Source organism: Pseudomonas sp. PAGU 2196 (assembly GCF_022179005.1).
In the GTDB taxonomy this organism is placed as follows: Bacteria; Pseudomonadota; Gammaproteobacteria; order Pseudomonadales; family Pseudomonadaceae; genus Aquipseudomonas; species Aquipseudomonas kermanshahensis.
In genome coordinates this window covers 57,672-115,342 of the sequence record NZ_BNTL01000020.1, presented here as the reverse complement: position 1 = coordinate 115,342, position 57,671 = coordinate 57,672, and the positions used below count along the sequence as shown (strand labels likewise).

The 57,671-nt window shown below is 62.4% G+C and carries 39 protein-coding genes (2 of these 39 cut by a window edge); 15 read left to right on the top strand and 24 right to left on the bottom strand.

Translation table 11 applies throughout. From position 1 onward, the window contains the following. From MFF34_RS18035 to pip, 3 genes are all read right to left on the bottom strand, one after another. Positions 1-1,499: the 5' portion of a glucan biosynthesis protein G gene (locus MFF34_RS18035; protein WP_216642083.1), read on the bottom strand. Its footprint begins 226 nt before the window's first position; only the first 1,499 of its 1,725 coding nucleotides appear in the window; it begins with the start codon at positions 1,497-1,499; the stop codon falls past the left edge of the window. Between the two features lie 262 nt (positions 1,500-1,761). Beyond that, positions 1,762-2,199, bottom strand: coding sequence for a D-aminoacyl-tRNA deacylase (gene dtd, locus MFF34_RS18030; protein ID WP_186677192.1), 438 nt, complete (start codon positions 2,197-2,199; stop codon positions 1,762-1,764). Next, positions 2,196-3,167 carry a prolyl aminopeptidase gene (gene pip, locus MFF34_RS18025; RefSeq protein WP_027592401.1) on the bottom strand — a complete coding sequence of 324 codons (972 nt, stop codon included), beginning with the start codon at positions 3,165-3,167 and terminating at the stop codon, positions 2,196-2,198. The genes dtd and pip overlap by 4 nt, the downstream gene beginning before the upstream one ends. A gap of 206 nt (positions 3,168-3,373) precedes the next feature. Between pip and MFF34_RS18020 the strand changes: the two genes are divergently transcribed. Together MFF34_RS18020 and MFF34_RS18015 are read left to right on the top strand one after the other, a co-directional pair. Next, positions 3,374-8,938: a dermonecrotic toxin domain-containing protein gene (locus MFF34_RS18020; protein ID WP_238215641.1), complete on the top strand. Its 5,565-nt coding sequence runs from the start codon at positions 3,374-3,376 to the stop codon at positions 8,936-8,938. 94 nt (positions 8,939-9,032) lie between these two features. After that, positions 9,033-14,690 (top strand): NEL domain-containing protein, encoded by a 5,658-nt coding sequence (locus MFF34_RS18015; protein WP_238215639.1) that lies wholly within the window; start codon positions 9,033-9,035, stop codon positions 14,688-14,690. Between the two features lie 38 nt (positions 14,691-14,728). Here the strand turns inward: MFF34_RS18015 and hutG are convergent, their stop codons facing one another. The 7 genes from hutG to hutC form a co-directional block, all read right to left on the bottom strand. Further along, positions 14,729-15,532 (bottom strand): N-formylglutamate deformylase, encoded by an 804-nt coding sequence (gene hutG / locus MFF34_RS18010; RefSeq protein ID WP_238215637.1) that lies wholly within the window; start codon positions 15,530-15,532, stop codon positions 14,729-14,731. A gap of 10 nt (positions 15,533-15,542) precedes the next feature. After that, positions 15,543-16,748 (bottom strand): imidazolonepropionase, encoded by a 1,206-nt coding sequence (hutI, locus tag MFF34_RS18005; protein ID WP_238215636.1) that lies wholly within the window; start codon positions 16,746-16,748, stop codon positions 15,543-15,545. Between the two features lie 16 nt (positions 16,749-16,764). Continuing rightward, positions 16,765-18,168 (bottom strand): amino acid permease, encoded by a 1,404-nt coding sequence (locus MFF34_RS18000; RefSeq protein ID WP_027592397.1) that lies wholly within the window; start codon positions 18,166-18,168, stop codon positions 16,765-16,767. Positions 18,169-18,335: 167 nt separating this feature from the next. Further along, positions 18,336-19,868 (bottom strand): histidine ammonia-lyase, encoded by a 1,533-nt coding sequence (gene hutH, locus MFF34_RS17995; RefSeq protein ID WP_027592396.1) that lies wholly within the window; start codon positions 19,866-19,868, stop codon positions 18,336-18,338. Positions 19,869-19,937: 69 nt separating this feature from the next. Further along, positions 19,938-21,611 (bottom strand): urocanate hydratase, encoded by a 1,674-nt coding sequence (hutU, locus tag MFF34_RS17990; RefSeq protein WP_027592395.1) that lies wholly within the window; start codon positions 21,609-21,611, stop codon positions 19,938-19,940. A 225-nt stretch (positions 21,612-21,836) separates the two neighbouring features. Further along, entirely contained in the window at positions 21,837-22,409 is a 573-nt protein-coding gene (locus MFF34_RS17985) for a HutD family protein (protein WP_238215633.1), read from the bottom strand. Then, positions 22,406-23,116, bottom strand: coding sequence for a histidine utilization repressor (gene hutC / locus MFF34_RS17980; protein WP_172960436.1), 711 nt, complete (start codon positions 23,114-23,116; stop codon positions 22,406-22,408). Before hutC ends, MFF34_RS17985 begins: the two co-directional genes overlap by 4 nt. 143 nt (positions 23,117-23,259) lie before the next feature. On the opposite strand from hutC, the gene MFF34_RS17975 reads away from it, so the two are divergent. Continuing rightward, on the top strand, positions 23,260-24,624 hold the full coding sequence (locus MFF34_RS17975; RefSeq protein WP_238215632.1) for a formimidoylglutamate deiminase: 1,365 nt from the start codon (positions 23,260-23,262) through the stop codon (positions 24,622-24,624). A 113-nt stretch (positions 24,625-24,737) separates the two neighbouring features. Here MFF34_RS17975 and MFF34_RS17970 read toward each other — a convergent pair whose 3' ends face one another. The 5 genes from MFF34_RS17970 to MFF34_RS17950 form a co-directional block, all read right to left on the bottom strand. Continuing rightward, positions 24,738-25,310, bottom strand: a complete 573-nt coding sequence (locus MFF34_RS17970) for a lipocalin family protein (RefSeq protein ID WP_186677171.1) — start codon at positions 25,308-25,310, stop codon at positions 24,738-24,740. Continuing rightward, positions 25,307-25,561: an outer membrane protein assembly factor BamE gene (bamE, locus tag MFF34_RS17965; protein WP_079230016.1), complete on the bottom strand. Its 255-nt coding sequence runs from the start codon at positions 25,559-25,561 to the stop codon at positions 25,307-25,309. Before bamE ends, MFF34_RS17970 begins: the two co-directional genes overlap by 4 nt. Positions 25,562-25,764: 203 nt before the next feature. Beyond that, the gene (locus MFF34_RS17960) at positions 25,765-26,361 is read right to left on the bottom strand and encodes a DUF924 family protein (protein ID WP_238215630.1); all 597 of its coding nucleotides are present in this window, start codon (positions 26,359-26,361) and stop codon (positions 25,765-25,767) included. Positions 26,362-26,364: 3 nt separating this feature from the next. Further along, the gene (locus MFF34_RS17955) at positions 26,365-27,375 is read right to left on the bottom strand and encodes a class 1 fructose-bisphosphatase (RefSeq protein ID WP_027592388.1); all 1,011 of its coding nucleotides are present in this window, start codon (positions 27,373-27,375) and stop codon (positions 26,365-26,367) included. Positions 27,376-27,643: 268 nt separating this feature from the next. Further along, positions 27,644-30,094 (bottom strand): glycogen/starch/alpha-glucan phosphorylase, encoded by a 2,451-nt coding sequence (locus MFF34_RS17950; protein WP_238215627.1) that lies wholly within the window; start codon positions 30,092-30,094, stop codon positions 27,644-27,646. 198 nt (positions 30,095-30,292) lie between these two features. Between MFF34_RS17950 and MFF34_RS17945 the strand changes: the two genes are divergently transcribed. Further along, a complete protein-coding gene (locus tag MFF34_RS17945; protein ID WP_016712459.1) occupies positions 30,293-30,697 on the top strand; it encodes a YkgJ family cysteine cluster protein in 405 nt (134 codons plus the stop codon). Positions 30,698-30,870: 173 nt separating this feature from the next. Here the strand turns inward: MFF34_RS17945 and MFF34_RS17940 are convergent, their stop codons facing one another. The 3 genes from MFF34_RS17940 to thiI all read right to left on the bottom strand — a co-directional run bounded on the left by MFF34_RS17940 (position 30,871) and on the right by thiI (position 35,045). Then, positions 30,871-31,179, bottom strand: a complete 309-nt coding sequence (locus MFF34_RS17940; protein ID WP_238215625.1) for a hypothetical protein — start codon at positions 31,177-31,179, stop codon at positions 30,871-30,873. A gap of 459 nt (positions 31,180-31,638) precedes the next feature. After that, positions 31,639-33,462 carry a translational GTPase TypA gene (gene typA, locus MFF34_RS17935; protein ID WP_027592386.1) on the bottom strand — a complete coding sequence of 608 codons (1,824 nt, stop codon included), beginning with the start codon at positions 33,460-33,462 and terminating at the stop codon, positions 31,639-31,641. A gap of 128 nt (positions 33,463-33,590) precedes the next feature. Then, positions 33,591-35,045 (bottom strand): tRNA uracil 4-sulfurtransferase ThiI, encoded by a 1,455-nt coding sequence (gene thiI / locus MFF34_RS17930; RefSeq protein WP_238215623.1) that lies wholly within the window; start codon positions 35,043-35,045, stop codon positions 33,591-33,593. A 491-nt stretch (positions 35,046-35,536) separates the two neighbouring features. Between thiI and glnA the strand changes: the two genes are divergently transcribed. The 3 genes from glnA to ntrC all read left to right on the top strand — a co-directional run bounded on the left by glnA (position 35,537) and on the right by ntrC (position 39,804). Next, entirely contained in the window at positions 35,537-36,943 is a 1,407-nt protein-coding gene (glnA, locus tag MFF34_RS17925) for a type I glutamate--ammonia ligase (protein WP_008095432.1), read from the top strand. Positions 36,944-37,285: 342 nt separating this feature from the next. Beyond that, positions 37,286-38,371 (top strand): nitrogen regulation protein NR(II), encoded by a 1,086-nt coding sequence (gene glnL, locus MFF34_RS17920; RefSeq protein WP_027592384.1) that lies wholly within the window; start codon positions 37,286-37,288, stop codon positions 38,369-38,371. Then, complete coding sequence (gene ntrC / locus MFF34_RS17915; RefSeq protein WP_027592383.1) at positions 38,368-39,804, top strand: nitrogen regulation protein NR(I); 1,437 nt, start codon at positions 38,368-38,370, stop codon at positions 39,802-39,804. Before glnL ends, ntrC begins: the two co-directional genes overlap by 4 nt. Positions 39,805-40,263: 459 nt before the next feature. On the opposite strand, the gene MFF34_RS17910 is transcribed toward ntrC, so the two are convergent. Next, a complete protein-coding gene (locus MFF34_RS17910) occupies positions 40,264-40,701 on the bottom strand; it encodes a hypothetical protein (RefSeq protein ID WP_027592382.1) in 438 nt (145 codons plus the stop codon). Here MFF34_RS17910 and trmL point away from each other — a divergent pair. Next, positions 40,700-41,161 (top strand): tRNA (uridine(34)/cytosine(34)/5-carboxymethylaminomethyluridine(34)-2'-O)-methyltransferase TrmL, encoded by a 462-nt coding sequence (trmL, locus tag MFF34_RS17905; RefSeq protein WP_027592381.1) that lies wholly within the window; start codon positions 40,700-40,702, stop codon positions 41,159-41,161. The genes MFF34_RS17910 and trmL overlap by 2 nt on opposite strands. Positions 41,162-41,315: 154 nt before the next feature. On the opposite strand, the gene secB is transcribed toward trmL, so the two are convergent. The 3 genes from secB to MFF34_RS17890 are packed head-to-tail and all read right to left on the bottom strand — an operon-like array spanning position 41,316 to position 42,510. Next, complete coding sequence (gene secB / locus MFF34_RS17900) at positions 41,316-41,801, bottom strand: protein-export chaperone SecB (RefSeq protein WP_027592380.1); 486 nt, start codon at positions 41,799-41,801, stop codon at positions 41,316-41,318. A 39-nt stretch (positions 41,802-41,840) separates the two neighbouring features. After that, positions 41,841-42,095 carry a glutaredoxin 3 gene (gene grxC / locus MFF34_RS17895; RefSeq protein ID WP_003249204.1) on the bottom strand — a complete coding sequence of 85 codons (255 nt, stop codon included), beginning with the start codon at positions 42,093-42,095 and terminating at the stop codon, positions 41,841-41,843. A 1-nt stretch (position 42,096) separates the two neighbouring features. Next, positions 42,097-42,510: a rhodanese-like domain-containing protein gene (locus MFF34_RS17890; protein ID WP_027592379.1), complete on the bottom strand. Its 414-nt coding sequence runs from the start codon at positions 42,508-42,510 to the stop codon at positions 42,097-42,099. Between the two features lie 206 nt (positions 42,511-42,716). On the opposite strand from MFF34_RS17890, the gene gpmI reads away from it, so the two are divergent. The 4 genes from gpmI to MFF34_RS17870 all read left to right on the top strand — a co-directional run bounded on the left by gpmI (position 42,717) and on the right by MFF34_RS17870 (position 47,959). Continuing rightward, the gene (gene gpmI / locus MFF34_RS17885; RefSeq protein WP_238215621.1) at positions 42,717-44,252 is read left to right on the top strand and encodes a 2,3-bisphosphoglycerate-independent phosphoglycerate mutase; all 1,536 of its coding nucleotides are present in this window, start codon (positions 42,717-42,719) and stop codon (positions 44,250-44,252) included. 207 nt (positions 44,253-44,459) lie between these two features. Further along, positions 44,460-45,764 carry a murein hydrolase activator EnvC gene (locus MFF34_RS17880; RefSeq protein ID WP_238215620.1) on the top strand — a complete coding sequence of 435 codons (1,305 nt, stop codon included), beginning with the start codon at positions 44,460-44,462 and terminating at the stop codon, positions 45,762-45,764. Positions 45,765-45,866: 102 nt separating this feature from the next. Next, a complete protein-coding gene (locus MFF34_RS17875) occupies positions 45,867-47,183 on the top strand; it encodes a S41 family peptidase (protein WP_027592376.1) in 1,317 nt (438 codons plus the stop codon). 8 nt (positions 47,184-47,191) lie between these two features. Next, positions 47,192-47,959 (top strand): divergent polysaccharide deacetylase family protein, encoded by a 768-nt coding sequence (locus tag MFF34_RS17870; RefSeq protein ID WP_238215618.1) that lies wholly within the window; start codon positions 47,192-47,194, stop codon positions 47,957-47,959. 5 nt (positions 47,960-47,964) lie between these two features. Here MFF34_RS17870 and MFF34_RS17865 read toward each other — a convergent pair whose 3' ends face one another. Then, entirely contained in the window at positions 47,965-52,632 is a 4,668-nt protein-coding gene (locus MFF34_RS17865) for a dermonecrotic toxin domain-containing protein (protein WP_238215615.1), read from the bottom strand. 117 nt (positions 52,633-52,749) lie between these two features. Next, entirely contained in the window at positions 52,750-54,753 is a 2,004-nt protein-coding gene (locus MFF34_RS17860; RefSeq protein ID WP_374707412.1) for a BCCT family transporter, read from the bottom strand. 478 nt (positions 54,754-55,231) lie between these two features. On the opposite strand from MFF34_RS17860, the gene betI reads away from it, so the two are divergent. From betI to betA, 3 genes are all read left to right on the top strand, one after another. Then, on the top strand, positions 55,232-55,888 hold the full coding sequence (betI, locus tag MFF34_RS17855; RefSeq protein WP_027592372.1) for a transcriptional regulator BetI: 657 nt from the start codon (positions 55,232-55,234) through the stop codon (positions 55,886-55,888). 38 nt (positions 55,889-55,926) lie between these two features. After that, on the top strand, positions 55,927-57,399 hold the full coding sequence (gene betB / locus MFF34_RS17850; RefSeq protein WP_238215613.1) for a betaine-aldehyde dehydrogenase: 1,473 nt from the start codon (positions 55,927-55,929) through the stop codon (positions 57,397-57,399). Between the two features lie 76 nt (positions 57,400-57,475). Next, positions 57,476-57,671: the start of a choline dehydrogenase gene (gene betA / locus MFF34_RS17845; RefSeq protein WP_099430670.1), read on the top strand. It continues 1,502 nt past the right edge of the window; 196 of the gene's 1,698 nt are visible here — the first part of the coding sequence; the start codon lies at positions 57,476-57,478; its stop codon lies off the right edge, out of view.

Below are 57,671 nucleotides of genomic sequence, written 5' to 3'. Positions count from 1 at the left end.
GATTTGTTGGCTTCCTTGACCTTCAACCGCAGGGTCAGGCGCCAGCCTTTGCTCTCTGGGTTATAGCGCAGGTTGTTCTCGACCACCTCGGCGTTGTCGCCGACGCTGACCTGGCTACGTACCGCGGCGTCTTCCGGCAGGGCTGCCAGGTTGGCACCGGCGAAGTCGACGATGAACGCCACGCTGCCGTCAGGCTGACGGATCAGGTTGGACTGTTTGACGTCGCCCGTGGAACGCAGGGTCTGGGTAACCGAGGCCAGGTCCTGGGCCTGGAACTGGGCTTCCTGGATGGTCCAATGCAGGCGGTAGTCGTACTCGAATGGCTTGCCTGGCTCCGGCAGGGTCTCTGGGCTCCAGAAGGCCACGATGTTGTCGTTGGTCTCGTCGGCAGTCGGGATTTCGACCAGGTCGACGGTGCCCTTGCCCCAGTCACCTTTTGGCTCGATCCAGGCGCTTGGGCGCTTCTGGTAGTTGTCATCGAGGTCTTCATAGTCCTTGAAGTCGCGATGACGCTGCATCAGGCCGAAACCACGCGGGTTCTCGACGCTGAAGTTGCTCACGGCCAGGTGTTTCGGGTTGTTCAGCGGGCGCCACAGCCACTCGCCGTTGCCGGCATGGATGGACAGGCCTTCGGAGTCGTGCAGCGCCGGGCGGTAGTTCATGACCCGGGAAGGCTGGTTAGGGCCGAACAGGTACATGCTGGTGAGCGGCGCGATGCCCAGGCGGCTGACGTGGTCACGCAGGTAGACCCGCGACTTGACGTCGACCACGGTGTCGCTGCCCGGACGCAGGGTCAGCTTGTAGGCACCGGTGGAGCGCGGCGAGTCCAGTAGGGCGTAGATCACCAGGTGCTTGTCGGTAGCCTTCGGCTTCTCGACCCAGAACTCGGTGAACCGCGGGAACTCCTCGCCCGACGGCAGCGCGGTGTCGATGGCCAGGCCACGGGCCGACAGGCCGTACACATGGCCCTTGCCGACCACGCGGAAATAGCTGGCGCCAAGCAGGGTCATGATCTCGTCCTGCTTGTCGGCCTTGTTGATCGGGTAAAGCACGCGGAAACCGGCATAGCCCAGGTTCTTGGTGGTTTCCGGGTCGTGCGGCACGTCACCGAACTCGAAGCGGCTCGGGTCGTACTTGATTTCTTCGACCTTGGTGGCGGTGACTTCGTTGATTTTCACCGGGGTGTCGAAGTGCATGCCCTGGTGGTAGAACGACAGCTTGAAGGGGGTCTTGTCCTTGGCCCACTCGGCCTTTTCCTGCAGGAAGTGAATCTTCTGGTAGTCGGCGAACTTCATGTCGCGGAACACCGCAGGCAGATTGCTCTTCGGTGCTTCGTACTTCTGGCCGGCCAGATCCTTTGCCTTGGCTGCAACATCGTCAAGATTGAATGCCCACAGCTGGCCCGCGTTCATCAGGCCGACCAGTGCCACACTGGCCATCAGGGCCTTACGTAGCCGAATGCCGGGGATTCTTGATGCTTTATGGGGACTAACAATCACGAGCAACCCTCGCCGAAAACAGATCATGAAACCAACGGCCAGCGACTAATGCCGGGTTGGCGAGCACTGTTCGGACCCCGTGAGGGCGTAATGATTCCCCAAACGGATCCAGACAATGCTCGAGTCAGAGTGAAACGAACCTGCGAACGCAGGTCCATGCAGCGCGCGATTATCCAGCAGGTCGCGTGACAACGCATCAGGCTGGACTAACTATTTATCGTACAAAACCCCTTGTTCTCCTACAAACAAGGGGTTTTTGACCTCATATTTGTAACATAAATGTTACGGGGCCATCATTGACCAGGTGCACCTGCATGTCCGCACCGAAGCGCCCACTCGCCACCTCGGCGTGCTGGCCCTTCGCTTGCGCTAAAAGATAGTCGAACAACTCGGCACCCAGGGCAGGCGGTGCTGCCGTCGAGAAGCCCGGCCGCATGCCGCTGCGCGTGTCCGCCGCCAAGGTGAACTGCGACACCAGCAGCAAACCGCCCCCGACATCCTTGAGCGACAGGTTCATCTTGCCCTGCTCGTCGCTGAATACGCGATAGTTAAGCAGCTTGTGCAACAGCTTATCGGCATGTTCCCGGGTATCTTCAGGTTCGACGGCCACCAGCACCAGCAGGCCCTGATCGACGGCGCCGACGATCTCGCCGGCCACCTCTACCCGCGCGCCACGCACGCGTTGCAACAGCCCCTTCATGCTTCTTCCAAGGGCAGGTCGAGCAAACGCCGGGCCATCTGGTCGGCGGCGCGCACCAGGGCATCGGTGATGCCGGGTTCGGAGGCCGCATGGCCGGCATCGCGAATGACTTTCAGCTCACTGTTGGGCCAGGCCTGGTGCAGGGCCCAAGCGTTGTCCAGCGGGCAGATCACGTCGTAGCGGCCGTGCACGATCACCGCCGGCAGGTGGGCGATCTTGGGCATGTCGCGGATCAGCTGGTCCGGCTTGAGGAACGCATTGTTCATGAAATAGTGGCATTCGATGCGGGCAATCGACAGCGCCCGCTGCGGCTCGGAGAAGCGGTCGACCACCAACGGGTTGGGGCGCAGCGTAGCCGTACGGCCTTCCCAGGTGGACCAGGCCTTGGCGGCGTGCATCTGGGCGATCTGGTCGTTGCCGGTCAGGCGCTTGTGGAAGGCCTTGACCAGGTCGCCGCGCTCTTCTGGCGGGATCGGCGCAATGTAGTCCTGCCAGTAGTCGGGGAACAGGCGGCTGGCGCCTTCCTGGTAGAACCATTGGATTTCCTGCGGGCGGCACAGGAAGATGCCGCGCAGGATCAGGCCGTGCACCCGCTCGGGGTGGGTCTGGGCGTAGGCCAGCGCCAGGGTCGAGCCCCACGAGCCGCCAAACAAGACCCACTTGTCGATGCCCAGGTGCTTGCGAATGCGTTCCAGGTCTTCGACCAGGTGCCAGGTGGTGTTGTTCTCCAGGCTCGCGTGGGGCGTGGAGCGGCCACAGCCGCGCTGGTCGAAGGTGATGATGCGGTACAGGTTGGGGTCGAAGTAGCAACGGCTCTGCGCGTCGCAACCGGCGCCCGGGCCACCGTGGATGAATACCACGGGCAAACCTTCCGGCGAGCCACTTTCGTCGACATACAGCACATGCGGCGCTTCCACGGCCAGATCGTGCCGGGCGTAGGGTTTGATCTGCGGGTAGAGGGTCTGCATTGCGCACTCCGTGTGAGGATTAAGTCTGCCGTTGGGCATCATAAACCTGAATTGCGCTTTGAGCATGTCCTGTTGCCATCCTTGGCCCTATCACACCCGCGGGGCGGATGGCGGCGCCCGTCAGCCCGGTAAAAACACATAACTACCTCAGTGGCCCCGGCCTGCTGAACATACTTGCGAGCCCACCCAAGCTTGGAGGCTCTTGCATGAACCCGTCTTCCCCTACCCCCTCGCGCAACACGCCTTTGCACGCCGCACGGATAGGCCAAGCCACCCCGCCATGGCTGAAGGCTGCCTCCAGCGAGGTGTACCAGTCGCTACGCGACGCGCAGGGCAAGGTACCGCCGTGGTTTGCAGCAGCGCTGCAGGATCAACCAGACATCGCACGCGCGCTGGCTCAGGAACATGCCCAACACCGCAGCCACGCAGCGCAGGTCCAGGCGCTGTTCGCCTCGCTGCCAGACCTGCACACCTTCGCCAGCGAGCAACTCACACAAGCCATCAAGGCACGCTTCGACCTGGATGTTGAGGTGTCCAGCACCTACCTGGTCGATGCCAGGCTGATCCAGACCGAACACGCAATCGATGCCCGACACGCCGTCGACCGGGCAACCCGGTCGCTCCTGCAATGGGCATTGCACAATTTTGATGCTGACGCGTGCGCAGTGGACGGCATGGATGCGCCGCAGGCCTTGCTGAAAAAGTCGGTGGTGCTGGACCACCTGCGCTTCATGGGCACCGTGCCGTTGACCAATACCGTGGCGATTCCCGCCCACGCGTTCGCCGAGCTGTGCCGTACCTTGGATATCGGCGGGCGCTATCACAAGCAGGTCTATGACATTTACTACCCGGCCCCGACCGGCGACCAAGGGCCCTATGATGCGGCCCTGCACGTGTACGAAACACTCGCCCGTGCCGAGCAATCCGCGTTCAGGCAAAGCCTGCACAGTGCCTGGTTGCACGGGCATATCAGCCAGGCCCTTTATGACGCGGCGCTGGCCGCCCCGCTGGACGCGCCTCTGCCGCACACGGGTAGCTCAATCACGTTCAGCCTGCTGACATTGTGGGAGGTCGAAATTGTCGGCATGGCAGTGCTGCAGTTGCAGCCCGACAGTGGCTCGCAAAACGCCAGGGTCGCACTGTACAACCCCGACGACCCACACACCCCGCTGAAGGAATACGCCTCTTTCGACGCACTGGAAGCCGCGCTGCGCGACGCGCTGCGACTGGACATCCATTACCTGGACAACTGCCTGGCGGACCGGGACAAACCGTCGATCCTGCAAAAGCTTCAGGACCGGTTGACCCCCATGGGCTGGAGCACCCGCGGCCTGCATGAACGGGTCACAGACCCGCAGGCAACGCTCGAACCAATACCGCACAAGGCCAGGTACTCGTTTCTAGGCACCTTGGTGACACAAAAGGTGGCCCGTCATGAAAAGGACGCCCTCTTCCGGGCCGTCCCCACCTGGGCTGTCGACCTACTGTCTGCCAAGCGTCACCGAGAGGCCATCGCCGGGAAAGTACTGACCACGCTGAACATCGCGGGCTTTTTCGTCCCCGGCCTTGGCGAAGCGATGCTCGCGGTGTGCATCGCGCAGCTGGGTTACGAAGTCTATGAGGGCATCGAAAGCTGGAGCAACGACGACAGAGCGCAAGCCCACCGCTACCTGATCGATGTGATGGAAAACACCGCTACCCTGGCTGCCTGGGCGGCGGCGGGCTATGTCGTGAAGGAAGGGATCGGTGCTGTGCTGGCAGGTAATCCAGAGGCCCCCGTGCTTGAAATCCCCGAAGTGGATACCCCTTCTTACATCGAGGAACTCGAAGAAGTCGATTTGCCGGATGGCGACACCCGGTTGTGGAAGCCCGACCTTGCCCCCTTCACCCACGATACGCCCTTGCCCGCGGGCCTTGAGCCGGATGAAACCGGGCTGTACAGCCATGCCGGAAAGCGTTGGTTGATGCTGGAAGGCAAGCTCTATGCCGTGAAGCAAACCCAGCCGGGCAATGCCTACCGGATCGAACACCCGCGCAGGCCCCAGGCCTACACACCGGCCTTGCAGCATAACGGCGCCGGCGCCTGGCTGCATGAGCTGGACAGGCCCCTGGCGTGGGAAGGCTTGACGCTGTTCCGGCGGGCCGGGCACCTTTCTGCGGCGTTCGATGAAGCAACAGCGACACGAATCCTGCAGGCCTGCGGCATTGACGAAGCGGTGTTGCGCCGGTCGGTCGCTGACAGCCAGCGCCTGCCCGCGCTGCTGGAAGATACCTTGACCCGCTTCAACCTGGACCAGCAGATCGGGCAATTACCTGCAGACGCTGCACCAGGCCTGCCAGGTGCCGAGTTCGAAAGCCGCTATCGCCAGCTACCTGCCACCCAGGCCCCTGGCGCCAGTGTGATCCAGCACATTTATCCACAGCTTCCCGACACTATCACCCAAGAGTTGTTGCGCAACGCCAACCCGCTTGAGCTGCAACAGTTAGTAGCTGGGCGAGTGCCCCTGCGCATTGGACAAGAGATCCACCTTTATCAGGCGAACGTCCGGCTAACGCGTGCGTATGAAGGGGTGTATCTGCAGAGCCTGCGCAACTGGGACACCGATCAACTGGTCGTGCAGACGCTCGGGCAACTGCCCGGCTGGCCAGCCGATATCACCCTCGTGCTTGAACAGCGCCAGCACTCGCCCAGCCAGCTCACGCGTATCGGGCCGCCGGACGGGCCAGGCAGCACCACGATCGTCAGCGCCAGAGCAGGCTATATCGTGCTGGGCAATGACCACCAGGATGCAGTGGTGGTCGCGCACAACGCCCTGTACGGCGCGCTGTTCGAGGTTCTGACTGCCGCTCAACGCGAAGCGCTGGGTATCGTCGACGAGCAAGGCCTCAGGCAGTTGGTTCAACAGGCGCCGCCGATGTCACGTTCAGCCCTGCGCAAGCTGCTCGGCATGCAAGCCGTGCGCCCAGGCTTCCGCTCGCCACTGCGCCTGGCCGATGGTCGGCTGGGCTACCCCCTAGGCGGCATGCGCCCCCGCGCCGCGAGCATTTCACGGCACACCTTGCTTAGCTCGATTCGGCAGATAGGCCAACACGCCCCCAACCCCCGGCCTGCCGAGCAGATTCTCACCGCGCTGGAGCACAGGGCCCTCACCCGCGCCGAGATCGAAGACAGGCTCAACACCTTGCTGGAACAACGCGATGAGCTGCACAGCCGGCTGGACGACTGGCGACAAATAGCGGCGCTGGCGCCTCGTCAGGCCCCGGATGACTTAGAGCGGGTGTTGAATGCAATCGCTCAGCATTGGTACGAGCGCGCCTTCCTCACGCCCACCGACATGGCGCCGCCCCTTCGCCTGGAACGCCTGTCGCTGGATGATTTCCCGCTCAACCTGCCGGAATTCTTCACGGCCAACGTCACTGACCTACAACTGATCGAAACAGCCCCCGAACACTTTGCTGGCTGGAGCCATCACGCCCCCCACCTCAATGGCCTGCTGCGGCAGTTCGCAAACCTGCGGTCGCTGGAGATCAGCCGCGCCTACCGGCCTGATGCCTTGCCTTCGCCGTTTCAGTTCAGCCTGCCAGTGATTGCCCAGCACCTGCCCGCGCTCGAATCGCTGAGCCTGACCCATCAGAACCTCTCGCTGTCCTCGACCGACATCGACAGCCTAGCCGGGCTCACTCAGCTGCGTCGGCTGGACCTGAGCGGCAACCGCTTGTCCGAGCAGTATCCGCCGCGTTTCAACGAACTGTCATTGGACTACTTGGGCCTGGATAACCTGGCGCTGGACCACTGGCCAGAGGGGGTAGGGTTCAACGCCGTGACCCAAATACGTCACATTGGGCTGCGCAATAATCAGATCACGATGCTGCCACGCTTCCTGCTGGACAACCGAATCAACCTTACTGATCACGCCGTGCTCTCACTGCAGGGCAATAACCTGTTCGAGGACGACCTGCTGCGCGTGATGATGAGCGAAGATGGCCGCGCCTCCCGCTTCGAGGTGGACCGCAGCGAAGCCTTCAGCGCCCGCCTGACCCTGCAACTGCAACGTCGCCAGCAGTTACGCAATGTCATCGACGACTACGTGAACGCCTCCAGCTCAAGCGCGCCGGTCAGCCAGGCCGTGATGGCCACCAGGACCCGTGTGGCAACGGCGTTGAACGAGTTCTGGCATTACCAGGAGATCGGGCTGACGCGGGCAGCCCTGCGCCTGAACGACATTGCGCTCGAGCATTTCCCCAGGCTGTTGCCGGCATTTTTCACCGAACAGGTGCATAACCTTGCGCTTGAGCGGGTAAGCGGCTCTACCGCTCAGCTTGATGGGCTGTTCCGCCAGTTCCCGCAGGTGACGCGCCTGTCTGTCGATGCCTACCAGCAGGCAGAGCAGACACTGCCTTCGGCCCTGCTGCGCCTGCCCGGGCTGACTGACATTGCCTTGCGCAACGCTGGCCTGGTGATCGACCAGCAGGTGATCAATGCGCTGGGGCGGCTGACCACGCTCAATTCGCTGGACCTCACAGGCAACCGCATGGGGCTGATCACAGAGGCGCCGGCAGCGCTGCAAACACTGCGCCGCCTTGACCTGAACGCCATGGCCCTGGAACAGTGGCCGAGCTGGGTAGACAGCCTGCTGCCGCTGGAGCTGTTGGACCTCAGTGAAAACCGCCTCACCGAATTGCCTGCGCACATCCTGGCCAACCTCGACAACAACTTCCCCATCAGCTCGATCTTGCTGTTCAGCAACCCGCTCAGCGACGAAGCCGTCATGCGCGCTCGCGCGTCCTCGGATAGCCAGCACAGCTTTACCTTTGGCATCGACCTTTCAGACAGCATGAGTGAGTCCTCGACAGAAGGTGCGATGGCCGGCCACTTCCACTTACCCTTCCTGGACCCGGCTGCCGATGCGCCCAACCTGCAAGACTGGCTACTCGCCTCGGACGTCGAAAACGAAGCCCTGAAGGATTGCTGGGACGCCCTCCAGGCATCGGGCAATGCCGGGAACCTTCTGGCGCTGGTAGGCCGCCTGCGCAATGCCGCCCCTTACCAGAATGGCAAAAGCCGTGTGGCGTTCTGCGCGCGGGTGCGCAAGGTGCTGGTGAGTGCGGTGGTCAACCCGGACGACCTTGCGCTGTTCAACCATCAGGCCAGTGAGGCATTGCTGCAGGAAAACGGCGACCAGACCTGCCACGACGGCGCCTTGCTGGTGTTCCAGAATATCGAGCTGTATATCGCCAACCAGCGTCTGCAGTTCGATGCGGCAGATACCGAAGGCAACCTCTATCGGGAACTGCGCCGTCTGTATCGCCTGCAGGCGCTGGATGAAATCGCCAAAAGCGAGACTGCCCGCCGGGATGAAGCAGAGGTGCGCCTCACCTACCGACGCGAGCTGAACACCCCGCTTGACCTGCGCCAACCCGAAGACACCCTGCGTTACGCGATCAGTGCCAGCATCGATGAGTTGGCGCATGCCGAGCTGCAGGTCCAACGCGGCGAGCTTGGCGAGGATTTCCTGAATTTTGCGGCCGCCAACGCTCGGTGGATCCAACATTTGCGCCAGGCCTACGCCAGTCGTTTTGCTGAAATCGAGCAAAGCTACCAGGCTCAGGTAGCGGACCTGCCGGATCAGTTTCCGGACAGGCCCCTCGATACCCTTACCGAGGCGTTCACGGCCCTGGAGCGAAGCAAGCAAGCGCGCGAGGCACGCCTGATTCGCGAACTCACCTCGTTCGCCAACCCAGACCGCAGGCCACGTTCCTCGACTGAGTAGCCCCACCCGGCAACCGCCGCAGGTAACTAACTACCACTTGGCGATAAGCCCCCGAAGACAGACTCCGACACTGACCAATCAATCGGAGTCTCTCATGCCTGCCATCACTGCCCCTGCCGGAATCGTCGGCGACGACGCCATCAACCCCGCCTACTCACTGATCACAGGGCTCGTCCCCGATTGGTTCAAGGCACTGCCGGCGCACCAGTACGCGGCCTTGCGCAGTGCTACCCAGCAGCCGTTGGACTGGTATGAACAGGCATGTCTGCAGATGCCGGAGACCGTCGCGACCTTTCACGCCGAGCATGCCCATTTCCGCTGGCTCGAATCCCAGAAGCAACACGCCTTGGGGCAACTGACCACACTCGAAGCCTTCGCCGAACCCCTGCTCAAAGCAGCCATCACACAGCGTTTTGGGCTGGAGGTGGACGTTCGCCGGGCCGTCCTGTTCCACCCCAAGCTTGCGGACGCCCCCTGGTCTTTCGCGAACTTGTCGAAGGACCCAGCAGTGGAGGCCGCCGCCGCCGTGCGCCGAGCCACCCAGCCCTTGCTGACCGCCGCGCTGCAAAACTTCGTGGCTGGTGACACTCAGGCTGGGGGAATGGACCTGAGACGTATGAAAGCAGTCATCTACGACCCCGCCAATGAGGACCACACGCTGGCGATCGCCCCCCATGAGTTCGCCGCACTGTGCCGGGAACTGGACCTGGGCGGGCAGTACCAGAAAACCCTCGAAGCCGTTTTCAACCCCGCCTCTTCGACCGACCAGGCACCGGGTGCAGCAGCCTTCAATCAGCTCGGCCTGCTCAAACGGTGCGAAAGCTCGACGCTGAAGCTGCATGCCTGCGTGGCGTACATGAAAAAGCACATCAGTGAACGCACGTATGGTTTGCTGCTGGACGTTGCGGATAACAAGCGCGTTGTGCAAGACGCCAGCCCACTGCTGAGCCGTAACCTGCAACTGCGGGATGTCGACCTGACCGGCGTGGTGGCCATCGGCCCGTCGGACGACCAGGGCGGCCTGCACGGCCCCTTCACGGTCTACATTCCCGAAGACCCGGTGTGCCCTCTCAAGGAATACGCCTCCACGCTCGACTTCGTCAGCGACTTGCGCGACCGAATGTTCAGCCCAGGCTACCTGGACTTCTTCCGTGGCCTGGTGGCCGATGAGCAAGCCGACGCCCTGTTCGCCACCCTTACCGATCGCCTCTATCCGCTGGTGTGGGCCGAGGGCGGACAACTGAAGGTTCGCCGCCCGGATCGGCAGGCCAAGCTGCACGTGCGTATGCACGACTACAGCCAGTCATTCCTGACCGAGTTCACCCTGCGCAAGGTTCAAAAACTGCGAACGGATGCGCTATACCATGGCGTGCCCACCGCCGTGATGGACGAAAAGGCACTGGAAGCGCGCCTCGCGTATTTCGCTGGCGGGGTGCTGCAGGCACTGAACATCGGCGCCTTCTTCGTGCCCGTGCTGGGCCAGGTGATGATGGTTGTCACCACCTTTCAGCTGGCCTATGGAAGTTACGAGGGTATCGAAAGCTGGAGCCGTGGCGAGCGTGAACAGGCCTTTGGTTACCTCATGGACGTGGTCGAGAACGTCGCCTTGTTCGCCGCACTCGGCGCCGCTGGTGCCGGGGCTGGCACCACGCCCGCCATCGAGCGAATACCGGTCGAAACTCCATCGTTCATCGAAGAGCTACAAAGCGTCACCTTGGCCAATGGCAAGACACGCCTGATCAAACCCGATATCACGCCCTTTGCCCATGACATCCTGTTGCCCGCTGGGCTAAAGCCTGACGCGTTCGGCCTCTATCACTACCAGGGCAAGACTTGGCTGGCGCTGGAAGACCGCGTCTATTCAGTCAAGACCTCGCTAGGCAACCCACCCCAACAGCGCATCGAGCACCCGACCAAAGCCATCAGCTACGAGCCCCTGTTGCGCCACAACGAAGCCGGTGCCTGGCAGCATGAGTTCGAGCGCCCGCGCCAATGGCAGGGTCACACGCTGTTCCGACGCTTGGGGCCTTCGGCCAGCGGGTTCTCTGAAGAAACCACCCGACGCATCCTTGCCGTCAGCGATACCCATGAATCCGTCCTGCGCCAGGTCCTGACCGAAAACCAGCGCCCGCCAGCATTGCTGGAAGACACCCTGCGCCGCTTCAGGCTGGACCATGAGGTGTCACAGGACTTGGCCGGCACAGACGCGCACACACGCATCACTGCCTTTCAAGCGCGCTACCAGACACCGCCCGTCGATCAGGCCCCCAGCACCCAGACCATTACCCGCCGCTACCCCGCGCTGCCCATTGGTATCGCGGACGAGTTGGCGCGCCATGCCAGCCCAGCGGAGCTGGAGCAGTTGCTGGCGGGCAAGGTCCCGTTGCGTCTGGCTCAGGAAATCCATACCTACCAACAGCAGGTACGCCTGGCGCGCGCCTACGAGGGGCTCTACCTCGACAATGTGAACAACCCGGACACCGACAGGCTTGTTTTGCACAGTGTGGCGCGCTTGCCTGGCTGGGCTGACGAAATACGCATCGAGTTACGCCAAGGCAGGTTCACTGGCCCCTTGATCGACCAGGTAGGCGCGCCAGACGGGCCTGTTCGCAAAGTGCTGACTCAACACGCCGATGGCTACCACACCTACGATGGCGAAGGACACGAACTGCATGGGCGCGACACGATCTACTCGGCCATCTTGCATGCATTGCCTGACGCGAACCGGGCAGCGCTGGGCTTTCCCAATACCTGGGAAGGCCCCGCGCTCAAGCAGCGCGTGCAGCAATTACCGTTACTGCCACGGCCCGAGTTGCGCAAGGTGCTCCACATGCAACCGGCCAAACCAGGCGCAAACTCGCCCATGCGCCTTGCCGATGGACGAGTGGGCTACCCATTGAGCGGCCGCGGCGCGCTCGCCAGCACGGTCTTGAGGGAAGACCTGCTGTATTTGATTCGGCTGCTGGCGCTTGAGCAAGACACGCAGAGCGCCGAAGCGGTACTGGCCGCCCTGGAAGGCGCAGGGCTGTCACGCGTGCAGATCAGCGAGCGCTTGAGTGAGCTGATGGCCGAACGTGATGCCCTGGACCAGAGCTTGACAGCCTGGAGCGACGCGGCCCTTGATCTGCCCGACCTGCACAGGCGTCTGGACAGCCGAACCCGCATTCAGGACGCGCTATGGCAGCATTGGCAGGCCACCCACCTACCGGAAATTGGGCGGGGCGCTGCCACGCTGCGCCTGGATCGCATCCTGCTGATCGACTATCCCGCACAGCTGCCCGCCTTTCTCGAGCAACGCATCGTGCGTTTGCACTTGGTTGACTACCAAGGCACGGGCCTTCTGAACTCACACACCCTGGGCGCAAACATCGGCCCTGAACTGCAGGCGGTAGACAACTTCCTGCAACGCTTGCGGCACCTCACATCCCTGGAAGTCAGCAGCCCTCAAGGGCTCACCTACAGCACCTTGAACCTGCAACCCCGGCAAGCATTTGCGACACTGCGCGAATTGCGGCTGCACGACCTGCAACTGGGCCTGAGTGGCGGTTACATGGCAGGGTTGAGTGACCGCTTCCCGAACCTGGAGGTGCTTGACCTGAGTGGCAGCCCGATCAACTACTTCGAGGACACGCCGGACATCGGCAATGTCCGTTTAGGTTATCTCGGGCTCGACCGCACGGGGCTGGAGGGTTGGCCTGCCTGGCTCAACAGCCAGTCGCTCACCACGATCGATCATCTCTCCCTGCGTGACAACGCGCTGACCAGCGTGCCCGACGAACTCGCCCTTGCACCACGAACTGCGCAGCCACGTGGGCGCATATCCTTGCAAGGCAACCTGCTGTCGCGTCGAGCTATCCTGACGCTGTTGGCAGATCAGGCCCCCGAGGCCAGGCAGTTCGAACTGGCATTCGACACCCCTCCCAGCATTCAGCAAAGTGCCCAGGCCTACCGGCGAGATCAACAGCAGGTGCGGGCCATCTTCGACAACTGGGCCAATGCCTCAAGCTCGTCCAACCCCTTGAGCGAACAGGCAACCGCAGCCAGAAGGCAAATCGGCGAGGCATGGCTTGCGTTCATGCGCACTGACTTCCTTGGGACCACGGGCCCATTGCAATTAACCGACATTTCGCTGGATAACTTCCCACCGCAATTGCCGCCGCACCTGTACGCCCGCGTGCGCGAACTACAGCTGCTGCGCATGACCGCCACCCGCGAGCAGCTCGATAGGCTCCTGGGGCACTTCACACAGCTGGAGGCACTCACCCTCGATGGCCACGTTGAACCGACTGGCGCGCTTCCCAACTTGCTAGCGTCCTTACCGAATCTACACCACCTGACAATACGTGTAGAGGGCGGTCAGATCGATGACGACGCCATGGCAATGTTCGCGCGCATGCCCCAGTTGCAATCGCTCAATCTGGAAGGCAACCGCCTGGCCGCTTCTTTCGACAATGAGAATCTGCGCACGCTGGGCAATCACCTGACCCGGCTCACCTTGGCAAACACCGGCCTGCAAACGTGGCCAGAGTGGGTAGAAACCCTTCTGCCCTTGGACATTCTGGACCTCGACGACAACCAGATCGTCAACCTGCCGGACAACATCCTGTACAACCCGCGCAATGACCATGCGCACACGGAAATATCCCTGCGTGGCAACCCGCTAAGCGATTTCACGATGTCCCGCGCCCATGGCTCTGAAGCGCGCAACAGGTCGTACAGTTTTCTGATGGACCTGCCCGACGAAATTCTTCAGGAGCATTGGCGCGAACGTCACGACTCGGACAGCGAGTCCGATGACAGCGACGATGATGACAGCGTCGGTTCCGGCGACCATGGCCATGCCCACAGCCCCGCCCTGGAACCTGAAATGGATGCCCCCGACGTCGATGACTGGCTCATGGCAAGAGTGGAGGAAAACGAAGCGCACCGCACGGTGTGGGAGACGCTGCAGCAGGGCGGCGAAGCGCCGGCATTGCTCGAGCTAGTAGGCCGCCTGGCGCACACGGCCTCATACCGCACGCTAGGCACCCGTGCCGATTTCGTCGCGCGCGTCTGGCGCATTCTGGAGGTCGCCGGCAACAGCGCCGAGGAACGTGCACTGTTCAACGGCATGGCCCACGCGGGCGTCGAGCGCAATGGTCAAGGGCTATACCAGACCTGCCACGACGGCGCCTGGCTGGTGTTCAACCAAATGGAGATCAAGGTCTTCACCGAACAGGCACTCAAGGCGCTGCCCGAGCAGTCTCGCGGCCAGGCGCTGTATCGGCTGGTATTGCGCCTCTATCGGCTGGAGGCCGTCGAAACCATCGCCCGCGAACGGGCCGGTACCAGGGACGAGGCCGAAGTGCGCATGGCCTACAAGCTGAACCTGGCAGAGGCTTTGGAACTGCCGCTGGCACCCAAGAAAATGCTCTATCAGGCCTGCGCCAACGTCAGTCCCGCAGAGCTGGATGCTGCTCGCACGCAGGTACTTGCAGATGAAAGTGGCGACCCGTTCCTGACATTTGCCGCCCGGCAGGATGCCTGGGTCGACTACCTGCGGGAAACCTATGCGGAGCGTTTCGCCGTATTGGCGCAAGCCTACCAACAGCGCGTGCTGGATGCGCCAGATGAAACACGGGAGCCCGGCGGTGCCAGCCCGACCCTGGAAGCACTGGCGCCGCTGTTCGAACGCCTGAAGCTCGAATACGAACAGAAGGTCGCCAACCTGATACGCGAACTGACCATCACCGAAAGCAACAGGTACGCTTGACGACTGTTGAGCGGCGCGCCGCGCCGCTCAACATCCGCTTACCTTCCGTAGCGCTCCTGGCCCCAGGCCAGCAGTGTCTCAAGCAGCGCGCGCAGCACTGCTTGGGTCGGCTGCGCCAGCTCTTCGCGGTACGCGAAGGGTTTCACTTCTTCCATGTAGGTGCTCTGCGCCAGTTCCAGCTGCACAGCATGAATGTGCTCGGCCGGGTTACCGTAATGCCGGGTGATATGCCCGCCTTTGAAGCGCCCGTTCAGCACATGGCTGTAACCCTGTGCCTCAGCGCACGTCCCCTGCAGCCGCTCGGCCAGCTCGGCATCGCAACTGGCGCCGTTGAAGGTGCCCAGGTTGAAGTCCGGCAGCTTGCCGTCGAACAGGTGCGGGATCAGCGAGCGGATCGAGTGGGCATCCCACAGCAAGGCGTAGCCGAACGCCTCGCGCAGGCGCGCCAGCTCGCGCTGGATCGTCTCGTGATAAGGCCGCCAGATCTGTTCCAGGTAGACCTTGCGCTCGTCCGCGGAGGGTTCCTTGCCGTTTTGGAAAAGTGGCTCACCCTCGAACAACGTGGCCGGGTACAGCCCCGTGGTGGCCCCGGCGTACAGCGGCTTGTCGTCATCCGGGCGGTTCAGGTCGATGACGAAGCGTGAATACTCCGCCGCCACCACGCTGGCACCCAGCTCACGGGCGAAAGCGTACAGGCGTGGGATGTGCCAGTCGGTGTCGGGCAGGCTCTGCGCCTGGTCGACCAAGCCCTCGCGCACGGCCTGGGTCAAGCCCAGACCGGCGTGGGGCATGCTGATCAGCAGGGGCAGGCGGCCCTGGTGAAAACTCAGTACCTTGTCCATTGCGCCTCGCTCAATTGGATATTTCATGGCCCCGGCGCACCACGCGCTTGGGCAGGTCGCCGCCGAGCCAGTAGGCCAGGTCGGCGGGGCGTTCGATGTGCCAGGCGACGAAGTCGGCCACCTTGCCGGCTTCAAGCGAGCCGTGGCTGTCGCCCAGGCCGAGCGCCGTGGCGGCATGGGTGGTCACGCCAGCCAGCGCTTCTTCCGGGGTCATGCGGAACAGCGTGCAGCCCATGTTCAGCATCAGGCGCAGCGACAACCCTGGCGAGGTGCCGGGGTTGAGGTCACTGGCCAGGGCAATGTTCACCCCGTGGCGGCGCAAGGCCTCCATCGGCGGCAGCTCGGTCTCGCGCAGGAAGTAGAAGGCGCCCGGCAGCAGCACGGCGACAGTGCCGGCCGCGGCCATGGCAATGGCGTCTTCCTCGGTCATGAATTCCAAATGGTCGGCCGACAGCGCCTGGTAGCGCGCAGCCAAACTGGAGCCGTGCAGCGACGACAACTGTTCGGCATGGAGTTTGACCGGCAGGCCCAACTCATGCGCCTTGATGAATACCCGCTCGACCTGGGCCGGGGAGAACGCCAGGTGCTCGCAGAAGGCATCCACGGCATCCACCAGGCCCTCTGCGGCCAAGGCCGGCAGCATCTCGTCGCAGATATGGGTGATGTAGTCGTCGGCCCGGCCAGCGTACTCCGGCGGCAGGGCGTGGGCCGCCAGGCAGGTGGCGCGCACCGACAGCGGCAATTCGTCGGCCAGGCGCCGGGCCACGCGCAGCATCTTGCGCTCGTTGGCCAGGTCCAGGCCGTAGCCGGACTTGACCTCGAGCGTGGTCACGCCATCGCGCATCAATGCCTGAACCCGCTGGCGAGCACTGGCGAACAGCTCATCCTCGCTGGCCGCGCGGGTGGCCCGCACGGTGCTGGCGATGCCGCCGCCTTGCGCCGCGATTTCGGCATAGCTCACGCCTTGCAGGCGCTGCTCGAACTCGCCGCTGCGGTTGCCACCGAACACGGCGTGGGTGTGGCAATCGATCAGGCCAGGGGTGACCCAGGCGTAGCCCAGGTCCACCGTACGCTCAGCCTCGACCGGCCGCAGCTCGCTGCGGGGGCCGATCCATTCGATCAGCCCAGCGCAGGTGACGATCGCCGCGTCCTCGATGATCGCGTAACGCCCGTCCACCATGGTTGCCGCATGGCAGTGCTGCCAGAGGGTTCTCATTTGCAAATCTCCTGTACTAGCGGTGCAGCTCGGCCGGCGCCTGGGCCGCCTTGCCCTGCCCTGCCCGCGGCTTGCACCACAGCAGGTAGGACGCTACCAGGAACACCACCCAGACGACACCGACCAGCAACGCGGCCTGGGTATCCGGGAAGTAACCGAGCACGCCAAAGATGAACACCATGAACGCGATGGCCATGGCGGGGCCATAGGGCCAGAACGGTACCGGGAACGCGAGCTGCGCGGCTTCTTCGCGGCTCATGCTGCGGCGCATGGCGACCTGAGTGACCAGGATCATCAGCCACACCCACACAGTGGCGAAGGTCGCGATCGAAGCGATCAGCAGGAACACGTTCTCGGGGATCAGGTAGTTGAGCAACACCCCAACCAGCAGCGCCGCGCCCATGACCACCACGGTCATCCACGGCACGCCGTGCTTGGACAGCTTGCTGAAACCACGCGGAGCGTGGCCTTGCTGGGCCAAGCCATACATCATGCGGCCGGCGCCGAAGATGTCGCTGTTGATCGCCGAAATCGCAGCGGAAATCACCACCACGTTGAGCACTGCCGCTGCCGAACCGATCCCCAGGTTGCTGAAGATCTGCACGAACGGGCTGCCTTCGCTGCCGATCTGCGGCCACGGGTACAGGCACATCAGCACGAACAGGGTCAGCACGTAGAACAGCAGGATGCGCAGTGGCACGGCATTGATGGCCTTGGGGATGACCCGTTGTGGGTCCTTGGCCTCACCGGCGGTCACGCCGATGATTTCGATACCGCCAAAGGCAAACATGACCACCGCGAAGGAGGCGATCAGGCCGCCGACACCGTTAGGCATGAAGCCGCCATGCTCGACCAGGTTGCTCAAGCCGACGGCATGCCCGGTGCCCACCTGGCTGAAGCCGAAGGCCATGATGCCGAGGCCGGCGAGGATCATCGCGACGATGGCGCCGACCTTGAGCAGCGACAGCCAGAATTCCATTTCGCCGAACACTTTGACGTTGCACAGGTTCAGGCCGCCAATCAGGAAGACGATGCCCAGCACCCAGATCCAGCGGGCCACTTCAGGGAACCAGAAGCCCATGTAGATACCGAAGGCGGTCACGTCGGCGATGGCGACGATGACCATTTCGAAGGCGTAGGTCCAACCGAGGATGAAGCCGGCCATAGGGCCGAGGTAGGTCGTGGCGTAGTGGCCAAAGGAGCCGGCGACCGGGTTGTGCACGGCCATCTCGCCGAGGGCGCGCATGACCATGAACACGGCGGCGCCGCCGATCAGGTAAGCCAGCAGCACGGCGGGGCCGGCCATCTGGATGGCAGAGGCGGAACCGTAGAAAAGCCCGGTACCGATAGCGGAGCCGAGCGCCATGAAACGGATGTGCCGGGCCGATAGCCCGCGCTTGAGACCTTGAGCTTGTTGCATGTCACGTCCTAATTTTGTTTTTGTGGTCGTGAGATCGAGGGGGCTGCGTTGCAGCCCATTCGCGGGGCAAGCCCGCTCCCACAGGAACGACACAGGTCTGAAATCTGCGGGGCTGCTGTGGGAGCGGGCTTGCCCCGCGAATGGGCCGCAACGCGGCCCCAAAGGCATTACAGGCTAGGCAGAACCCCAGCCGGCAGCAGCCCGGTCAGGCTGCCCTTGGCCAGCAGTTCGACGGCCTTCTCGATATCCGGCGCAAAGAACCGGTCGCGGTCATAGTGCGGCACTTCGCTGCGCAGCGCCTGACGCGCCTGCTCCAGCTTGGCGGAGGTCTTCAGCCCTTTGCGCAGGTCCAGGCCCTGGCAGGCGCCCAGCCATTCGATGGCCAGCACGCCACGGGTGTTCTCGGCCATTTCCCACAGGCGCTTGCCCGCCGCCGGGGCCATCGACACGTGGTCTTCCTGGTTGGCCGAGGTGGGCAGGCTGTCGACGCTGTGCGGGTGCGACAGCGCCTTGTTCTCGCTGGCCAGCGCAGCAGCGGTGACCTGGGCGATCATGAAGCCGGAGTTGACCCCACCGTTTTCCACCAGGAACGGCGGCAGTTGGGACATGTGCTTGTCCATCATCAGCGAAATGCGGCGCTCGCTCAGCGAGCCGATTTCGGCGATGGCCAGGGCCAGGTTGTCAGCGGCCATGGCCACCGGCTCTGCGTGGAAGTTACCGCCCGAGATCACGTCACCTTCAGCAGCGAACACCAGCGGGTTGTCGGACACGGCGTTGGCTTCGATGCCCAGCACTTCGGCAGCCTGGCGCAGCTGGGTCAGGCAAGCGCCCATGACCTGTGGCTGGCAGCGCAGCGAGTACGGGTCTTGGACCTTGTCGCAGTTCTTGTGCGATTGCGAGACTTCGCTGGTTTCACCCAGCAGGTCGCGGAAGCACGCGGCGGTGTCGATCTGGCCACGCTGGCCACGCACGGCATGCACCCGTGCATCGAACGGCGAACGCGAGCCCAGCGCCGCTTCGACGGTCAGGCCACCGCAGGCAATGGCAGCGGCGTACAGGTCTTCGGCGTAGAACAGCCCGCGCAAGGCGTAGGCCGAGGACGCCTGGGTGCCGTTGAGCAGGGCCAAGCCCTCTTTGGCGGCCAGGGTCAGAGGTTCCAGGCCAGCAACGGCCAGGGCTTCGGTGGCCGACAGCCACTGCCCCTTGTAGCGCGCCTTGCCTTCGCCGAGCAGCACCAGCGACATGTGCGCCAGCGGTGCCAGGTCGCCGGAAGCACCGACCGAGCCTTTGAGCGGGATGTGTGGGTAGACTTCGGCGTTGACCAGGGCGATCAGTGCATCGATCACCTTGCGGCGGATGCCGGAGAAACCACGGCTGAGGCTGTTGATCTTGAGCACCATGATCAAGCGCACCAGGTCGTCATCCAGCGGCGCGCCGATGCCGGCGGCGTGGGACAGCACCAGCGAGCGCTGCAGGTTTTCCAGGTCGTGGCTGGCAATGCGGGTCGAGGCCAGCAGGCCGAAACCGGTGTTGATGCCGTAGGCGGTGCGGTCTTCGGCAAGAATCTGTTCGACGCAGGCAACGCTGTCGTTGATCGGCTGGTCGGCGCTGGCATCCAGGCGCAGGCGCACGGGTGCGGCGTGGATCGCGCGCAGCTGGGCCAGGGTCAGGGTGCCAGGCTTGAGGGTCAGTTCGGTCACTTCGCTACTCCATTCTGTCGGGGCCCGCAGGCCCCTTCTTGTTGTTCAGTATCTCTCAAAGTGCAGCGATCAGCCCGTGATCATTGGCAGGTCGAGGCCTTGCTCTTTGGCGCAATCGACGGCGATGTCGTAGCCGGCGTCGGCATGGCGCATAACGCCGGTGCCTGGGTCGTTGGTCAGCACGCGGGCAATGCGCTCGGCGGCTTCATCGGTACCGTCGCAGACGATGACCATGCCCGAGTGCTGCGAGAAGCCCATGCCTACGCCGCCGCCGTGGTGCAGCGACACCCAGGTGGCGCCGCTGGCGGTGTTGAGCAGGGCATTGAGCAACGGCCAGTCGGAGACCGCGTCGGAGCCGTCACGCATGGCTTCGGTTTCGCGGTTGGGGCTCGATACCGAACCGGAGTCCAGGTGGTCGCGGCCAATCACGATCGGCGCCGACAGCTCGCCGCTGCGCACCATTTCGTTGAACGCCAGGCCCAGCTTGGCGCGCAGGCCCAGGCCGACCCAGCAGATACGCGCTGGCAGGCCTTGGAAGCTGATGCGCTCGCGGGCCATGTCCAGCCAGCGGTGCAGGTGGGCGTCGTCGGGGATCAGTTCTTTGACCTTGGCGTCGGTCTTGTAGATGTCATCGGCTTCGCCAGACAGCGCGGCCCAGCGGAACGGACCTACGCCGCGGCAGAACAGCGGGCGAATGTAGGCCGGTACGAAGCCTGGGAAGTCAAAGGCGTTGGCCACGCCCTCTTCCTTGGCCATCTGGCGAATGTTGTTGCCGTAGTCGAAGGTCGGGATGCCCTGCTTCTGGAAGTCGAGCATGGCCTGTACGTGTACGGCCATGGACTGCTTGGCAGCCTTGACCACCGCAGCCGGTTCGGTCTGCGCGCGGTCGCGGTACTGCTCCCAGGTCCAGCCGGCCGGCAGGTAGCCGTTGAGCGGGTCGTGGGCGCTGGTCTGGTCGGTGACCATGTCCGGGCGCACGCCACGCTTGACCAGCTCAGGCAGGATTTCAGCGGCGTTACCGTGCAAGGCGATAGAGATGGCCTTGCCTTCGGCGGTGTACTTGGCGATGCGCGCCAGGGCGTCGTCGAGGTCGTTGGCCTGCTCGTCGACGTAGCGGGTTTCCAGACGGAAATCGATACGGCTCTGCTGGCATTCGATGTTCAGCGAGCACGCGCCGGCCAGGGTCGCGGCCAGTGGCTGGGCGCCGCCCATGCCGCCGAGGCCTGCGGTCAGTACCCACTTGCCTTTCAGGCTGCCACCGTAGTGCTGGCGGCCGGCCTCGACGAAGGTTTCGTAGGTGCCCTGGACGATGCCCTGGCTGCCGATGTAGATCCAGCTGCCGGCGGTCATCTGGCCGTACATGGCCAGGCCCTTGGCATCCAGTTCGTTGAAGTGTTCCCAGTTAGCCCAGTGCGGCACCAGGTTGGAGTTGGCGATCAGCACGCGGGGGGCGTTGCTGTGGGTCTTGAACACGCCGACCGGCTTGCCCGACTGCACCAGCAGGGTTTCGTCGTCTTCCAGGCGGGTCAGGGTCTCGACGATCTTGTCGTAGCAGGCCCAGTTGCGGGCAGCGCGACCAATACCACCGTAGACCACCAGTTCTTTCGGGTTTTCGGCGACCTGCGGATCGAGGTTGTTCATCAGCATGCGCAGTGGCGCTTCGGTCAGCCAGCTTTTGGCGGTCAGCTTGTTGCCACGGGGGGCACGGATTTCAACGTCACGGTATTTGTTGTTGTCGGTCACGGGAAGGGTCCTCTGCGGTCGTCCGCGGGCAGGTGTGTCGTGGTCAATATACAAACACACCTTTACTTGTATGTACAAGCATGGACAACCAAATTTTTCCTTCCAAAATGCAAAGGGGCCGCTGCGCGACCCAATCGCCGGCAAGCCGGCTCCCACAAAGACCCTGTGGGAGCCGGCTTGCCGGCGATTGGGCTGCACAGCAGCCCCAGTTCCACGGCAATGAGATCAGCGCGCTGTCAGCTCGATCAGGCAAAAACGCCCCTGAACCTCCAGCCCCAGCAATTCATCGTTAGCCTCCAGCCGCAGGCAGTCATACAACCCCAGCCGCTGCATCTCACGCCCCGCCATGGCCACCTCGACCTGGCTACTGGCCGCAAACAACAATACCGTCGACGCCGCACTGAACAGCCGGTGGGTACCATCGAACCACTGCAACCGCGCCCGATAACGCTGCGGCGAATAGATCAGGTTGAAATCACGAATCGCCCCACCCAGCAACTTGCAACTGACCTGGCTCTCGCCGGCAAACGCAAAGGCATCGAACGGCAACAGCGGCCGACTGGCCTGGCCATCGACCAACAGGCGCATGCCATCACCCTGCAGCACGGTGATGATCCGCTGGTAACCGGCGAACGACGAGAACCCGCCTGACTCTTCGATATCGGCAATCGACAAACGCCAGCCAAACCCGTCGAGGCCCTCGCCGCTGTCGCGGGTGATTTCCTCGGTGAAGCCCCCGCCGTTCTTCCACGGCATGCGCGGGTACCCCTGCGCACGCAACACCTGCATCTGGCTCATTTGCTGAAACGTCCTTCAAGGCGATGACGGGAACCGGGGTGGATCAACCGCGCAGCGGTGACCGGCTGGCGACCGGACCAGGTGCGGCGGCGAATCAGCAGGCATGGCTCGCCCCGCTCGATCTGCAACAACTGGCACTCGTGCGGCTCCGCCAGGATCGCCTCAACCACGTGCTCACCCTCGGTCAACGGTGCGACCTGGGACAAGTAGGCGTAAGGCGTCTGCCGGGTGAAATCCTGCTTGAGGTAATCAGGGGCGATCGCTGCGTTGACGTAGCGGTCCTCGATTTGCACCGGGATGCCATTTTCGTAGTGCACGATCAGCGAATGGAACACCCGCTGGCCTTCGCGCATGTCCAGCGCGAGGGCGCGCTCGGAGCCGGCCGCTTCTTCGGTAAGGGTGATCACCTGGCAGCTATGCTGGTGGCCACGCCCGGCGATTTCGTCGGCGATGTTGTTGACCTCGAACAGCGCCGAACGGCTCTTGGGCTCGGCGACGAACGTGCCAACCCCTTGCATGCGCACCAGCAAGCCTTCGGCCGTGAGCTCACGCAGGGCGCGGTTGATGGTCATGCGGCTGAAGCCCAGTTGGCTGACCAGTTCGCTTTCCGAAGGGACCCGGTGATGAGGCGGCCAGCTGCCGTTGTCGATGTGCTGGATGATCATCTGTTTGACCCGCGCGTACAGCGGCGCCGGGCCCTCGCCCATCTGGGCAACCAGCGCGGAGACAGGAGGTGTCGGCACGGCGTTGGATCCTTGTGCGATTGAATGAGCGGTAGCTTGCCGCAGTTTACCCGGCAGGCAAACGCCTGTATATGTATATACAAGTTAACAATAACAGGATTTCACCGATGTCCGCCTACTTCGCCGAACGCGCCCTGCTGCCCAATGGGTGGGCCAGCAATGTCCGAATCGAGGTCGCCAGCGATGGCAGCGTGGCCCGTATCGAGCCCGATGCTTCGGCCGAAGGCGCCGAACGGCTGGCCGGCCCGCTGCTGCCGGGCATGCCCAACCTGCATTCCCATGCGTTTCAACGCGCCATGGCGGGGCTGGCGGAAGTGGCGGGCAACCCCAACGACAGCTTCTGGACCTGGCGTGACCTGATGTACCGCCTGGTGGGCCAGATCACCCCGGAACAACTGCAGGTCATCGCGCGCCAGCTGTATATCGAGATGCTCAAGGCCGGCTACACCTCGGTGGCCGAGTTCCACTACGTGCACCACGACCAGGCCGGCAAGCCCTACGCTGACCCTGCCGAATTGTCCCGGCGCATCAGCGCTGCGGCAGCCAGCAGCGGCATCGGCCTGACCCTGCTGCCGGTGCTCTACAGCCACGCCGGCTTCGGCGGCCAGGCTCCGAACGAAGGGCAACGGCGGTTCATCAACTCCACCGAGCAGTACCTGCGCCTGCAGGCACAGCTCGCCCCCCTGCTGGCCGCGCAGCCGGCACAGCAACTGGGCCTGTGCTTCCACTCGCTACGGGCGGTCACGCCAGGGCAGATCGCCCATGTGCTGGAGGCTGGCAGCCCGCACAGCCCGGTGCATATCCACATTGCCGAACAACAGAAGGAAGTCGACGACTGCCTGGCCTGGAGCGGCCGCCGCCCGCTGCAGTGGCTGTACGAACATGTCGACGTGAACGCGCGCTGGTGCCTGGTGCATGCCACCCATGCCGAAGCCGATGAAGTCACCGCCATGGCCCGCAGTGGCGCGGTGGCAGGCCTGTGCCTGACCACCGAGGCCAACCTGGGCGACGGTATCTTCCCGGCGGTGGATTACCTGGCACAAGGTGGGCGCATGGGCATTGGCTCGGACAGCCATGTGTCGCTCAGCGTGGTGGAGGAGCTGCGTTGGCTGGAGTATGGCCAGCGGCTACGCGATCAACGGCGCAACCGGTTGTATCGCGGCGACCAACCGATGGTCGGCCGCACGCTGTATGACGCGGCCTTGAGCGGCGGTGCCCAGGCGCTTGGGCAAGCGGTCGGCGAGTTGGCAGTGGGCAAGCGAGCCGACTGGCTGGTGCTCGACGGGCAGGACCCGTACATCGCCACGGCAAAGGGCGATGCGATTCTCAACCGCTGGCTGTTCGCGGGCGGCGATCGCCAGGTGCGCGATGTGATGGTCAACGGGCAATGGGTAGTGCGCCAGGGGCGCCATGCGCAGGAAGAGGAAAGCGCGCGGGCGTTCGTCGAGGTTCTGCGTCAACTGCTGAACTGAGGGTAGATGCAGCCTTGTGCTGCGAAGAGGCCGGTATTACCCCAGCATTTGCTGAATGCATACGGGCCTCTTCGCAGCACGAGGCTGCTCCTACACGCACAGCGTGAATGGCATCAATGAGACTTGACGATCTGCTGGTCAGCCGTGCGCCAGATCAGCCGGCTGGTGTCATACCCCTGCTGCCGTGCCTTGGCCAGCAAGCTCTCGCGCTGCCAGGCTGGCAGGCTCGGTGTGCGGGACAGGATCCACAGGTATTTGCGGTCCGGGCTGCCGACGATCGCCGTGTGGTAGCGGTCGTCCACGTACAGAATCCAGTACTCGCCTCTCGCCACACCCGGCACCAGGCGCGTGAACCAGTTATCGAACTCTACCCACAGCTTGTCGGTATGCCCCGGCTCCTGGATGTTGGCATGCCCCTCGGCGCGCAGCCATTCGTCGCCGATCGTGCGGCAGCGATTGAGCACGCCAAACGTGCCGTCCTGCTTCAGGTTGTAATGCGCCTCGGACTGCTCGCAGCCCTCCTGGTAGCGCATCGGCAGGCGCGCCAGCTCGTACCATTTGCCCTGGTAACGCTTGAGGTCGACATTGCCGGCGGTTTTCGGCGCCAGCGGGTCATGTGCAGACGTGGCGCAGCCGCCTAGCAGCATCACCAGGCACAACCCCAGTAGCAGGTGGACACGCCTCATTTGAGGCCCTGCCCTGAATACATCAGCACCTTGTCGGCCGCGTATTGCACGCTGATAAAGCTCTTCTCGTCCCCCCAGGTACAGCTGCTCATGCCCAGTGCGCCAGAGCACTCGGTGGGCGTGCCGAGCAGTTGCTCGACCTCGGCCTTGTTCATACCGGCCTTGAGCTTGGAATAGTTTTCCTGGTTGATCTTGCTGCACGCGGTCAGAACGACGCACAGGGACAACAGGGCGAGGGAACGCAACGACATGAAGGACACTCCTGAACAGGGGATACAGGCGAGTGGCCTGCAGTGACCTTCGACGGGAAAATCCCTCCCTGGTTCCCTGCCCTCCCCCCTTTTCACCTACACCATTGGTCGGCTGGCCAATGGCAGGCACAAAAAAACCGCGCCTGCAGATGCACGCGCGGTTTTTGTGTCGCGACAGGCCTGCGCAGCAGGCCCAGCGGCAATCAGAACCTGGAGCCAGGCTCCAGCAAAAAGTCCATCTCTTCGCTGGTGCTCGGCCGCTCCAGCATCAGGTTGCGGTGCGGGAAGCGCCCGAACCGGGCAATCACCCGCTGGTGCTGCTCGGCGTAGTCGAGGAACCCCTCGAACAACCGGCGATTGGCCTCAGGTTGCTCGTCCAGCAGCATCTGGTAACGCTCGACACACAGGTTTTGCCAGTCCAGCACCTCGGCATGCTCCAACACCAGCAGCACGAACACCCGCTGGATCGGCAGCAACTGGTAATCCCAGGCTTTTTGCAGGCCCTGCATGGCCACCACCTGGGCACGCCGGTCGCCCTCGAAGGCGCGCGGCGTGTCGCGGTAGATCATGCGAGGCAGCTGGTCCAGCAGGATCAGCAGGCCGAGCCAGCCTTGCGGGCTCTGCTGCCACTCTTCGAGCCCGCCCGCCAGGGCGTGTTCGACCAAGTCGCCAAACAGCGCCTGGGCCTCGGCATCGTGATGCTTGCCGAACCACAGCGTGCTCTTCTCGTCAGCCACGGCCTGGGGACTGGTGCCCCAACCGAACCACCACTCCAGCAACGGCTGCCAAGGTGCCAGCATGACTTACTCCTTGTGATACGCGGTGACGCGCTCGACCTCTTCCTTCGAGCCGAGGATGACCGACACACGCTGGTGCAGGCTCTCTGGCTTGATGTCGAGGATACGATCGTAACCATTGGTGGATGCGCCGCCAGCCTGCTCGATGATGAACGACATCGGGTTGGCTTCGTACATCAGGCGCAGCTTGCCCGGCTTGCTCGGGTCGCGAGCGTCACGCGGGTACATGAACAGGCCGCCACGGGTCAGGATGCGGTGCACGTCGGCGACCATCGAGGCGATCCAACGCATGTTGTAGTTCTTTTTCAGCGGACCGGTTTCACCGGCCAGCAGTTCGTCCACGTAACGCTGTACCGGGGCTTCCCAGTGGCGCTGGTTGGACATGTTGATGGCGAATTCGGCGGTGGTGGCCGGTACCTGGATGTTTTCGTGGGTCAGGACGAAGCTGCCCAGTTCGCGGTCCAGGGTGAAGCCCTTGACGCCATTGCCCAGGGTCAGGATCAGCATGGTCTGCGGGCCGTAGATGGCATAACCGGCAGCAACCTGCTCGGTGCCTGGCTGCAGGAACGCTTCTTCGTTGAGGCTTTCGTTCTGGCTCAGGTACTGGTTAGGGCAACGCAGTACCGAGAAGATGGTGCCGACCGAAACGTTGACGTCGATGTTCGACGAGCCGTCCAGCGGGTCGAAGACCAGCAGGTAGGCGCCTTTCGGGTATTTGCCTGGGATCTGGTAGGCGTTGTCCATTTCTTCGGACGCCATGCCGGCCAGGTGGCCGCCCCACTCGTTGGCCTCCAGCAGGATGTCGTTGGAGATAACGTCCAGCTTCTTCTGTACTTCGCCTTGCACGTTTTCGGTGCCCATGCTGCCCAGTACGCCGCCCAGGGCGCCTTTGGACACGTGGTGGCTGATCTCTTTGCACGCGCGCGCCACCACTTCGATCAGGAAGCGCAGATCGGCAGGGGTATTGTTGCTGCGGGTCTGCTCAATCAGATAGCGACTCAGGGTAACGCGGGACATGTATGGCTCCGAAATGGAAAGGGGGAGAAAAACCCCCGCAGTTTACAGGGAGAGTGCGATGCTAGCGAGTGATGAGACTCGTCTGGGCTGTCTGACGGCACAATAGGTCGGTAGTTCAGCCTTTGCCAGGCCGGCTGTCGACTGGGGCCGCGGTGCGCCCCATTCGCGGGCAAGCCCGCCCCCACAGGTTTTGCGCAACCTTCAAGGCAACGCAGACCCTGTGGGAGCGGGCTTGCCCCGCGAATGGGCCGCACCGCGGCCCCAATGCTCAATCCAGTGCCTTCCAGATCTCCCCCGCATACTCCCGGATGGTCCGGTCCGACGAGAACCAACCCATCTTTGCCGTGTTCAGCACCGCCATCCGCCACCATTCCTGCGGCGTATGCCACAGCTCCTCGACCCGCCGCTGAGCATCCCAGTAGGCATCGAAATCGGCGCACACCAGGAAGCGGTCATACGCCACCAGCCCATCGATCAACCCGGTATAGCGCGAGGGATCATCAGGCGAGAACACCCCGCTGCGAATCGATTGAAGCACGTCGTTCAAGCGGCTCGACTCGGCAATCGCCACACTGGCGCCAAAGTCTCCCGCTCGCCGCCGCGCCTCGACCTGCTGCGCCGTCAGGCCAAAGATGAACATGTTGTCGGCCCCCACGTGCTCGCACATCTCGACGTTGGCGCCGTCCAGCGTGCCGATGGTCAGCGCGCCATTGAGGCCGAACTTCATGTTGCTGGTACCCGATGCTTCATAGCCGGCGGTAGAAATCTGCTCGGACAGGTCCGCCGCCGGTATGATGCTTTCGGCCAGGCTGACGTTGTAGTTGGGCAGGAACACCACCTTGAGCAGGCCGCGCACGGTCGGGTCGTTGTTCACCACCCGAGCGATGTCGTTGGCCAGCTTGATGATCAGCTTGGCCTGGTGATAGCTGGCCGCAGCCTTGCCGGCGAAAATCTTCACCCTCGGCACCCAGTTGGTGCCTGGGTCGTTGCGTATGGCCTGGTACAAGGCCACGGTGTGCAACAGGTTGAGCAGTTGGCGCTTGTATTCGTGGATGCGCTTGACCTGCACATCGAACAGCGCCTCCGGGTTGACCGTCACGCCGATACGGTCCTGGATGATGCTGGCCAGGGCGCGCTTACTGTGCAGGCGCTGGGCGGCGAACTGCTTGCGGAAGCTGCTCTTGTCGGCAAACGGCACCAGGTTGGCGAGTAAGCCTTCCGGGTCGTCCTTGAGCTCCGGGCCCAGCGCCTCGACCAGCATTTCGGTCAACTGCGGGTTGGACTGGTACAGCCAACGCCGGAACGTGATGCCGTTGGTCTTGTTGTTGATCCGCTGCGGGTAGAGCTTGTGCAGCTCGGCGAACACCGTGCTCTTCATCAACTTGCTGTGCAGTGCCGACACGCCGTTGACGCTGTGCGACCCCAGAAACGCCAGGTTGCCCATGCGGACCCGGCGGCCGTTTTCTTCCTCGATCAACGACACCGCCCGCAGCACGTCGAAGTCGTGCAGGCCTTTCGCGCGCAGGGCGTCGATATGGTAGGCGTTGATCAAGTAGATGATCTGCATGTGCCGCGGCAGCATGCGCTCCATCAGCGCCACTGGCCAAGTTTCCAATGCCTCGGGCAGCAGGGTGTGGTTGGTGTAGGCCAGGGTGCCGACGGTCAGCTCCCAGGCCTTTTCCCACGAGATTTCATGCTGGTCGACCAGCAGGCGCATCAACTCGGCCACGGCAATCGACGGGTGCGTGTCGTTGAGCTGGATGGCCGCCGCATCGGGCAGGTTGAGCAAGTCCTTGTGCATGTTCAGGTGGCGCCGCAGCAGGTCCTGCAGCGAGGCCGAAACGAAGAAGTATTCCTGGCGCAGGCGCAGCTCCTGGCCAGCTTCGGTGCTGTCGGCCGGGTAGAGAACGCGTGAGATGCTCTCGGCACGGGCCACTTCGGCGACCGCGCCCAGGTGGTCACCGGCGTTGAAGCGCTCCAGGTGCAGCTCTTCCAGCGCCCGGGCACGCCACAGGCGCAAGGTGTTGACGCTGGCGCCACGCCAGCCGACCACCGGCGTGTCATAGGCCACCGCGCGCACCGTCTCGCCAGGCCACCACACTTGCCGTTGCTGGCCGTGGGTGTCTTGCACCGTTTCGACGCTGCCGCCGAAACTGATCGGGTAGATCACCTCGGCGCGCTCGAACTCCCAGGGGTTGCCAAAGTCCAGCCAGTTTTCGGTCTGCTCCTGCTGCCAGCCATCGACCACCGCCTGGCGAAACAGGCCGTGCTCGTAGCGGATGCCGTAGCCGTGGGCGGCGATGCCCAGGGTCGACATGCTTTCCATGAAGCAAGCGGCGAGCCGCCCCAGGCCACCGTTGCCCAGCGCCGCATCCGGCTCGAGCAGGCGGATACGCTCCAGGTCGACATCCAGGCCATCAAGGGCTTCACGGGCGATGTCCAGCAAGCCCAGGTTGCTCAAGCTGTCGTACAGCAGCCGCCCGATGAGAAATTCCAGAGAAAGGTAATACACCCGCTTTTGACTGCGCCGGTAGGCCTGACGGGTGTGGTCCATCCAGTGATCGACCATGTGATCACGCGCGGCCAGGGCAATGGCTTCGAACCAGTCATGGTCGAAGGCATGCTCGGGGTCCTTGCCGACCGCGTAGGTCAGCTTATCCAGTACAGCGGCGCGAAAATCGGCCACCTCGGCGTCACGTGCTTTGGGTTCCTGGGACATGCGGCATCCTCGGGCAAGTTGACGAATACGGAGGGAGAGTGAAGAGACTAGACCCTTCGACAGGGACTTACCGTTCCTGTTCGCAGTTTTCATGCCTGAACACTGAATCAACACCGTGAATCGGGCAAAAGGTTGTTCACAAATTGAACAACTCCGGTATCATCGCGCGCCCCAAGCCCGTGATTCACCCCCATAACGATGAAAACGACCCTGATCGCCGCCGCCGAAGTCGACCGCCTGGAGACTTGGCAGCGCTATGCCAGCCACATGTGCGGTGGCTGCCACTCGACCTGTTGCACCCTGCCGGTGGAGGTGAAGATCAAGGATCTGATCCGCATTGGCGTGGTAGACGAGTTCGAAAAAGACGAACCGCCCAAAAACGTGGCCAAACGCCTGCAGAAGGAAGGCATCATCGAACGCTTCAACCAGAAGTCAGGCATTTTCACCCTGACCCGGATGAGCAACGATGACTGCATGTACCTGGATCGTAAGAGCCGGCTGTGCACCATTTATGACAAGCGCCCGGACACCTGCCGCAACCACCCCAAGGTCGGGCCGCGGCCGGGGTATTGTGCTTACAAGCCTAAAGTGGTTGGGCGTTGACGATCCATCAGAGACCCAATAGACTTTCAACCGTCTTGATGTACACGGAGCTTCCCTCGGGAAGTGTCTAGACGCCGCCACCTGGTTCCGGCCGTGCCGGTTGATGGGATAAGTCCCTAAGGGCATCCGCGATACGACCCCCTTAATTGGGGGTTTCGTATTTCTGCAGCCAGCTAACGCTGCACTGGCCGTCGAATCGGCTCATTTCTCAGCTTCTTCATTATCAACAGCCAGCCCTTTATCTTTTCATGCCGTTTCAGGCGAAGCGGACGATGAGAGGGATGATCAACGTCTCGCACGTAGGCACTTTCAACATATACCTTCAGGCTCTGGGCTGATTCACGACGCAGACTGAAATAGACCTCATAGCGGCTTCCTTCTGGATAGCCAAATTGATGCCCTTCCATGGTCAGCCAGTTGCTATGCCCCGTAAACAGACACTGCCTATCCGCCAGTGATGCCATGATGGTCGGCAGTTGCACGGACAGCCTGTATCGCCCAGCGCAAAACGCCCGGCATATCCCCCTGTGATCTATCAGCAAATGCTCGAGGCCTAGAGCCTCGAAATTCAATTCAGCACCTTGCTTCGGCCCGTAACTGACACAGTGGCTTGAATACTCTATTACCAGCGTCACTTCTTGCGGTTCCTGAGTGGAATGGGCTGGGATAACTACTTGATGCAAGCCGGGACGCAAGTGGAGCAAGCTCCAGGACACTCCCGCAACATCAATATGGCCACGCGCCAAATGCTCCTTCCACCCCCTGCCCTTCATCTTCGGCTCCCTGATTTCTACAAGCAGGCAGCGTACTGTGGCTATGGTGCATTGCCAAAAACTGCTTAGTTAGCAATTACTTCCGTTGCAACATGGGGCAATAAACGCCCCAAACAAAAACGCCCCCGGCCTTTCGACCGGGGGCGTTTTCATTCAGCCACAGCTAAATCAGCTGTTTTTGGCTTTCTTGGCAGCGCGGGTACGCTCGCTTTCGTCCAGGATCTTCTTGCGAAGACGGATGGACTTCGGCGTGACTTCGCACAGCTCGTCTTCCTGGATGTATTCCAGAGCCTGTTCCAGGGTGAAGCGAACAGGCGGAACCAGGGCGATGACTTCGTCTTTACCCGAAGCACGCATGTTGTCGAGCTTCTTGCCCTTGGTAGGGTTGACGCCCAGGTCGTTGTCGCGGCTGTTCTGGCCGATGATCTGACCGTTGTAGATCTCTTGACCGTGCTCGACAAACAGCTTGCCACGCGCCTGGAGGGTTTCCAGCGAGTAGGTCAGCGCCTTGCCGGTTTCGACCGAAACCAGTACGCCGTTCTGACGGCCGGACATGTGACCGGACTTCACGGTGTCGTAGCGATCGAAGATCGAGGTCAGGATGCCTGCACCGTTGGTCAGGGTCAGGAACTGGTTACGGAAACCGATTAGACCACGCGCCGGGATGTTGTATTCCAGGCGTACACGGCCCTTGCCATCCGGGACCATGTTGGTCAGGTCGCCTTTACGCAGACCCATCTCTTCCATGACCTTGCCCTGGGCTTCTTCAGGGATGTCGATGGTGACGTTTTCGAACGGTTCCTGCTTCACGCCGTCCACTTCGCGGATGATCACTTCTGGGCGGCCCAGGGCCAGCTCGAAGCCTTCGCGACGCATGGTTTCGATCAGTACCGAGAGGTGCAGCTCACCACGGCCCGAGACTTTGAACTTGTCTGGGGAGTCGGTTTCTTCAACGCGCAGGGCAACGTTGTACAGCAGCTCTTTGTCCAGACGGTCCTTGATGTTACGGCTGGTGACGAACTTGCCTTCCTTGCCGCAGAACGGCGAGTCGTTGACCTGGAAGGTCATCGAAACGGTAGGCTCGTCAACGGTCAGCGGCTTCATCGCCTCAACGGCAGTCGGGTCGCACAGGGTGTCGGAGATGAACAGCTCGTCGAAACCGCTGATGCAGACGATGTCGCCAGCCTGGGCTTCTTCGACATCGACGCGGTGCAGGCCGTGGTGGCCCATCAGCTTGAGGATACGGCCGTTACGCTTCTTGCCGTCAGCGTCGATGGCGACAACCGGGGTGTTCGGCTTGATGCGACCACGGGCAATACGGCCAACACCGATAACACCCAGGAAGCTGTTGTAGTCCAGAGCGGAGATCTGCATCTGGAACGGGCCGTCACGGTCAACAGCTGGCGCTGGAACGTGGTCGATGACAGCCTGGTACAGGGCAGTCATGTCTTCGCCCATTTCGGTGTGGTCCAGACCGGCGATGCCGTTCAGGGCCGAGGCGTAGACGACTTTGAAGTCCAGCTGTTCGTCGGTGGCACCGAGGTTGTCGAACAGGTCGAAGATCTGGTCCAGAACCCAGTCAGGACGCGCGCCCGGGCGGTCAACCTTGTTGATGACAACGATTGGCTTCAGGCCAGCTTCGAAGGCCTTTTTGGTCACGAAGCGGGTTTGCGGCATCGGGCCGTCTTGAGCGTCGACCAGCAGCAGCACGGAGTCGACCATCGACATTACACGCTCAACCTCGCCACCGAAGTCGGCGTGGCCGGGGGTGTCGACGATGTTGATGTGGTAGCCGTTCCAGTTGATGGCGGTGTTTTTCGCCAGAATGGTAATACCGCGCTCTTTTTCCTGGTCGTTGGAGTCCATGACGCGCTCGTCGTTGAGCTCGTTACGCTCCAGAGTGCCGGACTGACGCAGGAGTTTGTCGACCAACGTGGTTTTACCATGGTCAACGTGGGCGATGATGGCGATGTTACGCAGATTTTCGATCACAAGTGTATCTCGATCAGAGGATTCGGTTGCCGCCTAGTCTAGGCGACCAATATGTAAGGTATAAGGCTCAGCAGGCCCGGTGGTCGGGAGGGCGATGGCGGATGCTGCCGCCATACAGCCCTGGCGTCTTATGCCGGACGATAAACACGCACATTGGCATGTCCCTCACTGAGCAGGTGGTGTGCGTGCAGTCGGCTCATCACACCCTTGTCGCAATACAGCAGGTACTGGCGTGTTTCATCCAGCTGCTTGAAGCGACTATTAATTGCATAAAATGGCATCACCTGGACTTCGATGCCCTCGATCACCAAGGGTTCGTCTTCCTGGGCATCGGGGTGACGGATGTCGATGACGATCTGGCCAGGCAGCGCTTCGCGCACTTCTTCCACCTCGACGTCCTTGCCCAGCTCATCGATCACGTGGTCGATCGAGATGAACTTGGCGCGTTCGAGGGCGCGCTCCAGCACGGCCATGTCGAATTGCTTCTCTTCATGCTCCATGCGGTGACGCTTGGCGTGGGTGGTCGGGTTTACCGAGATCACGCCGCAGTATTCAGGCATGTGCTTGGCGAAGTCGGCGGTGCCGATTTCGGTGGCCTGGTCGATGATGTCCTGCTTGTGGCTGGCCAGCAGCGGGCGCAGCACCAGCTTGTCGGTCGCCGAGTCGATGATCGACAGGTTCGGCAGGGTCTGGCTGGAGACCTGGGAAATTGCCTCGCCGGTGACCAGCGCGTCGATCTGCAGGCGGTCGGCCATATGGGCGGCGCCGCGCAACATCATGCGCTTGAGGGTCACGCCCATGTAGCTGTTGTCGACCTTGTTGAGGATCTCGCCGACCACTTCTTCGAACGGCACGCTGATGAACAGCACGCGCTGGCTGCTGCCGTACTTTTTCCACAGGTAGTGGGCAACTTCCATCACCCCCAGTTCGTGGGCACGGCCGCCGAGGTTGAAGAAGCAGAAGTGGGTCATCAGGCCACGGCGCATCATCTGGTAGGCCGCCACGGTGGAGTCGAAGCCACCGGACATCAGTACCAAGGTTTGCTCCAGGGCGCCCAGCGGATAGCCGCCGATGCCCTGGTGCTGGTTGTGGATCACGTACAGGCGCTGGTTGCGAATTTCGATGCGCACCAGGACTTCCGGGTTCTTCAGCTCGATGCCGGCGGCGCCACACTGCTGACGCAGTTGGCTGCCGACGTAGCGGTCGACGTCCATCGACGTGAAGTCGTGGTGGCCGCCGCGCTTGCAGCGTACGGCGAAGTGCTTGCCCGCCAGCAGGTGACCGAAGTGATGCTTGCACTTCTCGACGATGTCGTCGAAGTCGCCGAGCGGGTATTCCTCGACCTGCAGGAAGTGGGTGATACCCGGCGTGCAGGTGAGGCGCTCGATCATCTCGCGCTGGACCTTCTCGTCTTCGACGCGGGTGACCACTTCGAGATTATCCCAGACACCATCGACCGCGAGCTCAGGATCCAGATCCTTGAGCACGTTGCGGATGTTCTTGCCGAGCTGACGGATGAAGCGCTTGCGCACCGGCCGGCTCTTGATGGTGATTTCTGGGAAGACTTTGACGATAAGTTTCATTGGTTAACAGCGCGCGCAGGGCCTGCCGAAAATGAGGGGCGCGAATTATATCGGAAATTGCTCAGGATTTGACCAACTTTTGATCAGAAGCTTTGAGATAAATGCAAGGCCGGGGTTTTGGGGTGCCTGTTCCGGCCCTTTCGCGGGTAAACCCGCTCCTACAGGGGATTGCACAATCTTCGAAATCCCTGCGGTCCCTGTGGGAGCGGGTTCACCCGCGAAGAGGCCCTCAAAGAAAGCACAACACTGAAAACGTGCACATTATTGGTGCGCCGATACTAAAAACCGCATCTTAAGGGTGCACTTTTCCCCGCTACCCTGTCGCCAGATGCCCGCAAACGCCCTCTTTTATCCCGCCCTCGCCATTTTCGGGCACTGGCATGCAATTTGCTCCCTTGTGAGGCAGGTAAGCTTGGCCGACTATCCGCGCCCGGCAACACCCTTTTTCCAGGGCAGCGGCCCACCGCGCTCTAGACCATCCGGAGGACAACATGTCGAAGTCGGTTCAACTCATCAAAGATCATGACGTCAAGTGGATTGATCTGCGTTTCACGGACACCAAAGGCATTCAGCACCACGTGACCATGCCGGCGCGTGATGGCCTGGACGAAGATTTCTTCGAAGTCGGCAAGATGTTCGACGGTTCCTCCATCGCTGGCTGGAAAGGCATCGAAGCCTCCGACATGATCCTGATGCCAGTCGATGACACCGCCGTGCTGGACCCGTTCACCGAAGAGCCGACCCTGATCATCACCTGCGACATCGTCGACCCGTCGAGCATGCAGGGCTACGATCGCGACCCACGCGGCATCGCCAAGCGCGCCGAAGAGTACCTGAAGAGCACCGGCATCGGTGACACCGTATTCGCCGGCCCAGAGCCTGAGTTCTTCATCTTCGACGAAGTGAAGTTCCAGTCGGACATCTCCGGCTCGATGTTCAAGATCTTCTCCGAGCAAGGCTCGTGGATGACTGGCGCTGACGTGGAAGGCGGCAACAAAGGCCACCGTCCTGGCGTCAAAGGCGGCTACTTCCCAGTTCCGCCGTTCGACCACGACCACGAAATCCGTACTGCCATGTGCAACGCACTGGAAGAAATGGGTCAGACCGTTGAAGTTCACCACCACGAAGTGGCGACTGCCGGCCAGAACGAAATCGGCGTCAAGTTCAACACCCTGGTGAAGAAAGCTGACGAAGTACAGGCCCTGAAGTACGTCGTGCACAACGTTGCCGACGCCTACGGCCGTACCGCCACCTTCATGCCGAAGCCACTGTACGGCGACAACGGCTCGGGCATGCACGTGCACATGTCGATCTGGAAAGACGGCAAGAACACCTTCTCGGGTGAAGGCTATGCCGGCCTGTCCGACACCGCCCTGTACTTCATCGGCGGTATCATCAAGCACGGTAAGGCCCTGAACGGCTTCACCAACCCGTCGACCAACTCCTACAAGCGTCTGGTCCCAGGCTTCGAAGCCCCGGTCATGCTGGCCTACTCGGCGCGCAACCGTTCCGCCTCGATCCGTATTCCGTACGTCGGCAGCCCGAAAGCCCGCCGTATCGAAGCGCGCTTCCCGGACCCATCGGCCAACCCGTACCTGGCCTTCGCGGCCCTGCTGATGGCTGGCCTGGACGGCATCCAGAACAAGATCCACCCAGGCGATGCTGCCGACAAGAACCTGTACGACCTGCCGCCTGAAGAGGCGAAAGACATCCCGCAAGTCTGCGGCAGCCTGAAAGAGGCCCTGGAAGAGCTGGATAAAGGCCGTGCGTTCCTGACCAAGGGCGGCGTGTTCTCCGACGACTTCATCGATGCCTTCATCGAGCTGAAGAGCGAAGAAGAGATCAAAGTCCGTACCTTCGTGCACCCGCTGGAATACGAGCTGTACTACAGCTGCTGATCTGATCGGCGCCTGGCGCCGATGACGTGATCAAGACGGCCTCCTTCGGGAGGCCGTTTTTGTTTCTGCCCACGCAGAACCCTCGCCACTCCCGCTATGCTCTATCTTGGTGCACAACTGCCAGCCGTGCCCCTATTTGCTCCCCAATCTGGGTCAAGTGAAACGTTTCATCCAGAGTTTCTGATCCGAAAGTGCGCAGACACAGGCCTTTATGGGTAAATCTCGCTTCTTTTCGGAGCTTTGGTTTGTTTCTTGCATTTTCCTGGCATCAGCGGATCCACAGCGCGCCCGGCTCTGGCCACCCAGTGCCAGGCAAGCGCCAAAAGAGGTCAACGACGCCTTATGACCATCAGCGATGCACAGCACCGTCTGCTTCTGGACAACCTGACCACCGCCACGCTCCTGCTGAACGCCGAGCTGCGCCTGGAATACATGAACCCGGCGGCAGAAATGTTGTTGGCCGTCAGTGGCCAGCGCAGCCATGGGCAGTTCATCAGCGAGCTGTTCACCGAATCGACCGAAGCGCTCAGCTCGCTGCGCCAGGCGGTGGAACAGGCGCACCCGTTCACCAAGCGCGAGGCTCAGCTGACCTCGCTGACCGGGCAGACCATCACCGTCGACTACGCTGTCACGCCGATTCTGCACCAGGGCCAGACCCTGCTGCTGCTCGAGGTGCACCCGCGCGATCGGCTGCTGCGCATCACCAAGGAAGAAGCCCAGCTGAGCAAGCAGGAAACCACCAAGATGCTGGTGCGTGGCCTGGCCCACGAGATCAAGAACCCGCTCGGTGGCATCCGCGGCGCGGCGCAGCTGTTGGCCCGTGAGCTGCCTGAAGAGGGCCTGCGCGACTACACCAACGTGATCATCGAAGAGGCCGACCGCCTGCGCAACCTGGTCGACCGCATGCTGGGCTCGAACAAACTGCCCTCGCTGGCGATGACCAATATCCACGAAGTGCTGGAGCGGGTCTGCAGCCTGGTGGACGCCGAAAGCCAGGGGTGCATCACATTGGTGCGCGACTACGACCCAAGCCTGCCGGATGTGCTGATCGACCGTGAGCAGATGATCCAGGCGGTGCTGAACATCGTGCGCAACGCCATGCAGGCGATCAGCTCGCAAAACGAACTGCGCCTGGGCCGCATCACCCTGCGCAGCCGTGCGCTGCGCCAGTTCACCATCGGCCATGTGCGCCACCGGCTGGTGGCACGCGTCGAGATCATCGACAACGGCCCGGGCATCCCGTCGGAACTGCAAGACACGCTTTTCTATCCCATGGTCAGCGGGCGCCCGGACGGTACCGGGCTGGGCCTGGCCATCACCCAGAACATCATCAGCCAGCACCAGGGCCTGATCGAGTGTGAAAGCCACGCGGGCCATACCGCCTTCTCGATTTACCTGCCTCTGGAACAAGGAGCCACCGCCTCATGAGCCGAAGTGAAACCGTATGGATCGTCGACGATGATCGCTCCATCCGCTGGGTCCTGGAAAAAGCCCTGCAACAGGAAGGCATGACCACCCAGAGCTTCGACAGCGCTGATGGCGTGATGGGCCGCCTGGCCCGCCAGCAACCGGATGTGATCATTTCGGACATCCGCATGCCGGGCACCAGCGGCCTTGACCTGCTGGCCCAGATCCGCGAACAGCACCCACGCCTGCCGGTCATCATCATGACCGCTCACTCCGACCTCGACAGTGCCGTGGCGTCCTACCAAGGCGGCGCCTTCGAGTACCTGCCAAAGCCGTTCGACGTGGACGAGGCGGTGTCGCTGGTCAAGCGCGCCAACCAGCATGCCCAGGAGCAGCAAGGCCTCGATGTGCCACAAGCCTTGGCCCGCACGCCAGAGATCATCGGCGAAGCGCCGGCGATGCAGGAGGTGTTCCGCGCCATCGGTCGCCTGAGCCATTCCAACATCACGGTACTGATCAACGGTGAATCCGGCACCGGCAAAGAGTTGGTGGCGCATGCGTTGCACCGCCACAGCCCGCGTGCGGCGTCACCGTTCATTGCCCTGAACATGGCAGCCATCCCCAAGGACCTGATGGAGTCCGAGCTGTTCGGCCACGAGAAAGGCGCCTTTACCGGTGCGGCCAACCTGCGCCGCGGCCGCTTCGAGCAGGCCGACGGCGGTACGTTGTTCCTCGACGAGATCGGCGACATGCCCGCCGACACCCAGACCCGCCTGCTGCGGGTGCTGGCCGATGGCGAGTTCTACCGGGTGGGTGGCCACGTGCCGGTCAAGGTGGATGTGCGCATCATTGCCGCCACCCACCAGAACCTGGAGTCGTTGGTGCAGGCTGGCAAGTTCCGCGAGGACTTGTTCCACCGGCTCAATGTGATCCGCATCCACATTCCGCGCCTGGCCGACCGCCGCGAAGATATCCCTGCGCTCGCCCGCCACTTCCTCGCCCGCGCCGCGCAGGAGCTGGCGGTGGAGCCAAAACTGCTGAAGCCGGAAACCGAAGAGTTCATCCGCAACCTGCCGTGGCCGGGCAACGTGCGGCAGATGGAAAACACCTGCCGCTGGATCACCGTGATGGCGTCCAGCCGTGAAGTGCTGATCGGTGACTTGCCACCCGAGCTGCTGAACCTGCCGCAGGACGCCGCCCCGGTGACCAACTGGGAACAGGCGCTGCGCCAGTGGGCGGACCAGGCACTGGCCCGTGGCCAATCGAACCTGCTCGACAGTGCGGTGCCCAGTTTCGAACGGATCATGATCGAGACCGCCCTCAAGCACACGGCCGGGCGGCGTCGGGATGCGGCGTTGTTGCTAGGCTGGGGGCGCAATACCTTGACCCGCAAGATCAAGGAGCTGGGGATGAATGTCGCCGGCGGCGATGAAGACGACAGCGAAGACCATTGAGTTGTACGCAGATCATTGACTACGAGGGCCGCTCTGCGACCCATCGCGGCACAAGGCCGCTCCCACACCGACCGCGTTATGCCCCTATTTACAGGGCATGCGCGAACATTGTGGGAGCGGCCTTGTGCCGCGATGGGCCGCAAAGCGGCCCCAATACAGGCGATGGATAACTTAAGTGAACAGCATGACGCTTTAGAGCGGCCCTTTTTATTTCAGCCGCCATGCACCGATCCTGTGCCCTCTGCACCGCACGAAGGCACAAAAACCCTCAAAACCTGGCATGAAAGCCCTGAAAGCCAATGTTTCCGGGTTTTGCAAAACTGGCACGCCCCCTGCAATAAGTCCTGTATCTCCCGTTTCGGGGTCCTCGGTACAGGCAGGCCGGGAAAACCCCTCTTTTATTTGCAGTAGCGCAAGTTTTGGGGACCCTGGTACAGGCAGGCCGGGACATCCCCTCTTTTATTCGTGCAGCCTCACCTGCACACGCCAACGCCCAGCGTCCTCTGCACCGGCCCACTCGCCGTGCAGAGGGCGCGCGGCCACCACCGTCAGCAACAGCCCTTCCTCGCTTTTCTGCACACGCCAGCCCACCGGTTTGCCCTGCAGGCTCAATTGCCCCCGCTGGGCCTTGCCCTGGGCCTCGAACAGCACGGCAACCGTACCCTCCACGTTCTCGCCATGCAGCTTCGGCTCTTCGTTGAACCACAGGTCGAGCCCGTCCTGTACCACCTCGACCTGCTCCAGCACCCGCTCATCGGGGGTGGTCAGGCGGCCGATCATCAAGCCCACCATCAGGCCGACAATGGCCAGCGATAGCATCACCCGTGGGAAGGCCTTCGAACGCAGGTCCGGTTCAGGGGTAGAATGCTCGTCATCTTCACGCCTGGAGCCGTGCATGTTTCACGTCATCCTTTTTCAACCAGAAATTCCGCCGAATACCGGCAACATCATTCGCCTCTGCGCCAACAGCGGTTGCCACCTGCACCTGATCGAGCCCATCAGCTTCGAACTGGATGACAAGCGCCTGCGCAGGGCGGGGCTGGACTACCACGAGTATGCCACGCTCAAGCGCCACGAGAGCCTGGCCGGATGCCTGGAAAGCCTGGGTAACCCACGGCTGTTCGCCTTCACCACCAAGGGCTCGCACCCCTTCCATGAAGTGGCTTACCAGCCGGGCGACGCCTTCCTGTTTGGCCCCGAAAGCCGCGGTTTGCCAGCCGACGTGCTGGACAGCCTGCCGCCCGAGCAGCGCTTGCGCCTGCCGATGCGGCCGGGGTGCCGCAGCCTAAACCTGTCCAATACCGTGGCGGTGACGGTGTATGAGGCCTGGCGGCAGAACGGGTTTGCCGGAAGCTGACCCATTGGCAGGAACGGCCTCTTCGCGGGGCAAGCCCGCTCCCACAATGGTTTGGCGTAAGCATCTCAATGTGGGAGCGGGCTTGCCCCGCGAAGAGGCCAGAACAGGCAATAAAAAAGCGCCCCGTGAGGCGCCTTTCTGAAACCGGCAGCTATTACTGCACAGTCGGCGTCTCGCCCGCTTCCTGCATACGCTGCAGCTCTTGCGCATACAGGGCGTCGAAGTTGACCGGCGACAGCATCAGCGCTGGGAACGAACCGCGGGTCACCAGGCTGTCCAGGGTCTCACGGGCGTACGGGAACAGGATGTTCGGGCAGAACGCGCCGAGGGTGTGGCTCATCGACGAAGCGTCGAGGTTGGCGATCAGGAAGATGCCGGCCTGCTGCACTTCAGCGATGAAGGCCACTTCGTCACCGTTTTTGACAGTAACCGACAGGGTCAGCACCACTTCATGGAAGTCGCCTTCCAGGGCTTTCTGCTTGGTGTTCAGGTCCAGGGCAACGCTCGGCTCCCACTGCTGGCGGAAGATCTGCGGGCTTTTCGGGGCCTCGAACGACAGGTCACGCACGTAGATGCGCTGCAGGGAGAACTGAGGGCTGTTGTCTTCGGCAGCTGCGCCGTTGGTCTGTTGGTCAGTCATGGCAGATCCTTATCCTAATGTTTTTGAATGCAGTGCAAATCAGGCCGCCAGCAGCGCGTCGAGCTTGCCGGCGCGCTCCAGGGCATAGAGGTCATCGCATCCACCGACATGGGTGCTGCCGATCCAGATCTGTGGCACCGACGTACGGCCGGCCTTCTGGCTCATTTCGGCGCGAACCTGCGGTTTGCCGTCGACCTTGATTTCCTCGAACGCAACGCCCTTGCTCTCGAGCAGGTATTTGGCGCGCATGCAGTAGGGGCAGTAGTCGCTGGAATAAACGATGACGGGCTTCATATCACTTCACCAGGGGCAGGTTATCGGCTTTCCAGCTGGAAACGCCACCGCTCAGCTTGGCGGCGTTGTAACCGGCTTTGAGCAGCTCGCGGCAAAGCGTGCCGGACTGCTGGCCCATTGCATCGACGATGATCAGGGTCTTCTCTTTGTGCTTTTCCAGCTCGGCCATACGGCTGACCAGCTTGTCCTGCGGGATGTTCACGGCACCCACGATGTGGCCCGCGGAATATTCCTTGGCAGTGCGGATGTCGATGACCAGGGCCTTGTCAGCGTTGACCAGGGCAGTCAACTGGCCATTGCTCAGGCTCTGGCCGCCACGGCGGACTTCATTGATGAGCAGCAGGACCAGCAGAACAACGAAGATCGCAACCAGGATGTAGTGATCTGTCGCGAATTGAATCAGGTGAGCAACCATCAGCGGTGTTCCAGGCGATTGAAAATGCCGGCCAGTATACACAGCCCCCCATGACCACCAAAGCCCGACTGGCCGGCCAGAAAAGCAGCTTTGCCCTGGCGCGGTGGCTGCGCCGGTCGGGGGATGGGACGAATATTCGCCGTTGATGGCGCATTTGCCCTAAAATGCGTGTCTTTATCATCTTTGAACAACCGTGAGTTTGATTGATGACGAGTACGCCCAAACCCCTGGTCCTGATCATCCTGGATGGCTTCGGCCACAGCGAAAGCCCCGAATACAATGCCATCTATGCCGCCAACACACCGGTCTATGACCGCCTGCGCGCCAGTCAGCCGCATGGCTTGATCTCCGGTTCAGGCATGGATGTCGGCCTGCCAGACGGGCAGATGGGCAACTCCGAAGTCGGCCACATGAACCTCGGTGCCGGCCGCGTCGTCTACCAGGACTTCACCCGGGTCACCAAGGCTATTCGTGATGGCGAGTTCTTCAGCAACCCGGTGCTCACCGGCGCGGTAGACAAGGCTGTCGGTGCCGGCAAGGCCGTGCACATCCTCGGTTTGCTGTCCGACGGCGGCGTGCACAGCCACCAGGACCACCTGATCGCGATGGCCGAACTGGCCGCACAGCGTGGCGCTGAAAAAATCTACCTGCACGCCTTCCTCGACGGCCGCGACACGCCGCCGCGTAGCGCCAAGTCGTCCATCGAGCTGCTCGACCAGACCTTCGCCAAGCTGGGCAAGGGCCGCATCGCCAGCCTCATCGGCCGCTACTTCGCCATGGACCGCGACAACCGTTGGGACCGCGTTGCCGCGGCCTACAACCTGATCGTCGACAGCGTTGCCGACTACACCGCCGAAACGGCCCTGGCCGGCCTTGAAGCCGCTTACGCCCGTGAAGAAAACGACGAGTTCGTCAAAGCCACGCGCATTGGCGAGGCGGTCAAGGTCGAAGACGGCGACGCGGTGATCTTCATGAACTTCCGCGCCGACCGCGCCCGCGAACTGTCGCGTGCCTTCGTCGAGCCGGACTTCAACGAATTCCCACGTGCGCGCCTGCCGAAGATGGCGGCCTACATCGGCCTGACCCAGTATTCGGCAAAAATCCCGGCGCCAGCAGCCTTTGCACCGTCCAGCCTGGACAACGTGCTGGGCGAATACCTGGCCAAGAATGGCAAGACCCAGCTGCGCATCGCCGAGACCGAAAAGTACGCGCACGTCACGTTCTTCTTCTCGGGCGGCCGTGAAGAGCCGTTCGAAGGCGAAGAGCGCATCCTGATCCCGTCGCCGAAGGTCGCCACCTACGACCTGCAACCGGAAATGAACGCGCCGGAAGTCACCGACCGCATCGTCGAAGCCATCGAGCAACAGCGTTTCGACGTGATCATCGTCAACTACGCCAACGGCGACATGGTCGGCCACACCGGCGTGTTCGAGGCCGCGGTCAAGGCCGTCGAAGCGCTGGATACCTGTGTCGGGCGTATCGTCGAGGCGCTGGATAAAGTCGACGGTGAAGCGCTGATCACCGCCGACCACGGCAACGTCGAGCAAATGGAAGACGCCTGCACCGGCCAGGCGCACACCGCGCACACCACCGAGCCAGTGCCGTTCATCTATGTGGGCAAGCGCAAGGTCAAGGTCCGCGATGGCGGCGTGCTGGCCGACGTGGCGCCGACCATGCTGAAACTGCTGGGGCTGGAAAAGCCTGTGGAAATGACCGGGACGTCGATCCTGATCGACGCCTGAGTTGCCTTCATTCGCAGCACAAGGCTGCTCCTACAATGGCCTGCGCACCGCCTGTAGGAGCAGCCTTGCGCTGCGAATGGGCTGCGAAGCAGACCCCTGACACATGAATTCCAGACAAACGCCTCGCCGCATCTGCCGCGAGGCGTTTTTTTTGCAGGCTCGCGCGGGCATACTAGGCCAGTCTCCATCCCTGGTACGCCCAACCCCATGCTCCGCGCCTTGATCCTACTCGCCCTGTCTTGCCTGCTCAGCCCGGCATTTGCCGATGAGCGCGCACAGACCCAGCAACAACTGGACGCCACCCGCCAGGACATCGCCGAGCTCAAAAAGATGCTGGGCAAGCTCCAGGAAGAGAAATCCGGCGTGCAGAAAGACCTCAAGTCCACCGAGACCGACATCGGCAACCTCGAGAAACAGGTGGAGGCCCTGCAACAAGAACTAAAAAAGACCGAGGGCGAGCTGGAGCGCCTTGATACCGAGAAAAAAAAACTCCAGAGCGCCCGCGTTGAACAACAACGGCTGATCGCCATCCAGGCCCGTTCCGCCTACCAGAACGGCCGCGAGGAATACCTCAAGCTGCTGCTCAACCAGCAGAACCCCGAGAAATTCGCGCGCACCCTCACCTATTACGATTACCTGAGCAAGGCGCGCCTGGAGCAACTGCGCACCTTCAACGAGACCCTGCGCCAGTTGGCCAACGTCGAACAGGACATCGCCCGCCAGCAGGAACAACTGCTGGCCCAGCGCGCCGACCTCGACAGCCGCCGCCAGGCCCTCGAGACCGAGCGCAGCAAGCGCCAGCAAGTACTGGCCAAGCTCAACAACGACATGAAAGACCGCGACCAGAAGCTGCAGGCCCGCGAGCAGGACCAGGCCGACCTTGGCAAAGTACTCAAGACCATCGAGGAAACCCTGGCACGCCAGGCCCGCGAGGCAGAGGAAGCGCGCAAGAAAGCCCTGCTGGCCCAGCAAGAGGCGGAGAAACGCCGCCAGCAGGAAGCCCTGGCCGCTGCGGCTGCGCGCGAAGAAGCCCGCGAGCCGGTCGAGCCGCCGAAAAAGGCCCGCACTACCCTGGGCCCGATGGTTTCCAGCGATGGTGCCGACTACGGCGGCGCTTTTTCTGCTGCACGGGGCAAACTTCCGTGGCCCGTCAATGGTCGATTGCTGGCACGCTTCGGCGATGCACGCGGCAGTGACGCCCGGGCCAAATGGGACGGGGTGATGATCAGCGCCAACCCAGGCACGCAAGTACGCGCCGTACACGGCGGCCGTGTAGTGTTTGCCGACTGGTTGCGCGGTGCTGGACTTCTGGTCATTCTCGACCATGGTAATGGTTACCTGAGCCTGTACGGCCACAACCAGAGCCTGCTCAAGAGCGCCGGTGACATCGTCAAGGCCGGCGAAGCTATCTCCACCGTGGGTGACAGCGGTGGCCAAGACAGCGCAGGCTTGTACTTCGCCATCCGCCAGCAGGGCCGGCCTACCGACCCGTCGCAGTGGTGCAGAGGCTAGGGTTTGTCCGAAAAACAACCCCGTTCACCTTTTTACGGCGTAGCCTGAATGCTGCGCCGATGCTCCTCACGGAGCGCCTTCAGGATCAGGAGTTCGTTCGACATGCTGCACTCGCCTCGTCTCACCCAGCTGGCCCTGTCCATCGCCCTGGCGGTCGGCGCGCCCCTGGCCATTGCCGCAGAGCCGGCCAAGCCAGCAGCGGTGCCAGCTACCGAGGTGACGGCCAAGGCGCCGCTGCCGCTGGAAGAGTTGCGCACCTTCGCCGAGGTCATGGACCGCATCAAGGCCGCTTACGTTGAGCCGGTGGACGACAAGACCCTGCTGGAAAACGCCATCAAGGGCATGCTCAGCAACCTTGACCCGCACTCGGCCTACCTCGGCCCCGAGGACTTCCAGGAGCTGCAAGAGAGCACCAGCGGCGAATTTGGTGGCCTGGGTATCGAAGTGGGCCAGGAAGACGGCTTCATCAAGGTGGTCTCGCCCATCGATGACACCCCCGCCTCCCGGGCCGGCGTGCAGGCCGGTGACCTGATCGTCAAGATCAACGGCGCTCCGACCCGCGGCCAGACCATGACCGAAGCCGTGGACAAGATGCGTGGCAAGGTCGGCGAAAAAATCACCCTGACCCTGGTCCGCGATGGCGGCAACCCGTTCGACGTGACCCTCGCCCGCGCGGTGATCCAGGTCAAGAGCGTGAAAAGCCAGCTGCTGGAAAACGACTACGGCTACATCCGCATCACCCAGTTCCAGGTCAAGACCGGCGACGAGGTGGGCAAGGCCTTGGCCAAGCTGCGTAAGGACAACGGCAAGAAGCTGCGCGGGGTGGTGCTCGACCTGCGCAACAACCCCGGCGGCGTGCTGCAGTCGGCGGTCGAAGTGGCCGACCACTTCCTGACCAAGGGCCTGATCGTCTACACCAAGGGCCGTATCGCCAACTCCGAACTGCGCTTCTCTGCCGACCCGGCCGACGCCAGCGAAGGCGTGCCATTGGTGGTGCTGATCAACGGCGGCAGTGCCTCGGCGTCGGAAATCGTCGCTGGCGCCCTGCAAGACCAGAAGCGCGCCGTGCTGATGGGCACCGACAGTTTCGGCAAAGGCTCGGTGCAAACCGTGCTGCCGCTGGCCAACGACCGCGCCTTGAAGCTCACCACTGCGCTGTACTACACCCCCAACGGCCGCTCGATCCAAGCCCAGGGCATCGTGCCGGACATCGAAGTGCGCCCGGCCAAACTCACTGCCGAAATCGATACCGACAACTTCAAGGAAGCCGACCTGCAGGGCCACCTGGGCAATGGCAACGGCGGCGCCGAGCGCCCGACCGGCAGCAGCAAGCGCAAGGAACGGCCGCAGGATGATGACTTCCAGCTGAGCCAGGCCCTGAGCCTGCTCAAGGGCTTGAACATCACCTCGGGTAAATGATCGCGCCCATGCGGTATCTGCTGTGTCTGCTGTGCTACCTGCTGGTCGGCGTCGCCCAAGCGGCGCCGGCCAGCAAGGCCTACATGAGCATCATCATCGACGACCTTGGCCAAAGCACCGAGCGTGACAGCCGCACGCTCGCCCTGCCCGGCCCGGTCACCATGGCAATCATGCCCGACACCCCGCACGCCAGCGATTTCGCCCGCCAGGCACACAAAGCACACAAGACCGTGATCCTGCACATGCCCATGGACCCGGCTACCGGTCCCTATGCCTGGCACCCAGGGCTACCGCTGCCCGAACTGGCCAGCCGGCTCGACGCAGCCTTGGCCAAGGTGCCGTACGCGGCCGGCATCAACAACCACATGGGCAGCCGCATGACCGCCCAACGCGAAGCCATGACCTGGCTGATGGGCGAACTGCAGCGCCGCCACTTGTTCTTCGTCGACAGCCGCACCAGTGCCGCCACGGTGGCCGCCGCCGAAGCTCAGGCGCAGGATGTGGCACACGTGTCGCGGGATGTGTTTCTGGATGACGTGCGCACCCCCGAAGCCATTGCAGGGCAACTGCAACTGGGTATCGCGATGGCCCGCAAGCAAGGCTCGGCCGTGCTGATCGGCCACCCCTACCCGCAGACCCTTGAAGTGCTGGCGCGGGAAATCCCGCGCCTGAGAAGCCAAGGCGTTGAACTGATCGGGCTCAAGCAGATGATTGCCGAGCGCGGCAACCAGGCCATGCCTGCCCACGGCAAACATGGCCGGTACAGCAACCGCTGAACGCCTCAGTCGAACGGGATGATGCCGCGCGCCTGTTCCAGGGTGAGTTTGCCTCTATGCACCCGCTGGGTTGAGCCTTCCTCGCGCCCACTCAAGCGACGCTGGCTCCAGGTTTTCAAATGGCCCAAGGTGAAGTCACGCGCCAGCGCGTCAGCGGCAGGCATGTGGAAGTGTGCGGCCCACAACGGCCGGCCTGATGCGGCACCCGGCTGCGCCAGACGCATGATCTTGTACTCGTCGAAGGTGCTGCCATTGGCCATGACTTGGCGCGGGGCGACGTACTGCACCTTGATCAGGTTCTGCTCATGCAGAAAACGTAACGCTGCGGCGCTGGGGTAGCGCGTGTCGGTGTACAGCATGGTCAGCTTGAGGTTTTTTTCCGAGCGCATCTGGTCCGAGGCGACCTCCAGGCGCCTGATGAGGGCGGCGTTGGCGCCCTCCTCGCCCAATGACGTCGCCGCCTCCCCCAGCTTGTTGATCTGAGTGTCGAACAAATGCGCAAGCAGGCTTCCTTTAAGGTCATTCACGACATATTCGTCAGCCTTCAACAGCAACTGCTCATTCTCATCCAGCAGCACCTGCACCCGGAAAGCCGTATCCGTTGACGCCGCCTCGTTTTCAACCGGCGATCGCTCACGATCTCGCTCTAACCATTGACCGTCCTTGTCGAAGGTGCCCAACACCGTATTGGTGAATGGGTCACGCACCTGATACACCACAAGCCCATTGGCATCCTCCTCTCTCTTTCCGATCAGTAACTGCCCTTGCGCATTGCGCACCACTCGTTGCGGCTCCTTTGAAACAGTGTAGGGAGCGTGCGTGACAGGCGGGCTAGCGCCCTCCCGCTCCCTCAACGCGACCAACCGGCGCCCCGCGTCGCATTTGAGCTTCTCCAGCTCCGTGCGGTAGCGGTCAAGCATTGAGACTTCGATCAACGCCCCACCCGTCCTGCGAATTCGCAGGCTGTTCACCAGCGCAGCCGCATACTCGTCCCAGGCCTCCTCCAAGATAGTGATGCGGTCTTCGAGCGACAGCTTGGCGAAATCGAGTTCACCATGGGCACCCGCCGCATTGCGCAGTGACAGCCCCGACAGCTCCTCCCGGAATACGTTGATTGTGCGCTGACCATTGATGTTATCCAGGTGTAAAGCCAGATCGGCAAGGTTCAACACCTGATGGAAACGGAACTGAACCGTGCTGAACGTACGCTTGGCAATAAGTGAATCAACGCTGCGGCTTTCCGGTTCGGAGGGATTGCTGATGATCTCCTCGCCTGGCACCTCGACCAATAGCTCGTCGAGATGTTCGAATGTAGCCAGCATGCGGTCCTGAAGCCCCACGACGCCTTCGAGCTTGCGGCGAAAAGCCTGATAGGCTTCAAGCACTTGTTGCCCAGGCTGCCCATGAAGGCGCTGTTGCATACTGGTCAGCGCCGGGTAATCCGCCAGATCCCAGAGCTCACTGAGGATGAAATCGCTGTTGCGGATCAGGCTGAGCTGAACATCACGCCGCTGCTGTGTCAGCCCCGCCTCCACCCCCGCCCGCCGTTCGCGGGCATATTTGGGTTCGAACATGGTCTCGATCGTGCGAAGAATTTCCTGGCAGTCCCGAACGACCTCTTCAACCTGCTCAACCGCTTCATTACGCTTGCTACGAATTTCCGTGTCCCATTCAGCTAAACGCATTTCGTACCGGCCAATCATTTCCCTGGAGGAGGCCTGCTCGCTGTCTGTGGCGGCCAACGCCAGCTTGGCCCGCTCTGTTTCCATCAGCGCCCCCAGCTTTGTGACCTTTTCTCGCAAGACCGGGATGCTGAAGCCGGCCTGAGCAAAACGGAGCGTTGCCGCTTTGATCTGCTCATTAAGTTTCGCAACAGTAGCGTGGAGCCTGTTGAAGCGATCGGTGATGTTCTCGCGTGTATGTCGCCTCATCCCGCCAGCGAGACGAAGCGAACCATCGATACGCCAAGCGCCTTGTACATGGCTCAACCATGGGCCGTAGCCGCCCTTGCCATCGACCACCCTTATACTGCCGTTGACCACTTCCACCCGATAAACATCGGCGTCCATGGCCGCGTACAGACGTCCGTCGACCTGATACAGGCCTGCGGTCTCGCCCGCGACCTGCAATGCCGAGTCGGGCAGCAACACACCCGTACGCATGGCGCGCAGCGCCTGCCGCTGCTCAGGCGCAAGCCAATTGAACCCCTGATTGCCACGCCATGAGAGATCCAACCGGCGTTGCGGCAGCGCTGCCAGCTCACCGATCCCCGCCGCCCCTGCGCCAGAGGGGGCCACCGAGACCTCGGCAAAAGCCCCTCGCTGCGGGGCGGGCCCATCGAACGCTGAAACGGCGGGTGCCGTACCGGCCGTTCCAGGGTGCGAAGCCGGTTGCCGCGCATGCAGCAAAACCATACTCAAGTTCAGCAACAGATCTGAAACAGCGGCGGGCCGGTCGAACTCGCCGCCCTGCTCAAGCGCCAGCAGGTCATTCTCCAGCGAGGTGATCAGTTGCACCAGCCACGCCACACTGGCCACCGGGCCACGCAGCGCCAACGACACCACATCGAACAGCAGCCAGGCGCCTTGGGACAGGGTTTCCCACCGTCGCTCGGCATTCGAGGTGGATTGCATGTCCGCCAATTCGATAAGCAGATCACGATTGGCGTTGTACAACTTTTCATCGATAGCGGTGGCCCAGAACACCGCCTCAATGACGGGCGGCTCCGGGCGCTCGGGTAGACTGGACGGGTCAATGCCAATGCTGGTGACGTGCGGCTCAAGGAACCCGCCATGGTCGTAAATATGGCGGACCTGCGGGTTCAGCCAGTCCAAAATGCTCGCTTGCAGTAGCGTGGACTCCTGGATGTGAGCGAGCAATGCCGCCAGGGTTGAATATTCACGAAGGGTGTCCTGCAGGTATATAGGCCGGTACAGCAACACCAGCTCAGGCTTGGCACAGAACAGCACATACATGCCGCGAACGAGGTCCTGTTGGCGGGAATGCGGCTGGCGTCGCAAGGTCAGCGGCATCAGGGTCATGCGGGGTGTTTGCGGGTCGAAATGGCCTGCACAGAAATCAATGACGCATTGCAGCCCAGCTTCCGTGATCTTGCCATCAAGCTTCGCGCCCAATGCGCTGAAACGCAGGGCGTTGCGCCACTCACGGGCGAAGCGCCGGACGCGTTGCGCACGCTGCAATGGGTCGTCCAGTTGACGGGCGACATAGGCGGGATAGTTGCCACCGACATCAATCTGGCTCACCAATCGACTGGCAGCATCGGCATCCAGCCAGACTGGGGCAGCAGAACCGTCGGCGCGCTGAATGCGCCGGATCGAGGCATTTCTGAGCGTTCCGAGGTTTCCAATGGCGAACTCGGTCAGGGTCTTGCTGCCCTCCAGCGCCACCGGCTCGCCACCGCCTGCGCCCGTTCCTGCGCCTCCGGGAATACCCAACGCCACGAAGAATTCGATCAGCAGGTCATCCGGGGAGATAGCCTGCGCGTTAGCGGATTGCATCTGTTCAGTGAGCCGCTGGCGGGTGTAATCCTTGAGGCTCAGGATGCCGTCCATGGCGCCAACCCCTTCGGCGTCGAGCTGATCGACTGCCAGCTGCAACAGACCCGCACGGTAGGCCACGCTATCGCTTCCAGAGCTGGCCCACAAAGCCGGTGGGGTCATGACCGCCGGGGTATCGTCCGGGTAGCTGTCGAACCACTGCGCGGGGTCACTGACCTGCGAGAACAGTCGCTCAAGCGCGGCGACATCGTCCAGGCGGCGGTAGCCCACCCTGTCGACCTGAGTGAACAGCGTTTCCAGCAACAATGTCACCTGCTGCGCAAACACATTGCCTTCGACCGGGTAAGGCTGCCATGACAGGGAGTCAAAGCTGTAACGCTGTGCCAGGTCATCACGCAGGGCCAAGGCGAACGCTGCCAACGAGGCAAAGCCACGCACCTCGCCAGACGGCGCGCACCACAGCACCACTTGCCGATCATCCCACTCTCCAGTCACCAGCAGAGGGCACAGCAGTTCCTCCGTTTCACGCCCACCCTTGCTCAGCAGAACCCGCACGAAGCTCGCCGTGGGCTGTTCGGCACCGCCGCGTATCAGGCCGCGAATGCAGGCCTGCTCCTGGGCATCCAAACCTTGCAAGGGCAGGCCGCGCAACAGGGCCGTGCTCAACAGCAACTGCAACCAATGATCACGGCTTGCACCGGTACTCCCGGCACTCGCCCAAAAGCCGAGCTGCGCCTCGCAAAAAAGCTGCGGCAGTTGCTCGATCAGGTCATTGAGCGGTTCGCTCAGGCCGCTGAGCTGGCGGGTGTCGAGCACGTTGTCGGAGCCGGCAAAGCGGTGAGGATCAACAAGGCCGAGGTTATGATGGCGGCCTTCGACAGGCTCCAGATCGAGAAAGCGCGACTCGAGCATGGCCTGCAGTACGCGATCGACCAACGGTTGAGTGGACCAGTAGGGTGTGGCCGGGTCCGGGCTGTCCAGTGTGAGCGCATCGGCAGACAGCAATGCAGGCTGTACCGAGGCCAGCCATGGCAGCTCTGCCAGCAATAACGTGAGCAATTGGTCGCTGACGACCTGGCGTAGCGTGGGACGGGCGGCGAACTGCCGGGCAGCGGCTCGCTTGAAATCGAATGTCGATGCGTCCGAGGGGGTCATACGAAGGCACTCCAGGTAAATGAGCTGGAAGCCTGTCGCGCGCGCTCTGCCACCTGGTGCTACTTATTGCAGGGCAAAAAAAAGCCCTGCTGTTCAGCAGGGCCCTTTTCACAACGATCAGCTGTACACACGCCCCAGCAGCTGGCGATGGCTCTCGAACTGGTCGAGCACATCACGCACGATCTGCTCCGGCGCGAAGCCCATCAGGTCGTATTCCTGGCTGCCATCGTGCAGGTACACCTCGGCGCGGTAGAAGCGCTGTTGCACTTGCGGCTCGCCCTCGACCGGCGCCTCGCTCGGCGCGGCCAGGTAGCCGTCCAGGCTCACTTCATAGACGAAGGGGTTGCCCTCTTCCATCATTACCCGCAGGCCCATCATGTTGCGCGACTGGCCCACACGGGTTTCAACCTCGAAGCCCAGGGTGCGCAGTTGCTCGGCCGCTTCTTTCAGGGCCGGGCTGACCTGCTTGTCCATGAAGCGCTGCACCACGGCCTGGGTCGGCTGCAGTTCCAGCTGGGTCAGGCGCTCGCTGAAGCCGCGGCGGCCACGGGCGGCCAGTTCGGAGCGCTCCTGCTCGACCGCAACGTCCTGCTTCATGGCCTTGTACAAGCCGAACATGAACAGCACCAGCACCACCGAGAACGGCAGGCCCGCCAGCACCACCATGGTCTGCATGGCTTCGAAGTTGCCAGCGAACAGCAGGCCGATGGTGACCAAGGTGATGATCACCGACCAGAACACCACCATCCAGTGCGGGGCGTCTTCATCCACCTTGCCGCCTTTGCACGACAGGTTGGCCATCATCACCGCGCCGGAGTCAGCCGGGGTGAGGAACAGCACGAAGCCGACGAACACCGCCACACCGATCACGATCTTGGCGGCCGGGAAGTATTCCAGCAGCTGGTAGATCGACATCGACGGCTGCTCAAGGGCCGTCTTGCCCAGCTCCACGGCGCCCTGGTTGATCACCAGGTCCAGCGCGGTGTTGCCGAAGATCGACAGCCAGGCCAGGGTGAAGCCCAGCGGGATCAGCAACACGCCCATGACCAGCTGGCGTACGGTACGGCCCTTGGAGATACGGGCAATGAACATGCCGACGAACGGGCCCCAGGAAATCCACCAGGCCCAGTAGAACACGGTCCACAGCCCCAACCAGCGCTCGGACTTGCCCGCCTCGCCTTCGTAGACGTACAGGTCGAAGGTCTTCAGCACGATGCCATTGAGGTAGTCGCCAACGTTCTGCACGAAGCCATTGAGCAGGTGCAGGGTCTCGCCGCCCAGCAGCACGAAAATCAGCAGGCCGCTGAACAGGATGATGTTCAGGTTGGACAGGCGGCGGATGCCGTTTTCCACGCCTGACACTGCGGCCACGGTCGCAACGCCGGCCATGACCAGGATGACCACCAGCAGGTTGGTCTTGCTGTGGTCCATGCCGAACAGGTACTCAAGGCCCGAAGACACCTGCATCGAGCCGATCCCCAGGTTGGTGACCAGGCCCAGCAGGGTGACGAACATGCCGAAGATGTCCACGGCATTGCCGGCAGCGCCCTTGACCCAACGCTCACCCACCAGCGGATACAGCGCCGAGCGCAGTGCCAGCGGCTGGTTGTGGCGGTAGGCGAAGTAACCCACGGCCAGGCCGACCAGGGCGTAGATCGCCCAGCCGTGCAGGCCCCAGTGCAGGAAGGTCAGCTGCAGGCCCTGGCGCGCGGCTTCGAGGCTGGCGGGCGTGCCTTCCGGTGGGTTGAAATAGTGGTCCAGCGGTTCGGAAGCGCCAAAGTACAGCAGCGAAATACCGATACCGGACGAGAACAGCATGCCGGCCCAGGCGCCGTAGCTGAAGTCGGGCTGGTCATCCTTGCCACCCAGCTTGAGCTTGCCGTAGTCGGAGAAGGCCAGGTAAACGACGAACACCAGGTATCCGCAGATCACCAGCATGTAGTACCAGCCGAAAGTGCGCGTCAGCCACTTCTGGGCCACGCCCAGCACTTGGCCTGCAGTTTCGGGTACAGCGATAAGCAAGGCAGTCAACGCAAGGATCAGCAACGCCGAGGTGTAGAACACGACGCTATTGACCCGGACCCTCTCGGCGGGGGGTTTGGTAAGGGAGGCAGAACTCATTGCACGAATGCTCCGGGCAGTACGGCTGTGGAGGCTAATCAGTCTTTTCCCGAGCAATTGGTGGAATACCCCCACTGCGTCAGGTGTTATAAAAGCACCCTGGAAACCGTGATCCCGAATCGATACGTTGCAAAAAAACAGACAGGTGGTCTGCAAAAAACGCCGCACCCAACACCGTGGTGCGCGCATTCGTCACAGAGCACCCCGCCCGCTCCAAGGGCCTGCCGCAGGTCGATGACCGTTCGGCAGATTCTGCATTTCGCATCGCACATGCCCGTCAACGCCTTGTATTCCGGGGGTTACGCGATTTCCTGGGGTGTCAATCCGTGCGCTCGAAACAGCCTGAAAAACTGTCAATGGCACAAATTGTCGCAGAGCTTATTCTTTATTGATTGAACGTTCAATCAAAACAAAATAGACTGGCCTTCGCCGAGTCAGCCGCTTGTCGTCTGCTTGTCAGGCCTGAGGAGAATGCAAGATGCCCAAGGTCGGTATGCAACCCATCCGCCGCCAGCAATTGATCGAAGCCACCCTGCTAGCGGTCGATCAGGTGGGGCTGGGAGATGCCAGCATTGCGCTCATTGCCCGTTTGGCCGGCGTGTCGAACGGCATCATCAGTCACTACTTTCGGGACAAGAACGGCCTGATTGCAGCGACGATGGGTTACATCATGAACATGCTCAACGAAGGCGTTGCAGCACGGCGCCAGGCACTGACGGACGACAGCCCGCGTGCCCACCTGAAAGTGATCATCGAGGGCAACTTCGATGCCAGCCAGGTGAACGGCCCGGCAATGAAAACCTGGTTGGCCTTCTGGGCGTCCAGCATGCACCAGCCCGATTTGCACAGGTTGCAGCGGATCAACGATCACCGCTTGTACTCCAACCTATGCTGTCAGTTCCGCCGCGTCCTGCCGCTTTACCATGCGCGCAAGGCAGCCCGCGGGCTGGCGGCCCTGATCGACGGCCTATGGCTGCGTGGCGCGTTGTCGGGAGATGCTTTCGACACCGACCAGGCGATACGAATCGCTTACGAATACATGGATCTACAACTGGCTAAACAGCAGTCCCTGGGCACAACCGACCAGGCTTCTGAACCACCGCGCACGGCCGTTGCCAACCCGGCAGGAGCGTGACGCGCTAGCCAACCACACACTGCACTTGCGAGGACACTATGGCCCGTTTCGGAACGCAAAAACTCTACATTGATGGTGGTTATGTCGACGCTGGCAGCGATGCCACCTTCGAGGCCATCAACCCGGCCAACGGCGAAGTCCTCGCGCACGTGCAACGTGCCACTCAGGCCGACGTCGAAAAAGCCGTTGAAAGCGCCGAGCGTGGCCAGAAAGTCTGGGCTGCGATGACCGCCATGCAGCGTTCGCGCATCCTGCGCCGCGCTGTCGAGATCCTGCGCGAGCGCAACGATGAGCTGGCTCAGCTGGAAACCCTGGACACCGGCAAGTCGTACTCCGAAACCCGCTACGTCGACATCGTCACCGGCGCCGACGTGCTGGAGTACTACGCAGGCCTGGTGCCGGCCATCGAAGGCGAGCAGATCCCGCTGCGTGAAAGCTCCTTCGTCTACACCCGCCGCGAGCCGCTGGGCGTCACCGTCGGTATCGGCGCGTGGAACTACCCGATCCAGATCGCCCTGTGGAAATCCGCCCCAGCCCTGGCCGCTGGCAACGCGATGATCTTCAAGCCGTCGGAAGTCACTTCGCTGACCACCCTGAAACTGGCCGAGATCTACACCGAAGCCGGCCTGCCTGATGGCGTGTTCAACGTGCTGACCGGCAGCGGCCGCGAAGTCGGCACCTGGCTGACCGAGCACCCGCGCATCGAAAAAGTCTCCTTCACCGGCGGCACCACCACCGGCAAGAAAGTCATGGCCAGCGCCTCGAGCTCCTCGCTCAAGGAAGTGACCATGGAACTGGGCGGCAAGTCGCCACTGATCATCTGCGCCGACGCCGACCTGGACAAGGCCGCCGACATCGCGATGATGGCCAACTTCTACAGCTCCGGCCAGGTGTGCACCAACGGCACCCGCGTGTTCATCCCTGCCGAGCTGAAAGCCGCCTTCGAAGCCAAGATCGCCGAGCGCGTTGCCCGCATCCGTGCTGGCAACCCGGAAGACGAAAACACCAACTTCGGCCCACTGGTCAGCTTCCAGCACATGGAAAGCGTGCTGGGTTACATCGCCAAGGGTAAAGAAGAAGGTGCCCGCGTACTGTGCGGTGGCGAGCGTCTGACCGAAGGTGACTTCGCCAAGGGTGCCTTCGTGGCCCCGACCGTGTTCACCGACTGCACCGACGACATGACCATCGTCAAGGAAGAAATCTTTGGCCCGGTGATGAGCATCCTCAGCTACGAGACCGAAGAAGAAGTCATTCGCCGCGCCAACGACACCGAATACGGCCTGGCCGCGGGCGTGTGCACCAACGACATCACCCGTGCCCACCGCATCATCCACAAGCTCGAAGCCGGCATCTGCTGGATCAACGCCTGGGGTGAATCGCCGGCCGAAATGCCGGTCGGTGGCTACAAGCAGTCGGGCGTTGGCCGTGAAAACGGTATCAGCTCGCTGGCTCAATACACGCGCATCAAGTCGGTCCAGGTCGAGCTGGGCGGCTACACCTCGGTTTTCTAAACCGCGTGTAGTCACGCCCGTGCCAGCGCGCACGGGCGTTCCCGCTCCCTGATCACCGCCAAACGAGGGTACTTAAATGTCCCAAGAATTCGATTACATCATCGTCGGCGCAGGTTCCGCCGGTAACACCCTGGCCACCCGCCTGACCGAAGACGCCAGCGTCACCGTGCTGCTGCTGGAAGCCGGTGGCCCCGACTACCGCTTCGACTTCCGCACCCAGATGCCAGCCGCCCTGGCCTTCCCGCTGCAGGGCCGCCGCTACAACTGGGCCT

Coding starts and splice junctions, on each gene's coding strand:
- dtd (WP_186677192.1), bottom strand. CDS start 2,199: ATGAAGGGGCTGTTGCAACGCGTGCGTGGCGCGCGGGTAGAGGTGGCC.
- pip (WP_027592401.1), bottom strand. CDS start 3,167: ATGCAGACCCTCTACCCGCAGATCAAACCCTACGCCCGGCACGATCTG.
- MFF34_RS18020 (WP_238215641.1), top strand. CDS start 3,374: ATGAACCCGTCTTCCCCTACCCCCTCGCGCAACACGCCTTTGCACGCC.
- MFF34_RS18015 (WP_238215639.1), top strand. CDS start 9,033: ATGCCTGCCATCACTGCCCCTGCCGGAATCGTCGGCGACGACGCCATC.
- hutG (WP_238215637.1), bottom strand. CDS start 15,532: ATGGACAAGGTACTGAGTTTTCACCAGGGCCGCCTGCCCCTGCTGATC.
- hutI (WP_238215636.1), bottom strand. CDS start 16,748: ATGAGAACCCTCTGGCAGCACTGCCATGCGGCAACCATGGTGGACGGG.
- MFF34_RS18000 (WP_027592397.1), bottom strand. CDS start 18,168: ATGCAACAAGCTCAAGGTCTCAAGCGCGGGCTATCGGCCCGGCACATC.
- MFF34_RS17985 (WP_238215633.1), bottom strand. CDS start 22,409: ATGAGCCAGATGCAGGTGTTGCGTGCGCAGGGGTACCCGCGCATGCCG.
- hutC (WP_172960436.1), bottom strand. CDS start 23,116: ATGGGCGAGGGCCCGGCGCCGCTGTACGCGCGGGTCAAACAGATGATC.
- MFF34_RS17975 (WP_238215632.1), top strand. CDS start 23,260: ATGTCCGCCTACTTCGCCGAACGCGCCCTGCTGCCCAATGGGTGGGCC.
- MFF34_RS17970 (WP_186677171.1), bottom strand. CDS start 25,310: ATGAGGCGTGTCCACCTGCTACTGGGGTTGTGCCTGGTGATGCTGCTA.
- bamE (WP_079230016.1), bottom strand. CDS start 25,561: ATGTCGTTGCGTTCCCTCGCCCTGTTGTCCCTGTGCGTCGTTCTGACC.
- MFF34_RS17960 (WP_238215630.1), bottom strand. CDS start 26,361: ATGCTGGCACCTTGGCAGCCGTTGCTGGAGTGGTGGTTCGGTTGGGGC.
- MFF34_RS17955 (WP_027592388.1), bottom strand. CDS start 27,375: ATGTCCCGCGTTACCCTGAGTCGCTATCTGATTGAGCAGACCCGCAGC.
- MFF34_RS17950 (WP_238215627.1), bottom strand. CDS start 30,094: ATGTCCCAGGAACCCAAAGCACGTGACGCCGAGGTGGCCGATTTTCGC.
- MFF34_RS17945 (WP_016712459.1), top strand. CDS start 30,293: ATGAAAACGACCCTGATCGCCGCCGCCGAAGTCGACCGCCTGGAGACT.
- thiI (WP_238215623.1), bottom strand. CDS start 35,045: ATGAAACTTATCGTCAAAGTCTTCCCAGAAATCACCATCAAGAGCCGG.
- glnA (WP_008095432.1), top strand. CDS start 35,537: ATGTCGAAGTCGGTTCAACTCATCAAAGATCATGACGTCAAGTGGATT.
- glnL (WP_027592384.1), top strand. CDS start 37,286: ATGACCATCAGCGATGCACAGCACCGTCTGCTTCTGGACAACCTGACC.
- ntrC (WP_027592383.1), top strand. CDS start 38,368: ATGAGCCGAAGTGAAACCGTATGGATCGTCGACGATGATCGCTCCATC.
- trmL (WP_027592381.1), top strand. CDS start 40,700: ATGTTTCACGTCATCCTTTTTCAACCAGAAATTCCGCCGAATACCGGC.
- MFF34_RS17910 (WP_027592382.1), bottom strand. CDS start 40,701: ATGCACGGCTCCAGGCGTGAAGATGACGAGCATTCTACCCCTGAACCG.
- secB (WP_027592380.1), bottom strand. CDS start 41,801: ATGACTGACCAACAGACCAACGGCGCAGCTGCCGAAGACAACAGCCCT.
- grxC (WP_003249204.1), bottom strand. CDS start 42,095: ATGAAGCCCGTCATCGTTTATTCCAGCGACTACTGCCCCTACTGCATG.
- MFF34_RS17890 (WP_027592379.1), bottom strand. CDS start 42,510: ATGGTTGCTCACCTGATTCAATTCGCGACAGATCACTACATCCTGGTT.
- gpmI (WP_238215621.1), top strand. CDS start 42,717: ATGACGAGTACGCCCAAACCCCTGGTCCTGATCATCCTGGATGGCTTC.
- MFF34_RS17880 (WP_238215620.1), top strand. CDS start 44,460: ATGCTCCGCGCCTTGATCCTACTCGCCCTGTCTTGCCTGCTCAGCCCG.
- MFF34_RS17875 (WP_027592376.1), top strand. CDS start 45,867: ATGCTGCACTCGCCTCGTCTCACCCAGCTGGCCCTGTCCATCGCCCTG.
- MFF34_RS17870 (WP_238215618.1), top strand. CDS start 47,192: ATGCGGTATCTGCTGTGTCTGCTGTGCTACCTGCTGGTCGGCGTCGCC.
- MFF34_RS17865 (WP_238215615.1), bottom strand. CDS start 52,632: ATGACCCCCTCGGACGCATCGACATTCGATTTCAAGCGAGCCGCTGCC.
- MFF34_RS17860 (WP_374707412.1), bottom strand. CDS start 54,753: ATGAGTTCTGCCTCCCTTACCAAACCCCCCGCCGAGAGGGTCCGGGTC.
- betI (WP_027592372.1), top strand. CDS start 55,232: ATGCCCAAGGTCGGTATGCAACCCATCCGCCGCCAGCAATTGATCGAA.
- betB (WP_238215613.1), top strand. CDS start 55,927: ATGGCCCGTTTCGGAACGCAAAAACTCTACATTGATGGTGGTTATGTC.